The sequence below is a fragment of the Pseudomonas sp. MYb327 genome (assembly GCF_040438925.1).
Taxonomy (GTDB): domain Bacteria; phylum Pseudomonadota; class Gammaproteobacteria; order Pseudomonadales; family Pseudomonadaceae; genus Aquipseudomonas.
Window position 1 is genome coordinate 3999936 of the sequence record NZ_CP159258.1, and the last position, 57671, is coordinate 4057606.

Genomic DNA, 57671 nt, shown 5'->3' on the forward strand with positions numbered 1-57671 from the left:
GATTAAGACCTCGAACACTCTGTAGGAAAACAACTTCAAAATTAACAGATTGATCCTACTCAATCAGCAATTGTGCAACTCACTAGTTTTCCCTATAAATATGCAAGGCATAAAATCAAGCGACAGCTACTACACCACCAACACAGACGTTAACCTAGAAATCAACGCAAGCCACCCTAGCACCGCCACAAAGCATGGATATGTCATCTCAACTTATAAGCAAAAGGACAACCATGAAAAAAATCGACAGAATAATAATTGTAGGTTTTGGAAGTATCGCCCAAGCTTTACTACCGCTACTTTCAGAACACTATAAATCTGAAATCATCATCTTCGATAAAGAAGCAGACACTCCTCGACAAAAAATCGCGAACGAATACTCTGCAACATTAACCAAAAAACTGATAACTCCAAAAAACCTCGACCGCACTTTATCACCCCTTTTAAGCGGCAGCAGTTTTCTCTTAAATCTTGCGGTATCTGTATCAAGCTTAGCTCTGATAAATCTGGCCCAACGCTCTGACTCGCTCTATTTAGACACATGCATCGAGCCGTGGGAGTACGGATGCCAAAACAACAACTTAAAAAGCAATCATTCTCTAAGGCAAAGCCTGAAACAATATGCACGAAGCCCAGCCAGTACAACAACAGCTATTATCGGACATGGAGCAAACCCCGGATTTATATCTATATTGTTAAAAAAAGCAATGATGGAAATGGCATCCAGAAACGGAATACACGATCGACCAATAACACAATCTGAATGGGCCAAATTAGCAAAACGCCTGGAATTACAGGTGATACAAATATCAGAGCGCGACACTCAGGTCTCTTCCAAAATACGTGCACCTGGGAGCTTTTTCTGCACATGGTCTGTGGATGGATTGATAACAGAGTGTTTGCAACCGGCAGAATTGGGATGGGGTACTCACGAAAAAAACGTTCCATCGAACGCTAATAACAACGGATATTCGCTTGAACTTATCGAGCAAGGCCGAAACGTCATGGTGAAAAGCTGGACTCCTAACTACTTAGAGTTTGATGCGTACTTATTAACGCATAACGAATCGCTATCAATCGCCGAATACCTGACCCTAGACTGCCCAATAGACCTTAAATATCGACCGACCGTTTACTACGCGTATCACCCTTGCGATCAGGCGATAGATTCAATGGATTTACTTTGTAACGGACGCGAAGATCAAATCAAGTCAAAGCAAATTATGAAAGACGATATAGTTTCTGGCATCGATGAGCTAGGCATTTTTTTAATCAGCAAAAAATACAAATCACTTTGGCTCGGATCCAATCTTTCAATAGGCAAGGCAAGAAAAATGGCAAAGCATAACAGCGCAACGAGCCTACAAGTCACATCAAGCATTGTTGCCGGCATGAAATGGGCGGAACACAATTCAAATTCAGGGGTTCTAGAGTCAGAAAGTTTAGATTGGGAGAAAATTTACGACTTTGTAGAACCTTACTGGCAACCAATAGTTACCCAAGAAACTGACTGGCGCCCAAGCCGTAGTGACAGCCTACAATTTCACGACTTCAGGGTATATCACCAAAACCAATAAGTATTGGAATTCAAAACCCATGATTACTACAAAGATAATAAAATGCGAAATTAAACAGCGCTCAACGCCGGATGCTGGAGTAGTACTGGCGAACTTCCGTTTTCCCGACACCAAACTGAATGATATCGAGCGCGCTGAATGGAAGGAGGTATTCTTCGATTCAATAATTACTGAATACGATGCACGGCGACTTTACTGGCATCTGCAAATCAAATATCCGTCCTATTTCCCATTACTGGCGAAAGTACTCATCCCTTGGCTCAGGGATGAAATTGATCATGCTTATGGTTTTGCCCTGATCTATTCATCATTCACGGGCATCCCGTTCGACCAAGTTATTCTGGAAGCTGAAATTAGAAGATCTGACTTTAGCGTAATCAACCCAATAACTGATGATGCGTTCAAACTTCTAATTATGCTGGCCTATGACGAAATAATCACCACGCATGTCTATCATCGTAGCATCCCCAAGTACGATAAATTTGAATCCATGGAGCTTTCAAACTGGATCCGGAAAACAAAAAAGGATGAAATCAGCCATTTCTTCTCGTTTATTGAAATAGCGAAAGAACTGTTTCCTGAGAGGATAAATGAAACCTCTTCAATCCTGGAAGAAATCTTCTCTATAGATTTCGACAAACCAAATTATACTGGAACATTTGTTTTGGACCACAACACATCTGACTTCCCCATTCTAAAACAAGAAATCAGGGATCTCATAATTCCCACCATTATTAAAAAAATACACGCATAGATCGAGCCTCAGGAGAAAAAATGAGCACTTCATTTCTAACAAAAAGACACTGGAGCTCAAGAGCACTTTTCAATGAAATATCTGATAGCGGATGGACAAACCCTGGCATTGACCAACAGTACAAAAACTTTTTTATGGCCGATTTATTTTCGGAATATGATGCCATTAACCTTTATCATCACCTACATTTTCAGAGAGCAAAATTTTCGCCACAATTCGTACAGTATCTCGATTTATGGTTTGCAGATGAGAAAAATCATTCCGATGGCTTTTTTGAACTCATCCGACTTATATTCGGCTCCACTGAAGAAGAACTAGTAGACCAATTAAAAACAAGAACCGGAAACTTCGATCAACTGGAAGGTGCATTCGCAAGTGAATTTAACCTACTACTGTTATTTGCTTACGACGAATACACCTCAGTTAAAACATATAAAAAAGACACATTTTACAAGGATTTCGGACATCACAACTTCGATTTATGGATTAAAAACCTAGTCGCAGATGAAGGTATACATTTTGGCAACGCCATAAAAATACTTAAAACCAACCATTCTTCGAATTTACACAAAGCAGAAGACGTGCTTAAAAGCATCGCTGAACTCGAAAACATGCCGTACAAAAACACCTTTCTCTTCGATCACGACGGCCCTCATTTTCTGCTTACCCCAAGTGAGCTAGGAGCTCCTGTAGTAGAAGACATTTTATCAATACTAACCAAAGGTTAAAAAATGAAAAACTACTACATGGCGACCTCGCTAATACTGATGATTTTTGGCGAGATACTAACAATTTACAGTGAGGTGTATGCCTCAAAGCTTCCTGGCAGACCTCTGGAAACCCCATTAATGTTTTTAAAACCTATAATTCTTATCAGCATTGCTGGAATCAGTCTAATTTTTGCTTACTGGCTTGGATATCAAGCGACCGGCAATATCTGGATAGTTACTGTAGCATCATTGACACTCTTATTAATCCTAGAACCGATTGTGATATATGCAATGTTAAAGGAATTACCAGAAAGAGGTGCTCTGGTAGGTTTCATCTTAGGAGCAACCGGCTTGATCGCCACTGTCACACTTTGATCAGTCCAAAGGAATAAACCATGTCACGCAAAGAAAAAACAATGAGTTGCACTATTTGTGGCTATGAATATGATCCCGCTCTAGGCGATCCTGATAATGGGATACTACCGGGGACACCTTGGGAAGATTTGCCCGAAGATTGGCTGTGTCCTGATTGTCAAATGCCTAAAGAAGATTTCGAGTGAGAGCGCTTATCGTGACGTTCGCTTTCACTGTTAATCAAAAGAACCCAAAATCTCCCTAAAACTTTTATAAATAGCTGAAAGGATTACTTTCGCAATTTAGAAATCACCTTTCCCATTTTTCACTTCCAGCAAAAAGCAAATGGAGCGACCCTCCGGACAAATGCTGTGTGAAATCATGCATAGATTTGCGAGGGCTTCGTCCCCGGACGCAGCCTCGCAGGCCTGGAATCTATTGCACCAATATGACGCATTGCCCCAATTTACCCGATGCCCACCTGATTACGCCCATTGTTCTTCGCCAGATACAGCCCCTTGTCTGCCGCCGAGATCAGTTCACGGCAGTTGCTGCCGGCCGTCGGGGTGATGGTCGACAGGCCGATGCTGATGGTCAGGCTTGAGCCTTCGGTCGGGGAAATGTGCGGGATTTTCAGGGCTTCGATGGTCATGCGCAGTTTTTCTGCCACCAGCCGCGCCCCGCCCTGGGAAGTATTGGGCAATACCAAGGCAAATTCTTCGCCACCGTAACGGGCCGGCAGGTCCGAAGGTCGGGCGCAGGCGTCGCGGATCGCCGCGGCGACCTGGCGCAGGGCTTCGTCGCCTTCCAGGTGACCGAAGGTGTCGTTGTAGGTCTTGAAGTAATCGACGTCGATCATCAACAGCGACAATTGGCTCTGCTCACGCAGCGAGCGGCGCCATTCCAGCTCCATGTATTCATCAAAATGCCGACGGTTCGACAGTCCGGTCAGGCCGTCGGAGTTCATCAGGCGTTGCAGTACCAGGTTGGTGTCGAGCAATTGCTGCTGGCTGACGCGCAAGGCGCGGTACGCCGCGTCACGTTGCAACAACGTCATGTAGGAGCGCGAGTGATAGCGAATGCGCGCCACCAGTTCGATATTGTCCGGCAGCTTGACCAGATAATCGTTGGCCCCGGCCGCGAACGCCGCGCTCTTGATCAGCGGGTCTTCCTTGGTCGACAGGACGATGATCGGAATGTCCCTGGTCGCCGGGTGATTGCGGTACTCGCGCACCAGGCTCAGGCCGTCAAGACCGGGCATGACCAGATCCTGCAGGATCACCGTCGGCTTGATGCGAACGGCCTGGGCTATGGCCTGGTGCGGGTCGGCGCAGAAATGGAAGTCGATGTTTTCTTCGTTCGACAACCCGCGTCGCACCGCCTCGCCGATCATCGCCTGATCGTCCACCAACAACACCATGGCGGCGTTTTCGTCAGTCTTGAAGTCGTCGAGCTGTAAATCATTCATGTGCGGTCACCTGATTACTGCTTGAGCCAGGATTGCCAAGGGTGGTCATTTGGGAAAAATCTCCAGCAATCGTGACGCTATCTTTTCCAGCGGGCGTACTTCCACGGCGGCATCGATGGCCGCAGCCGCCTTGGGCATGCCATACACCGCGCTGCTTTGTTGATCCTGTGCGATGGTCAGGTAACCCTGTTGGCGCATGAGTTTAAGCCCTTGCGCACCATCACGCCCCATGCCCGTGAGCAAAACGCCTACCGCATCGCCGTTCCAGTAATTGGCCACGCTCTCGAAGAACACGTCGATCGAAGGCCGATAGATCTCGTTGACCGGTTCCGCGGTGTAGGCCAGCGTGCCGTTTTTCAATAACCGAATATGGTGGTTGGTGCCGGCCAGCAACACCGTGCCGTTTTGCGGTGGTTCGCCCTCCTGGGCCAGCCGAACGTTGAGCCCGCTGGCGCTGCCGAGCCATTCGGCCATGCCGGCGGCGAACACCTGGTCAACGTGCTGCACCAGAACGATGGCGGCGGAAAAATCCTTTGGCAGGCCTTTGAGCAAGACTTCCAGTGCCGCCGGCCCGCCTGCGGACGAGCCGATGGCGATCAGGCGCTTGGCCGAGGCCGAACTGCGCAGCGGGCTGGGGGCCGAGCGCTCGCGGTGGCCTTTATCGCCAATCAGCCAGCCGATGTTCATGATCTTGCGCAGCAACGGCGCCGCCGCCTCTTGGGCATTGCCGGCACCGAGGGCCGGGGTATCGACGACGTCCAGCGCGCCATGGCCCATGGCTTCGAACACCCGATGCACGTTCTGTTGACGATCGACGGTAACGATGACGATGGCGCACGGCGTTTCAGCCATGATCCGCCGGGTGGCCTCGACGCCGTCCATCACTGGCATGATCAGGTCCATCAGGATCAAGTCCGGTGTCTGTTCGGCGCACTTTTGCACCGCTTCCTCGCCATTGCTGGCAACCCAGACCACCTGATGCGCCGGCTCGAAGGCCAGCGCCCGGCGCAGTGCCTCCACCGCCAAGGGCATGTCGTTGACGATTGCGATTTTCATGCCCGCGCTCCTCCTATGAGCTCAACCACTGCATCGAGCAAGGCGTCGTCATGAAAACTGGCCTTGGCTAGATAATAGTCGGCTCCGGCATCCAGTCCACGACGACGATCTTCTTCACGATCCTTGTAGGACACCACCATCACCGGCAGCGATTGCAGACGGTTATCCCGACGCAACAACGACACCAGTTCGATGCCATCCATGCGCGGCATGTCGATGTCGGTAATCAGCAGATCGAAATTTTCAGAGCGCAGGGCGTTCCAGCCATCCATGCCATCGACCGCCACGGCCACGTCATAGCCGCGATTGAGCAACAACTTGCGCTGCAATTCGCGCACGGTGAGGGAGTCATCGACCACCAGAATTCGCTTGCGCGCGGCTTCGACAGCCTGGCTACCGTGCCGGGCAATGCGCTCCAGACGCCCGGTATTGAGCAGTTTGTCCACCGAACGCAGCATGTCTTCGACGTCGACGATCAACACCACCGACCCGTCGTCGAGCAACGCGCCGGCGGAAATGTCCTGGACCTTGCCCAGGCGCTCATCCAGCGGCAACACCACCAGCGTCCGCTCGCCGATAAAACGCTCCACCGCCACGCCGTAAACCGCATCGCGCTCGCGGATCACCACGACTTTCAGGGTTTGCTGGCTGCCTTGACTCGCCGGACGCTGCAACAGTTGACTGGCCGCAACCAGGCCGACATGCCGGCCTTCATGCCAGAAGTGCTGGCGGCCCTCGACTTGAACAATGTCTGCCGGCTCCAGATCGCACATGCGTTCGATGTGGGCCAACGGAAAGGCGTAGGCCTCGTCGCCGACTTCCACCACCAGACTGCGCACCACCGAAAGCGTCAGTGGCACTTCGAGGTGAAAGCGACTGCCCTCGCCCGCCGTCTGCTCCAGCACCACCGCGCCGCGCAATTGGCGAACCATATGCTGCACCGCATCCAGGCCGACGCCACGACCGGAGACTTCGGTGACCGTGTCGCGCAAGCTGAAGCCGGGCAGGAACAGAAATGTCAGCAGTTCCTCTTCACTCAACCGGGCAGCGGTGTCGGCCGGGGATAATTGCCGTTCGACGATGCTACGGCGGACCTTCTCCAGATCGACGCCGTTACCGTCATCACTCAGTTCCAGCACCAGCAAGCCGGCCTGATGAGAGGCGCGCAGACGTATCAGGCCTTCAGCCGGTTTACCTGCCAACAGCCGTTGCTCCGGGGTTTCGATACCGTGATCGACGGCATTGCGCAGCAGGTGCGTCAGTGGCGCTTCGAGTTTTTCCAATACGTCGCGATCAACCTGAGTCTTCTCGCCCTCGATTTCCAGCCGTACTTGCTTGCCCAGGCTGCGACCAAGATCGCGGACCATGCGCACCTGACCGGTCAAAACATCGGCGAACGGCCGCATGCGGCAAGCCAGAGCGGTGTCGTACAACACCTGCGCACGCTGACTGGCCTGCCAGGCGAATTCATCCAGTTCGGCGTTTTTTTCCACCAGCAATTGTTGGGATTCCGCCAACAGCCGGCGCGCATCCTCAAGGGCTTCCCGGGCTTCGAGGCTCAGGGCTTGCTCCTTGAGATGGACGTTGAGGTTTTCCAGCGCGCGCAGGCTGTTGTTCTGGATGCGCTTGAGACGTTGCATGGTGGCCAGGTGCGGTTTGAGGCGCAGGGTTTCCACCAGGGACTTGCTCGACAAATCGAGCAGGCTGTTCAGGCGTTCGGCGGTGACTCGCAGCACGCGTTCGCCGTTTTCGGTGGTGCGTTTGGCTTGTTTCGGCGAAACCGGCATTGGCTCGGCGACCGGCGCCGGCTCTTCAGTTACGGGTGCGGGAGCTTCGAGTTGCAGCTGCGCCATCACCGGCGTGGCAGCGCTCATGTTTGTTGTCACAGCGGCCATCGGGTCGAGCAAACGCCCCATCAACGCGACATAGGCTTCGATTTCCGCAGCCCCCGGAGTGCCGTTCGGCGTCGCGATGCGCATCAGCAAATCGGTGCCTTGCAACAGCGCATCGATGTGTTCCGGGCGCAGGTACAGGCGCCCTTCCTGGGCGCTGACCAGGCAATCTTCCATGACATGCGCAACGCTGACACCGGCATCGACGCCAACGATTCGCGCCGCTCCTTTGAGCGAGTGCGCCGCGCGCATGCACGATTCGAGTTGATCGGCTTGAGTGGGATCACGCTCCAGCGCCAACAGGCCGGCGCTCAGCACCTGGGTCTGGGCCTCGGCTTCCAGGCTGAACAGCTCCAGCAAAGAGGAGTCGCGCATTTGCTCGGGGGTCATGTGAGGCTCCGGGTCACGGCGGACAACAGCTGTTCTTCATCCAGCCAACGCAGGCTGCGACCTTTGAATTGCAGCACGCCACGGGTGTATTTGGCATTGGCCTGCGGGCCGGAGCGGGACGCCGCCTCAAGGATACGTTCGTCAATGGCATGAATCCCGTCCACTTCGTCCACCGGCACCACTACCGGTCCACCGTGGGCGGCGATGATCAGCATGCGCGGCATGACCCTCGCACCGGAGGCCACGCTGCTGACGCCATCCAGTCCCAGCAACTCAACCAAAGACAGGCACGCCACCAGTGCGCCGCGCACGTTCGCCACACCGAGCAAGGCCCGGGAACGCTGATGCGGCAAAGAGTGAATGGCTTGCAACGGCGCCACTTCAACCAGGCTGCGAGTGGCCAGCCCCAGCCATTCTTCGCCGAGGCGAAACATCAGCAGCGAGCGGGTTTCCACGTCGATCTCGACCGCGCTGGAGATCTGCGCGCGATCTTCCTGCTGTAACGCGTAGCGATCCAGCAGACGCGTGGCAGCGGCCGAATACACCGAGCAGTTGCGGCAATGAATGTGTTCGATCAGCAGCGGGCAGGACTTGTCGCCGTGAATGCCGATGCGGTTCCAGCAGTCGTCGATGGCCTGGGCATCTTCACGGGTGACGCTAAAGGTGTCGGGGGCGATCATCGTTTACGCTCACTGTCAGCGGGGCGCTCGCTGCGGGCGGCGCGGTCCTGCAATCGTCTGGCACCGACCGTGTCGCCCTGGGATTGCAGCAAGGCGGCCAGGTGCATCAGCGCGTCGGAATGTTGCGGTTCGAGGTACAACGCCTTGCGATAAAAACCCTGGGCTTCGAGGGCACTGCCGGCAACATCGCTGAGCAATCCCAGCCAGTAAAACACCTGGGCCACCGGTTCGTGTAGGCGTAAATAGCTTTCGCAGGCGGCGCGGGCTTCGGCGCTTTTGCCCTCGTTGGCCAGCGCGGCAATGTTTGCCAGCAGCGCGGCAGCGTCGGTATTGCCCGGTCTGGCCGAATGAGCTGTCGGTGCAGCGCTGGCGAACGGACGCCGTGGAATCGGCGTCGGTGCGATCTTGCGCACGGGTTGCGGTGTCGGCAGCGATGCGGGAACGAACACCGGCAGAAACTCGGGCTCTGCAACGCTATGGCGACTGAAGGCAAACGATTGTGGAATGCCAATCGAGCGCAGGCCCAAACGCCCCGCCAGACTGCCCTCGGCGGGGCCGATAAACAGCACGCCATCGACATGGGTCAACCGCTTGAGCACCTCGAACACCTGTTTTTGCGTCGGCAGATCGAAGTAGATCAGCAGGTTGCGGCAAAACACGAAGTCGTAGGAAGGTTCGTGGGCCAGCAACGCCGGATCGAGCAGGTTACCGACCTGCAGTCGCACCTGCTCCTGGACCCGGCGGCTAAGTCGATATCCGTCATTTTCGGCAGTGAAATGCCGGTCACGAAAAGTCAGGTCGTGACCGCGAAAGGAGTTCTTGCCGTACAGCGCTCGTCGAGCCTTTTCCACCGAGAGCGGGCTGACGTCCATGCCTTCGACCTTGAACTGATGCGGCTTGAACCCGGCATCCATCAGCGCCATGGCAATCGAGTACGGTTCTTCACCGGTGGAACACGGCAAACTGAGGATTCGCAGGGCGCGCATATTGTTGATGTCGGCCAGGCGCTTGCTCGCCAGTTTCGCCAGAGTGACAAAGGACTCCGGGTAACGGAAAAACCAGGTTTCCGGGACGATCACCGCCTCGATCAGCGCTTGTTGCTCGTCGCTGGAGCCCTGCAAGGTGCGCCAGTACTCGTCGGCCGTCTGCGCATTGGACGCCGCGCTACGCTGTCGCACCGCGCGCTCGATGATCGCCGGGCCTACCGAAGTCACGTCGAGGCCGATGCGCTCCTTGAGGAAATCGAAAAACCGCTGATCGTTGCTCATGGCTGCGCCTCAAGCAATGCCAGATCCAGCGGCGGTGTCGGAAACAACAGTGCGCGAACACGCTCATCCAGCAGATCGGCAACCCGCACCCATTGCAGCAAGCCTTGCTCATCTTCACGAACAGGCCCCAGGTACGGCGCCTGGCGATTGTCCAGGCCATAGGGCTGAAAATCTGCCGGATTGCAGCGCAAAGTGTCGGTGGCCTGCTCCAGAATCAGCCCGAGCAACTTCCCCTCTGAGCTTTCATCTGGCCGGAAATGGACCAGCACCAAGCGAGTGCTGGTACGTGCCTGGGCAGGCGTGCCAAAGGTCAACGCGCACAGGTCGATCACTGGCACCACCGCCCCGCGATAGGCGAAAACCCCGGCGACCCAATCGGGCGCGCGGGGAATCGGCTTCAGGGCGACGCGCGGCAATACTTCCGCCACTTCGATAGCTTGCAAGGCATAGCGCTCGCTGCCGATGCGGAACACCAGGAACAACACCTGCAACGCCTGCTTCACCGCAGCGCGTTTGGCCGTGAGTTCGCTCATCAGACTTTGAATCGCGAAACGCCGCTGCGCAGCCCGACGGCCACCTGGCTTAGCTCGTCAATGGCAAAACTGGCCTGGCGCAGGGATTCCACAGTCTGGCTGCTGGCATCACCCAACTGCACCAATGCGTGGTTGATCTGCTCGGCGCCGGTGGCCTGGGCCTGCATGCCCTCGTTGACCATCAGCACTCGCGGCGCCAGCGCCTGCACCTGATGGATGATCTGCGACAACTGCTCGCCAACCTGCTGCACTTCGGACATGCCACGGCGCACTTCTTCGGAGAACTTGTCCATGCCCATCACACCGGCCGACACCGCCGACTGAATCTCGCGCACCATCTGCTCGATGTCGTAGGTGGCAACGGCAGTCTGGTCCGCCAGGCGTCGGACTTCGGTGGCGACCACGGCAAAACCACGTCCGTACTCCCCGGCCTTTTCCGCTTCAATCGCGGCATTGAGCGACAGCAGGTTGGTCTGGTCGGCGACCTTGACGATGGTCACCACCACTTGATTGATGTTGCCGGCCTTCTCGTTGAGGATGGCCAGTTTGGCGTTGACCAGATCGGCCGCGCCCATCACCGAGTGCATGGTTTCTTCCATGCGCGCCAACCCCTGCTGCCCGGAGCCGGCAGCCACCGAGGCCTGGTCGGCAGCGGTGGAGACTTCGGTCATGGTGCGCACTAGGTCACGGGAAGTGGCGGCGATTTCACGGGACGTCGCGCCAATTTCAGTGGTGGTGGCGGCAGTTTCGGTGGCGGTGGCTTGCTGCTGCTTGGACGTGGCGGCGATCTCGGTCACGGACGTGGTGACCTGTACCGAGGAACGCTGGGCCTGGGACACCAGGGACGTCAGCTCGGCCATCATGTCGTTGAAGCCGGTTTCCACGGCGCCGAATTCGTCCTTGCGCTCCAGGTTCAGGCGCCGGCTGAGGTCGCCGGTGCGCATGACTTCGAGGATGTGCACGATGCGATTCATCGGCGCCATGATCGCGCGCATCAACAACAGGCCGCAGAGGCCGGCGGCGAGTACGGCGATCACCAGGGAAATACCCATGATGGATTTGGCGGTGAGCACCGCATCGTCGATGGCCGCAATATCCCTGTCGGCCACAGCCTTGTTATGCAGCAGGATGTCATTGAGCTTCATCCGACCCGCCGTCCAGGCTGGCGTCAGCTCGTCGTTGAATACTTTGGCGGCATCGGCGTCCTGGTTGCGCTTATGCAGCTCGATCACGGCATTCAGAATCCGGTGGTATTCCTCATGGGACTTCAGGAACGCGGCGAATTCAGTTTTGTCTTCTTCGTCAGTGATGGTCTGGCGATAGAACTCCATCTGCTCTTGCAGGCGCACGGCATAGGCCGCGAAATCCGAGGCATCCTTGGCGGTGAAGCCTTGCCCTTCTTCAAGACCCAGCATGGCTTGTATCCGCAGATAACTGTCGGACCAGGCACCACGAATCATCGAACTGTAAAACAAACCTGGTAGCGCATCCTCTCGCACGCTGGCTTCACTGGTCTCGATCTTCAACAACCGGGAATACGAGACGACCACCATCAACAGCATGATGGCGATAATTACCGCAAAGCTCGCCAAAATGCGTTGGCGCAACGTCCAGTTCTTCACAGTCAATCCTCGGGCTTTCGAAATGCGGGGAGTATAGCCGAGGGCGGTGTTTCATTTATAAGACGCTTGCGCACCCCTTCTCATCCCGCCGGAAAAAGCCAGGATTGGCTCTGGATTGGGACTTTCCGGCATTGCTTGAGGGGTGCGCCAGCGGTGATTCGGAAGAAAGGGGCGGTGGATTGGCCCTTGCGGGTTTGAGTGCCGATTGAAAGATCAAAAGATCGCAGGCGGCAATCTTTTCGGGCCTACATCGAAGCCTGGCGAACCTGCTTCTCCAGCTCAATCTTCAATCCCGGTTCCAGCTTGAGCTGACGCGCCAGTTCATCAAGGTAGGACTTCTCCATAAAGCTCTCCTCGTCCACCAGCATCACACTGGCGATGTACATCTCGGCCGCCATTTCCGGGGTGCTGGCAGCGCGGGCGACGTCGCTTGGGTCCAACGGTTTGTTGAGTTCGGCGTGCAGCCAGTGTTGCAGTTCCTGATCGTTGTCGAGCTTGGTGAACTCGCCTTCGATCAGCTCGCGTTCGCGCTCGTCGATATGGCCGTCAGCCTTCGCCGCCGCCACCAGGGCCTTGAGTATCGCCTGGCTGTGTTGCTCGACTTGGGCAGCGGGCAGGCGGTCGAGGGTTTGCGGTTCAGTCCTCGGCGCCGTGCCCTGCTGGGCCTGCCAGTTGCCGTAAGCCTTGTAGGCCAGCACACCCAACGCGGCGAGGCCGCCGTAGACCGCGACTTTGCCGCCGACCGAACGCGCCTTCTTGCTACCCAGCAACAGGCCCATGGCTCCTGCCGCCAATGCGCCTCCGCTCGCGCCAGAGAGCAAACCGCCCAAACCTCCCGAGCCACCGCTACCGCCGAGCAATCCGCCCAATCCTGCGCCAGAGGTCTTGTTCTGCGACCCGCCCGCCTTGTTCTGCAACATGTCCTGACCAGACTTGAGTAGTTGATCGAGCAATCCACGGGTGTTCATTTTCCGCCTCCACTAAATGGGTTCAATCGGACCATAAGGCCTTCAGCCTAGATCGAAAGTGCCCCTCTCCTGCCGACGAGAGTGCTTCCAGATGTTGCCCCGCACTTTTCAAGCGCCGCTCACAGCAGCTTTCAGAAATTTAGATATACACTTGAGCAAATCGATAAAACTGCCCACTGGGTACACCTTTCATGATGACCTTGCGTCAGATCCGTCATTTCATCGCAGTGGCCGAGACCGGCTCGATCTCCGCCGCCGCGCAAACCGCATTCATTTCCCAGTCCACCCTGACTCTGGCGATCCAGCAGCTTGAAGAGGAAATCGGTGTCAGCCTGTTCAGCCGCCATGCCAAGGGCATGACCCTGACCCATCAGGGTCATCAGTTTCTGCGCCAGGCGCACTTGATCCTGGCCACCGTGGATAACGCCAAACGCAGCCTGCAACAGAGCACCGATCAGGTCGCCGGGCAGTTGATTATCGGGGTGACCAGCCTGGTGGCCGGTTACTACCTGGCGGATTTACTCACCCGTTTCCAGCGCGCTTATCCCAACGTTGAAATCCGCGTGATGGAAGATGAACGCCCTTACATCGAGCATTTGCTGGTCAGTGGCGAAATTGATGTCGGCGTGCTGATCCTGTCCAACCTTGAAGATCGCCACGCCTTGCAGACCGAAGTACTGACCCACTCGCCCCATCGGTTGTGGCTGCCAGCCCAGCATCCGCTGCTGGAACACGACAGCATCAACCTTGCCGACGTGGCCCGCGAACCCCTAATTCAGCTGAACGTCGATGAAATGGACCGCAATGCCCAGCGCCTGTGGACCGGCGCGGGCCTGCAACCGCGCATTACCTTGCGTACCGCCTCGACTGAAGCGGTGCGAAGCCTGGTGGCCGCCGGATTGGGCGTGTCGATTCAGCCCGACATGACCTATCGCCCGTGGTCACTGGAGGGCGACATCATCGAAGCCCGGCCAATTGCCGACTTGAGCCAGACCCTCGACGTCGGTCTGGCCTGGCGCCGTGGCACCGCGCGGCCAGCGCTGGTGGACCCTTTTCTGACCGTCGCCCGCGAGCAACCCCACGGCGGGCGCAAGCCATCTATTTAATCGAACGCCACCTTCAGTATTTAGAATTTGTCGACCTCGGGTCCGCGCACTAGTCTTGTTGCATCTATATAAGACGGCCGGGCCCTAGTCATAGGGAGCGCCGCTATGTCGTTACACGAAGCCACACAAAAAAAGAGACCACGAAAAATGGCTGGCGCGCAGACCCCGTTGTTCACCGCGTTGTTGATCGATGGCGAATTGGTCGCGGGCCTGGGTTTTGTCGAGCCGATTCTCAACCCGGCGACCGGCGAAGTCCTGACGCAGATCGCCGAAGCCAGCACCGAGCAAGTCGAAGCCGCCATCCTTGCCGCCCACCGCGCATTCGCCAGTTGGTCGCGAACCACACCGCAGCAGCGCTCCAACCTGTTGCTGGACATCGCCAACGCCATCGAAAAAAACGCCGATCATCTGGCCCGCCTCGAAGCCCTCAACTGCGGCAAGCCGTTGCACCTGGCCCGTCAGGATGATTTGAGCGCCACGGTTGACGTGTTCCGTTTCTTCGCCGGCGCCGTGCGCTGCCAGACCGGCCAGCTCAGCGGCGAATACCTGCCGGGCTACACCAGCATGGTCCGCCGCGATCCCATTGGCGTGGTGGCATCGATTGCGCCGTGGAACTACCCGATCATGATGGCCGCGTGGAAAATCGCCCCGGCCCTGGCCGCCGGCAATACGCTGGTGTTCAAGCCTTCCGAACACACGCCGCTGTCAATTCTGGCGCTAGCGCCAGCGCTGGCCGAAATACTCCCGCGCGGTGTGATCAACATTGTCTGCGGCGGCGGTGAAGGTGTCGGCAGCCATCTGGTCAGCCATCCAAAAGTGCGAATGGTGTCGTTGACCGGCGATATCGTCACCGGGCAGAAAATCCTCCAGGCCGCCGCGAAAACCCTCAAGCGCACTCACCTCGAACTCGGCGGCAAGGCCCCGGTAATCGTCTGCAACGACGCGGACATTCAAGCGGTCGTCGAAGGCGTGCGCACTTACGGCTATTACAACGCCGGTCAGGATTGCACCGCCGCGTGCCGGGTTTATGCACAGACCGGGATTCACGATCGCCTGGTGGCCGAACTCGGCGCGGCGGTCAGCAGCCTGCGCTTCGCCGGAAAACGCGACGCCGACAATGAAATCGGCCCACTGATCAGCACCCGCCAGCGCGACCGCGTGGCCAGTTTCGTCGAACGCGCCCTGGGCCAGCCGCACATTGAACGAGTGACCGGCGCTGCGGTGCATTCCGGGGCCGGCTTCTATTACCAGCCAACCCTGTTGGCCGGCTGCAAACAGAACGACGAAATCGTCCAGCGCGAAGTGTTCGGGCCGGTGGTCACCGTGACCCGTTTCGATGAACTCGAACAAGCGGTGGACTGGGCCAACGATTCGGAATACGGCCTGGCGTCTTCGGTCTGGACCCAGAACCTCGACAAGGCGATGCAGGTCGCTGCGCGGTTGCAGTACGGCTGCACCTGGATCAACAGCCATTTCATGCTGGTCAGCGAAATGCCCCACGGCGGCCTCAAGCGTTCGGGCTACGGCAAAGACCTGTCCAGCGATTCGCTTCAGGACTACAGCGTGGTGCGGCACATCATGGCGCGCCACGGACAGCATTTATAAAAGAGCACTACGCTAACAATTAGCCGTAAAGGCATTGATGTAGAAACGTTGGAACAAAGCGGTCCCCTTGCAGGAGCTGGCTTGCCAGCGATGGCGTCCATCAGGAGACCGCAAGGCTTGAGGGACTCATCGCCGGCAAGCCGGCTCCTACAGGATCTTGTTTCGACGTTGAAAACCACGTTCAAAACTGCCCCGACCATAATTTAAAGAAGAGGGAAATCCCATGTTCGTGCACAAGACCGCACTGCTCAGTGCAATCACTACCGCGCTGCTGGCCAGTGCCAGTGTCCAGGCCGCCGAGCCGCTGAAAGCTGTCGGGGCGGGCGAAGGCCAATTGGATATTGTGGCGTGGCCTGGCTACATCGAACGTGGCGAAAGCGACAAGGCCTACGACTGGGTGACCGGCTTCGAAAAGGAAACCGGCTGCAAGGTCAACGTGAAAACCGCTGCGACCTCCGATGAGATGGTCAGCCTGATGGCCAAGGGTGGTTACGACCTGGTGACCGCGTCCGGCGATGCCTCGCTGCGCCTGATCGTCGGCAAGCGTGTACAGCCGATCAACACCGCGCTGATCCCGAACTGGAAGAACCTCGACCCGCGCCTCAACGATGCGCCGTGGTACGTGGTCAACAAGCAAACCTACGGCACTCCGTACCAGTGGGGTCCGAACGTGTTGATGTACAACACCAACGTGTTCAAGACCGCGCCCGACAGTTGGGGCGTGCTGTTCAATGCGCAAAACCTTCCGGACGGCAAGCCGAACAAGGGTCGCGTACAAGCCTATGACGGCCCGATCTACATCGCCGACGCGGCGCTGTACCTCAAGTCCGCCAAGCCGGAACTGGGCATCCAGAACCCCTACGAACTGACCGAAGTGCAATACAAAGCCGTGCTTGACCTGTTGCGCGCCCAGCAGCCGTTGATCCACCGCTACTGGCACGACACCACCGTGCAAATGAGTGACTTCAAGAACGAAGGTGTAGTGGCATCCGGGGCCTGGCCGTATCAGGTCAACGGCCTGGTCAACGAGAAACAGCCAATCGCTTCGACCATCCCGAAAGAAGGCGCCACCGGTTGGGCCGACACCACCATGCTGCACACCGAGGCCAAGCACCCGAACTGCGCGTACAAGTGGATGGACTGGTCGCTGCAACCGAAGGTCCAGGGCGATGTGGCGGCGTGGTTCGGCTCGTTGCCAGCCGTACCGGCTGCTTGCACCGGTAGCGAATTGCTCGGCGCCGAAGGTTGCAAGACCAACGGTTTCGATCAGTTCGACAAGATCGCCTTCTGGAAAACCCCACAGGCTGAAGGCGGCAAGTTCGTGCCGTACAGCCGCTGGACCCAGGACTACATCGCGATCATGGGCGGCCGCTAACGCCCGAAGGTCCTACGGACCTTATCGCCAGCAAGCCGGCTCCTACACAGTCCGCGTACCCCCTGTAGGAGCTGGCTTGCCAGCGAAAGAGCGCGAAGCGCTCTTCTCTACCGATTCAGATTTTTCAGAAGTCCAGGCAGGGCCGCTGCGACGGCCCTCGCCTTTTTGGAGCACCGCACCATGACGCTTGCAGTCCAGTTCACCAACGTTTCCCGTCTATTCGGCGAAGTGAAAGCCGTTGACCGGGTTTCCATCGACATCCAGGACGGCGAGTTTTTCTCCATGCTGGGGCCTTCCGGCTCGGGCAAAACCACCTGTCTGCGCCTGATCGCCGGTTTCGAACAACCGAGCGCGGGCTCTATCCGTATTCATGGCGAAGAAGCCGCCGGGCTGCCGCCATATCAGCGTGACGTGAACACCGTGTTCCAGGATTACGCGCTGTTCCCGCACATGAACGTTCGCGACAACGTCGCCTACGGCTTGAAAGTCAAAGGCGTCGGCAAGGCCGAACGCCTCAAACGCGCCGAAGAAGCCCTTGATATGGTTGCCCTCGGCGGCTACGGCGAGCGCAAACCGGTGCAGCTCTCCGGCGGTCAACGCCAGCGTGTGGCCCTGGCCCGCGCTCTGGTCAACCGCCCGCGCGTATTGCTGCTGGACGAGCCGCTTGGCGCGCTCGATTTGAAGCTGCGCGAGCAAATGCAAAGCGAGCTGAAGAAACTGCAACGCCAACTCGGTATCACCTTCATTTTCGTCACCCACGATCAGACCGAAGCACTGTCGATGTCCGACCGCGTGGCGGTGTTCAACAAGGGCCGCATCGAGCAGGTCGACACTCCGCGCAACCTGTACATGAAACCCGCAACCACGTTCGTGGCGGAATTCGTCGGCACCTCCAACGTGATTCGCGGCGACCTGGCGAAGCAGTTGAGCGGCAACCCACAGCCGTTTTCGATTCGCCCGGAACACGTGCGTTTCGCCGAAGGCCCGTTGGCCGCGCACGAGATCGAAGTCAGCGGTTTACTGCACGACATCCAGTACCAGGGCAGCGCCACACGCTATGAACTGAAGCTGGAAAACGGCCAGACCCTGAACGTCAGCCAGGCCAACAACCAGTGGATCGACAGCAGCGCGCAACATCAAACCGGGCAACGCCTCAGCGCTCGTTGGGCGCGCGAAGCGATGATCCCGTTGCACGACACCATCGTCGGTGGGGTGTGACATGACCAGCGTGGCTATCCCCCAAACTTCGGCCGGCAGCTCGCCACTGCGCAGGTTTTCCAACCTGCTGTATCGCCGGCCTAACCTGTACCTGTCGATGCTGCTGGTGCCGCCGCTGCTATGGTTCGGCGCGATCTATCTGGGTTCGTTGCTGACCTTGCTGTGGCAAGGTTTCTACACCTTCGACGACTTCACCATGGCGGTCACGCCGGACCTGACCCTGGCGAACTTCGCCGCGCTGTTCCAGCCGTCGAACTTCGACATCATCCTGCGCACCCTGAGCATGGCGATCGTCGTGTCCATTGCCAGCGCCATCGTCGCGTTCCCGATTGCCTACTACATGGCGCGCTACACCACCGGCAAAACCAAGGCGTTTTTCTACATCGCAGTGATGATGCCGATGTGGGCCAGCTACATCGTCAAGGCCTATGCCTGGACTTTGCTGCTGGCCAAGGGCGGCGTAGCGCAGTGGTTCGTGCAGCATTTGGGTCTGGAACCGGTTTTGCAGTTGGTGCTGGGCATTCCCGGCGTTGGCGGCAGCACCTTATCGACCTCGCACCTGGGGCGGTTCATGGTGTTCGTCTACATCTGGCTGCCGTTCATGATCCTGCCGATCCAGGCCTCGCTCGAACGTTTGCCGCCGTCGTTGCTGCAAGCGTCCGCCGACCTCGGCGCCAAACCGCGCCAGACCTTCATGCAAGTGATTTTGCCGCTGTCGATCCCGGGCATTGCGGCAGGTTCGATCTTCACCTTCTCGCTGACCCTCGGCGACTTCATCGTGCCGCAATTGGTCGGCCCACCGGGTTACTTCGTCGGCAGCATGGTCTACGCCCAGCAAGGCGCAATCGGCAACATGCCAATGGCCGCCGCGTTCACCCTGGTGCCCATTGTGTTGATCGCCATTTACCTGACTATCGTCAAACGACTGGGGGCCTTCGATGCACTCTGAAAAGGCTTCAATCGGGCTACGAATCGCAGCCTGGGGCGGGTTGGTGTTCCTGCACTTCCCGATCCTGATCATCTTCCTCTACGCCTTCAACACCGAAGACGCAGCGTTCAGCTTTCCGCCCAAGGGCTTCACCCTGAAGTGGATCGGCGTGGCGTTTTCGCGGCCTGACGTGCTCGAAGCCATCAAGTTGTCGTTGCAGATCGCCTCGATTGCCACGCTGATCGCCATGGTCCTCGGCACGCTGGCTTCGGCGGCGTTGTACCGCCGGGATTTCTTCGGCAAGCAAGGTATCTCGCTGATGCTGATCCTGCCGATCGCTTTGCCGGGGATCATCACCGGGATCGCCTTGCTGGCGACCTTCAAGACGCTGGGGATCGAACCGGGGATGTTCACCATCATCGTCGGCCACGCGACCTTCTGTGTGGTGATCGTCTACAACAACGTCATCGCCCGATTGCGCCGCACCTCGCACAGTTTGATCGAGGCCTCGATGGACCTCGGCGCCGATGGTTGGCAGACCTTCCGCTACATCATCCTGCCGAACCTCGGCTCGGCGTTGCTCGCCGGCGGCATGTTGGCGTTCGCGCTGTCGTTCGACGAAATCATCGTCACCACCTTCACCGCCGGCCACGAACGCACGCTGCCGCTGTGGCTGCTCAACCAACTCAGTCGCCCACGGGACGTGCCGGTGACCAACGTCGTCGCGATGCTGGTGATGATCGTGACCATGCTGCCGATTCTTGGCGCGTATTACCTGACGCGGGGCGGTGAGAGCGTGGCCGGTAGCGGCGGGAAATAACCAAATAACCACTGAAGGAACCGAATCCTGTAGGAGCCGGCTTGCTGGCGATAGCGGTAGATCAGCCAACATCTTTGTTGAGCCTGATGGCCCCATCGCTGGCAAGCCAGCTCCTACAAGGGACCGGTTTCCACAGTGAATAAAACAACAGGTTCGAAGAGGACAATGCCATGCAGACCCAACTCTTGATCAACGGCCAACTGCTCGACGGCGAAGGCCCCGCCCAACCGGTATTCAACCCGGCGCTGGGCCGCGTTTTGGTGGAAATCAACGAAGCCAGTGAAGCCCAGGTCGATGCCGCCGTGCGCGCCGCCGATGCCGCGTTCGACGGTTGGTCGCAAACCCCGCCCAAAGAGCGCTCCCTGCTGCTGCTCAAGCTCGCCGACGCCATCGAAGCCCACGGCGAAGAGCTGGCCAAACTGGAATCGGACAACTGCGGCAAGCCCTACAGCGCCGCGCTGAACGACGAGATCCCGGCGATTGCCGACGTGTTCCGTTTCTTTGCCGGTGCCAGCCGTTGCATGAGCGGCTCGGCTGGTGGCGAATACTTGCCCGGCCACACCTCGATGATTCGCCGCGACCCGGTGGGCGTGATCGCCTCCATCGCGCCGTGGAACTACCCGCTGATGATGGTCGCCTGGAAAATCGCCCCAGCCCTGGCCGCCGGTAATACCGTGGTGCTCAAGCCGTCGGAACAAACCCCGCTGACCGCCCTGCGCCTGGCACAACTGGCGTCGGAAATCTTCCCGGCCGGCGTACTCAATCTGGTGTTCGGCCGTGGTCCTACCGTCGGTAGCCCGCTGGTCACTCACCCGAAAGTGCGCATGGTGTCGCTGACCGGCTCGATCGCCACCGGTTCGAACATCATTTCCAGCACCGCCGACACCGTCAAACGCATGCACATGGAACTGGGCGGCAAGGCCCCGGTGATCATCTTCGACGATGCCGACATCGACGCCGCTGTCGAAGGCATCCGCACCTTCGGCTTCTACAACGCCGGCCAGGATTGCACCGCCGCTTGCCGCATCTATGCGCAGGAAGGCATTTACGACAAGTTCGTCGAGAAGCTCGGCGCGGCGGTCAGCAGCATCAAGTACGGTTTGCAGGATGATCCATCGACCGAGCTCGGCCCGTTGATCACCGCGCAGCACCGCGACCGCGTGGCCGGGTTCGTCGAGCGCGCCGTGGCGCAGCCGCACATCCGTTTGATCACGGGCGGTAAAGCGGTGGACGGCAATGGCTTCTTCTTCGAACCAACCGTGCTAGCCGACGCGCAGCAGGACGACGAAATCGTCCGCCGCGAAGTGTTCGGGCCGGTGGTCTCGGTGACCAAATTCAGCGATGAAGCGCAGGTATTGGGCTGGGCCAATGATTCGGACTACGGCCTGGCGTCATCGGTATGGACCGCCGACGTCGGACGCGCTCATCGCTTGTCGGCGCGCTTGCAGTACGGCTGCACCTGGGTCAACACGCACTTCATGCTCGTCAGCGAAATGCCTCACGGCGGTCAGAAATTGTCCGGGTACGGGAAGGACATGTCGATGTATGGGTTGGAGGACTACACCGTTGTGCGGCATGTGATGTTCAAGCACTAAAAGCATCGCCAGCAGGCTGGCTCCTACAAGGATTGCACTGAACCTGTAGGAGCTGGCTTGCCAGCGAATGAGTCACCTCGGTTTCAAGGCCGAAACTGGCATTAGGCACCACCAGGTTCCAGACCATAGAAGTTAAAACAATAACCACCGACCCGGACGGCGCTCCCAAAGCCTCGCCACGGTGTCGGACATCCGAAATCTGCCGATTTCACGGAGCAAACACACATGAGTGCATCACCCGATCTCTCAGCTGCCGTTGCCGATAGCGACGCCGAGCAACTACGCAAACTGGGTTACACCTCCAACTTCAATCGCAGCATGAGCCTGTGGGAAAACTTCGCCCTGGGCTTCACTTATCTGTCACCGGTCGTAGGGGTTTATACCCTCTTCGGCCTGTGCCTCGCCGCTGGCGGGCCACCGATGTTCTGGGCCTATTTGCTGGTCGGTTGCGGCCAGTTGCTGGTGTGCCTGATCTTTGGTGAAGTGGTTTCACAGTTCCCGATTTCCGGCGGCGTGTACCCGTGGGCTCGTCGCTTGGTGGGCAAGCGTTGGGCGTGGATGGTCGGCTGGATCTACTCCATCGCCCTGTGCGTAACCATCGCCGCCGTTGCGGTCGGCGCCGGTCCGTACCTCGCCGCCATGCTGGGTTTTGAACCGAGCAACAACACCAACATCGTCATTGCCCTGGTGCTGACGCTGTTCGCCACCCTGGTCAACCTCAGCGGCACCAAGGTGCTGGCACGCATCGCCATGTTCGGCTTTCTCTGCGAACTGGTGGGCGCGGTGATCGTCGGTGTTTACCTGCTGGTCTTCGAGCGGCATCAACCGATCAGCGTGCTGTTCAACACCTTCGACATCAGCGTCAATGGCTCGTACTTGCCGGCCTTCCTCACCGCGTCACTGGCGGGGATGTTCCTGTACTACGGGTTTGAGGCCTGTGGCGACGTGGCCGAAGAAACCCCGAACCCGAGCAAGCAAATCCCGGTGGCCATGCGCATGACCATCTACATCGGCGGCATCGCGGCGATGTTCGCCTGCCTGGCACTGATCCTCGCCGTGCCGGACATGCAAGCAGTCATCGACGGCACCGACAAGGACCCGGTCGGCACCATCCTCAACAATGCTTTCGGTCCGGTCGGCTCGAAAATGGTGATGGGCGTGGTGATGATTTCCTTCATCTCCTGCGTCATCAGCCTGCAAGCGGCGGCCAGTCGTCTGCTGTATTCCTACGCTCGCGATGAAATGGTCATCGGTAGCCGACTGCTGAAGAAGATTTCTCCTACGACGCAGGTCCCGGTTGCGGCGCTGTTCGTTTCCGGTGTCCTGCCGGCCCTGATCATCATCCTCGGCTTCTTCCTGCAGGACGCCGTCGCCACCATCGTTAGCTTCGCCGCCATCGGCATCTACCTGGCCTTCCAGATGATCGTTCTTGCTGCGTTGTATGCACGCTTGAAAGGCTGGAAACCGAGCGGCAAATTCACCCTCGGCGCCTGGGGCTGGGCGGTGAACATCGGCGCGCTGGTCTATGGCGTCGGCGCCATTATCAACATGGCCTGGCCGCGTACACCGGATGCCGCGTGGTACATCAACTATGCCATGGTGCTAAGTACCGCCATCGTGATTGGCTTGGGCTTGCTCTATATGTGGATTGCCAAGCCGTATGACCACGGCAAAGCGCCCGCGGGGGATGCGTGGAAGGTTAGTCGGTAAGGATATTTGTCCTTTGATCGAACGCAAAACCTGTAGGAGCTGTCGCAGGCTGCGGCAGCTCCTACAGGGGAATGCGCTCATACAGAGACCGCAGACGGCCATTGATAGCCAACGCGCGATGCAGGCAAATTGATCAGTCTGGCCACCGTGAAAGCCATGGCTCCCACGGTAACCAGCCCCACTCAAAACCGCGAAACATTCCTCATCGCATCCACCAGATACCTCATCGCGATCCGGTCGCTCTCCGACAACTCCCGATAGCGCTCCAACAGTTTCATTTCCTCCGAGTTGATCCGACGTCTGCGTCGCCCCGTGGCCAGGCACGGAAAGATTCCCAGTATTTCGGTGATGCCTTGTACTTTCGACATGGACGATGTCCTTCTCTACGTCAAAGAAAACTTCAGAAACCGCATCGCCCTAACCTTTTTCAGCAGCTGTCTGGTGCCCACTGAACCGCACCGGCCCGAAGGGCATAAACCGGTCATGCCCATAGAATAGAAACTATCCGCGCGCTGAAAAGCGGTTTTTAGAGTAATTAGTCGAAAAAAGCAGAAATGCCCTGTAAATCAGAAGCCGCTGTCAGAAATCTTTACCGACATGTCTTGTTTCATTCCGGCACTAGCGCGGTGCCATCAATCAATTTTGCTCTGCAATCGAACGGTTTAAGCTATCCGGCATCTGTTTAAAGTCCGTCGCGTTTGGCCGAAGGCATGTCCGAACCGTTATTTCTGATCCAGCACGTGCCAGGAACGGCGCGGGATCGTTCACGACAGGTTGTACTTATGCACCGCAGGAATTTGCTCAAAGCCTCCATGGCCATCGCTGCCTACACCGGTTTGTCTGCCACCGGCCTGCTCGCCGCCCGTGCCTGGGCCGCCACCGGGGCGGCCGATGGCGAAGCGCAGTCTTTCGATTTCGAAGCGCTGAAAATCCAGGCCAAGCAGCTGGCCAGCAATCGCTACCAGGACACCAAGCAGGTGTTGCCGCCGACCCTGGCGACCATGACTCCGCAAAACTTCAACGCGATCCGCTACGACGGCGACCATTCGTTGTGGAAGGACAACAAGGGTCAGCTGGATGTGCAGTTTTTCCATGTCGGCATGGGGTTCAAGCAGCCGGTGCGCATGTACAGCGTCGATCCCAAGACCCGAATGTCACGCGAGGTGCATTTCCGCCCGTCGCTGTTCAATTATGAAAAAACCACCGTCGATACCAAGCAGCTCACGGGCGACCTGGGGTTTTCCGGGTTCAAGCTGTTCAAGGCGCCGGAGCTGGATAAGCACGACGTGGTGTCGTTCCTCGGCGCCAGCTACTTCCGCGCGGTGGATGCCACCGGCCAGTACGGCCTGTCGGCTCGCGGTCTGGCCATCGACACCTACGCCAAAAAGCGCGAAGAATTCCCCGACTTCACCAAGTTCTGGTTCGAGACCCCGGACAAGGACAGCACCCGCTTCGTGGTATACGCCCTGCTCGATTCGCCAAGCGCCACCGGTGCCTATCGTTTCGACATCGATTGCCAGGCCGAGCGCGTGGTGATGGAAATCGACGCCCACGTCAACGCGCGTACCGCCATCGAACAATTGGGCATCGCGCCGATGACCAGCATGTTCAGCTGCGGCACCCATGAACGGCGCATGTGCGACACCATTCACCCACAGATCCACGACTCCGATCGCCTGGCGATGTGGCGTGGCAACGGCGAATGGATCTGCCGTCCACTGAACAACCCGGCCACCCTGCAATTCAACGCTTTTTCCGACAAGGATCCGAAGGGTTTCGGCCTGGTGCAGACCGATCACGAGTTCGCCAGCTATCAGGACACCGTCGACTGGTACAGCCGGCGCCCGAGCCTATGGGTCGAACCGACGACCGCGTGGGGCGAAGGCTCGATCGATCTGCTGGAAATTCCTACCACCGGCGAAACGCTGGATAACATCGTCGCCTTCTGGACGCCGAAGAAACCGGTCGCAGCCGGTGACTCGCTGAACTACGGCTACAAGCTCTACTGGAGTGCCCTGCCGCCGGTTGGCACACCGCTGGCGCGGGTCCATGCGACACGTTCGGGCATGGGCGGCTTCACCGAGGGTTGGGCACCGGGCGAACATTATCCGGAAGTCTGGGCCCGTCGCTTCGCGGTCGACTTCACGGGCGGCGGCCTCGACCGTTTGCCGGAAGGCGCGGGGATAGAGCCGGTGGTCACGTGCTCCAACGGCCAGGTCAAGGATTTCAACGTGCTGGTGCTCGATGACATCAAGGGTTACCGCATCACCTTCGACTGGTTCCCGACCAATGACAGTGTCGAGCCGGTTGAGCTGCGGCTGTTCATCCGCACCAACGACCGGACGCTGAGTGAAACCTGGTTGTACCAATACTTCCCGCCAGCCCCGGAAAAGCGCAAATATCCCTGACATCACCTGACTGTAGGAGCCGGCTTGCTGGCGATGGCGGTGTATCAGCCCCATCAATGCTGACTGAAACACCGCCATCGCCAGCAAGCCGGCTCCTACAAAAGGTAAAGCGCATTTGCCACCATTCGGTTTTCCGAACGCGACCCGATGGTCGGTTCGGTTAACCGGATTATTCCGCGCTACAAAACCCACCACAAATATTTAATTCCCTTATAAATCAATAGATTGAATCATCAGCCCTGGCCTGGCACGAGTCATGCTCTACACTTCTTCGACGAATGCCTGTTGCGCCAACACTTCAGGAGCCGTCAGGCATTCGAAGCACAAAAGGGCCGATGAACTGGCTCCATAAAAAAAACAATGTCGAGGAAAATTTGATGCGCATCGTTCCCCATATCCTGGGCGCAGCCATTGCTGCCGCTCTGATCAGCACGCCAGTTTTCGCCGCCGAACTCACCGGCACCCTGAAGAAGATCAAAGAGTCCGGTGTCATCACCCTCGGGCATCGTGACGCTTCCATTCCTTTCTCCTACATCGCGGACGCTTCCGGCAAGCCGGTCGGCTACTCCCACGACATCCAGCTGAAAGTCGTCGAAGCACTGAAAAAAGACCTGGACCTGCCTAACCTGCAAGTCAAATACAACCTGGTCACCTCGCAGACCCGTATCCCACTGGTGCAAAACGGCACCGTGGACCTCGAATGCGGTTCCACCACCAACAACGTCGAGCGTCAGCAGCAAGTTGACTTCTCCGTCGGCATCTTTGAAATCGGTACTCGCCTGCTGTCCAAGGCAGACTCCAAGTACAAGGACTTCCCGGATCTGGCCGGCAAGAACGTCGTGACCACCGCCGGCACCACGTCCGAGCGCATCCTCAAGGCGATGAACGCCGACAAGCAGATGGGCATGAACGTCATTTCCGCCAAAGACCACGGCGAGTCCTTCCAGATGCTGGAAACCGGCCGTGCCGTCGCCTTCATGATGGACGACGCGCTGCTGGCCGGCGAAGCCGCCAAAGCCAAGAAGGCGAGCGACTGGGCAGTGACCGGCACTCCACAGTCCTACGAAATCTACGGCTGCATGGTGCGCAAAGGCGACGAGCCGTTCAAAAAAGCTGTGGATGACGCCATCAAGGCCACCTACGCGTCGGGCGAGATCAACAAGATCTATGAAAAATGGTTCATGCAACCAATCCCGCCGAAGAACCTGAACCTGAACTTCCCGATGAGCGACGAGCTCAAGGCCCTGATCGCCAATCCGACCGATAAAGCGGCTGACGACAAGAAGTCCTGATTTCTGACTAACCTATCTCCTGAGAGGGCCTAGGCCCTTTCAGGAGGTTGTCACTCCCTGCTGGCATTTTTGGAAACACTCGAACGGGTGGCTGTCGAGCCGTTCGCGTGTGCCTGACCGTCAAGGTTCAGGCGGGAACGGAGCTTTCCCCAAGCGGGTACTTGTACATCGATCGAATCCGAGGGGAGACCCTAATGAATTACAACTGGGACTGGGGCGTGTTCTTCAAGTCCACCGGCGTGGGCAGCGAGACGTATCTCGACTGGTACGTGACCGGTCTGGCCTGGACCATCGGCATCGCCATCGCGGCCTGGATCATCGCCCTGACACTGGGCTCGATCCTGGGCGTCATGCGTACCGTGCCGAACCGCATCGTATCGGGTATCGCCACCTGCTACGTCGAACTCTTCCGTAACGTGCCGCTGCTGGTTCAGCTGTTCATCTGGTACTTCCTGGTACCCGACCTGCTGCCGGCCGACCTGCAAGAGTGGTACAAGCAGGACCTGAACCCGACCACTTCGGCCTTCCTCAGCGTTGTCGTCTGCCTCGGCCTGTTCACCACCGCTCGCGTTTGCGAACAGGTGCGTACCGGTATCCAGGCCCTGCCAAAAGGCCAGGAATCCGCGGCCCGCGCCATGGGTTTCAAGCTGCCGCAGATCTACTGGAACGTGCTGCTGCCCCAGGCCTACCGGATCATCATTCCGCCGCTCACTTCGGAATTCTTGAACGTGTTCAAGAACACTTCCGTGGCCTCGCTGATCGGTTTGATGGAATTGCTCGCGCAGACCAAACAGACCGCCGAGTTCTCCGCCAACCTGTTCGAAGCCTTCACCCTGGCCACGCTGATCTACTTCACCCTGAACATGAGCCTGATGTTGCTGATGCGTCTGGTCGAGAAGAAAGTCGCCGTACCGGGCCTGATTTCCGTAGGGGGTAAATGATGGAATTCGACTTCTCGGGCATCATCCCGGCCATTCCCGGCCTGTGGAACGGCATGGTCATGACCCTCAAGCTGATGATCATGGGCGTGATCGGCGGGATCATCCTCGGCACGATCCTGGCGCTGTGCCGTCTGTCGCACAACAAACTGCTGTCGAACCTGGCCGGCGCCTACGTCAACTACTTCCGCTCGATCCCGCTGCTGTTGGTGATCACCTGGTTCTACCTGGCGGTGCCGTTCGTATTGCGCTGGATCACTGGCGAAGACACGCCGATCGGCGCGTTCGCCTCGTGCATCGTGGCCTTCATGATGTTCGAAGCGGCGTACTTCTGCGAAATCGTCCGTGCCGGTGTGCAGTCGATACCCAAGGGCCAGATGGGCGCTGCCCAGGCGCTGGGCATGTCTTACGGCCAGATGATGCGCCTGATCATCCTGCCGCAAGCGTTCCGCAAGATGACGCCGTTGCTGCTGCAACAGAGCATCATCCTGTTTCAGGACACCTCGCTGGTTTACGCCGTCGGCCTGGTGGACTTCCTCAATGCTTCGCGCGCCAGTGGCGACATCATTGGCCGCTCCAATGAGTTCCTGATTTTCGCGGGTCTCGTGTACTTCATCATCAGCTTCGCCGCCTCTCAGCTGGTCAAGCGTCTGCAAAAAAGGTTCGCCGTATGATCTCTATCAAAAGCATCAACAAGTGGTATGGGGACTTCCAGGTACTGACTGATTGCAGCACCGAGGTCAAAAAAGGCGAAGTGATCGTGGTGTGCGGGCCATCCGGTTCCGGCAAGTCGACCCTGATCAAATGCGTCAACGCGCTGGAACCGTTCCAGAAAGGCGACATCGTGGTCGATGGCACCTCCATTGCCGACCCGAAAACCAACCTGCCGAAACTGCGTTCGCGCGTGGGCATGGTGTTCCAGCATTTCGAGCTGTTCCCGCACCTGACCATCACCGAAAACCTGACCATCGCGCAGATCAAGGTGTTGGGTCGCAGCAAGGAAGAGGCCACCAAGAAAGGCCTGCAATTGCTTGAGCGCGTCGGGCTCTCGGCTCATGCACACAAGCACCCGGGCCAATTGTCTGGGGGTCAGCAACAGCGTGTGGCGATTGCCCGTGCGCTGGCGATGGACCCGATCGTGATGCTGTTCGATGAACCGACCTCGGCGCTCGACCCGGAAATGGTCAACGAAGTGCTCGACGTGATGGTGCAACTGGCCCACGAAGGCATGACCATGATGTGCGTGACCCACGAAATGGGCTTCGCCCGTAAAGTGGCCGACCGCGTGATCTTCATGGACGCCGGCAAGATCATCGAAGACTGCAAGAAGGAAGAGTTCTTCGGCGACATCAGCCACCGCGCCGAGCGTACGCAGCACTTTCTCAACAAGATTCTGCAGCACTAAAGCCATCACTGCCGTCCTGTAGGAGCTGGCTTGCCAGCGATGCGATCTCAACCTGACATTCATGTCGTCAGGTACATCGCCATCGCCGGCAAGCCGGCTCCTACAGGGGACAGTGCCAGGCTTGAGATTTGTGTTGTGGTTGACCCAAGGCATCTGTGATGAAATGCGACCCCTCTCTCTATCGCGCCGCACCGCCATCACTCGCCGTGAAACCCCGTCTGATTCGCCATCTGTTCCTGCCGCCACTGATCATCGCGCTGATGATCGGATTGGGTTATATCGGCTTCTGGGTCAGTGAACACTATGGCATTCGCAGCCTCAGCGAAAACGGCCAGCGCCAGCTGGAACTGCACGCCCGTGCCGTGGAAAGCGAAATCAGCAAATACACCTACCTGCCCAGCCTGCTGGAACTTGAAACCAGTGTTTCCAGGCTGCTGGACGACCCGACTCCGGAGCACCGGCAAACGGTCAACGATTACCTTGAAGGCCTGAACCGTCGCAGCCGCAGTCGGGCCATTTACGTGATGGACACCACCGGGCGCGTCATGGCCACCAGCAACTGGCGCGATGTCGACAGTTACCTGGGTGAAGACCTGTCCTTCCGCGCCTATTTCCAGAGCGCCGTACGCGGGCAGCCGGGCCGTTTCTACGGCATCGGCAGCACCAACGGTGAGCCCGGTTACTACCTGGCTCACGGCCTGGAAGAACACGGCAAGATCATCGGCGTCGCGGTGGTTAAGGTCCGCCTCGAAGCCATGGAAGAACGCTGGCAGCGAGCGCGTCTCGAAGCGTTTGTCAGTGACGAAAACGGCATCATCATTCTTTCCAGCGATCCGGCAAGACGCCTGAAATCAGTGGTGCCGCTGAGCGAGGAAACCAAGGAAAAACTCGCCCGCAGCCTGCAGTACTACTGGTTTCCGCTGAACGAACTGCAACCGCTGGCGCGAGAAACGCTTTCCGAAGGCGTGGAGAAGCTCACGTTCCCCGCTAATAGCGAATTGGCCTCCGACGAAGAAAACATCAGTTATCTGGCACAGACTCGCCCGTTGAGCGATACCCCGTGGAACTTCACCCTGCTCACGCCGCTACAGGATCTGCGCCGCGAAGCGATCAATCAGGGGATGCTCGTGGCGGTGGCATTTGCCCTCGTGGCGTTCCTGCTGATCGCCTGGAACGAGCGGCGCAAGGTCATCGCCACCCGCCTCGCCGCGCGGGAAGCCTTGCAGGAAGCCAACAATCAACTGGAGCGTCGGATTACCGAACGCACCGTCGACCTGCGCGCCAGCAATGAACGGCTCAAGGGCCAGATCCGCGAACGCCGGCATGCTGAAGAGACGCTGCGCCGGGCCCAGGATGAACTGGTGCAGGCCGGAAAACTCGCCGCCATCGGCCAGATGTCCACCAGCATCGCCCACGAATTGAACCAGCCATTGGCCGCGCTGCGTACGCTGTCCGGCAATACCGTGCGTTTTCTCGAGCGCGGTCAACTGGACGTGGCCAGCACCAACCTCAAGACCATCAATGAATTGATCGATCGCATGGGCCGGATCACCGCCAGCCTGCGCTCCTTCGCCCGGCGCGGTGACGACAAGGGCCAGGCCTGTCTCGGTAAAGGCGTGGATGCGGCCTTGCAGTTGCTTGGCAGTCGGATGGAAAACACCCATCTGCAAGTGCACCGCCATTTCGACGATGTGCAAGTGCAGATCGACCAGACCCGTCTGGAGCAGATACTGGTCAACCTGATCGGCAACGCCCTCGACGCCATGCACGCGCAACCGCAACCCGCGCTGTGGCTGGAAGGCGAAGTGTTCGAGGGCAAATATCGATTGCGCGTGCGCGACAACGGCCATGGCATCGACGCCGAAGCGCGCAAGCATTTGTTCGAACCCTTCTTCACCACCAAACCCGGCGAGCAGGGTTTGGGCCTTGGCCTGACCCTTTCCGCGAGCCTGGCCGCCGCCACTGGCGGCCACTTGGGTGTCGAGCATCCGTCCAGCGGTGGCACCGCTTTCGTCCTCAGTTTACCGTTGGTAAGCCCCATTCCCGCCGAGCCAATATGAACAACGACCTTAGTGTATTGATCGTCGAAGACGACCCCCATGTGCTGCTCGGCTGCCAACAGGCGCTGACCCTGGAAGACATTCCCTGCATCGGCGTGGGCAGCGCCGAGGAAGCGCTGGAACGGGTCGGCGACAATTTTGCCGGTATCGTCATCAGCGACATTCGCTTGCCGGGCATCGATGGCCTGGAACTGCTGGGTCGGCTCAAGGCCCGCGACCGCAGCCTGCCGGTGGTGCTGATTACCGGGCACGGCGACATTTCCATGGCCGTCGGCGCGATGCAAAAAGGCGCCTACGACTTCATGGAAAAACCGTTTTCTCCGGAGCGCCTGGTGGACGTGGCCCGCCGTGCGCTGGAGCAACGCAGCCTGGCGCGGGAAGTCTCGTCGCTGCGGCGGCAACTGGCCGAACGCGACTCCCTGGAAGGGCGGATCATCGGCCGTTCGCCGGCCATGCAGAATTTGCGCGAGCTGATCGCCAACGTCGCCGACACGTCGGCCAACGTGTTGATCGAAGGTGAAACCGGCACCGGCAAGGAACTGGTCGCCCGTTGCCTGCATGACTCCAGTCGCCGCCACTCCAAGCAATTCGTGGCGCTGAACTGCGGCGGCCTGCCGGAGAACCTGTTCGAAAGCGAAATTTTCGGCCATGAAGCCAACGCCTTCACCGGCGCCGGAAAGCGGCGCATCGGCAAGATCGAACACGCCGACGGCGGCACGCTGTTCCTCGACGAAGTGGAAAGCATGCCCCTGCCCTTGCAGATCAAACTGCTGCGGGTCTTGCAGGAGCGCACCCTCGAACGCCTCGGCTCGAACCAGAGCGTAGCGGTGGATTGCCGGGTGATTGCCGCGACCAAATCTGACCTCGTCGAATCGAGCAAGGCCGGTGAATTCCGCAGCGACCTGTATTACCGGCTCAACGTGGTGACCCTCGAACTGCCGCCGCTGCGCGAACGCCGCGAAGACATCCTGCAACTGTTCGAGCATTTCTTGCAGCAGTCGTCACTGCGCTTCGACCGCGCCGCGCCGGAGCTGGACAACCAGACCGTGTCGAACCTGATGAGCCACGACTGGCCGGGCAACGTGCGCGAACTGCGCAACGTCGCCGAGCGCTTTGCCCTCGGCCTGCCGGCCTTCAAGAAGCCCGGTGCCAGCGCTGGCAATCACGGCCTGGCCTTCGCCGAAGCGGTGGAAGCCTTCGAGCGCAACTTGCTCAGCGATGCCTTGCAGCGCAGCGGCGGTAACCTGACCCAGGCCAGCCAGGAACTGGGGATGGCCAAGACCACGCTGTTCGACAAAGTGAAAAAGTACGGACTGAGTCACTGAGAAGTGCAACTCCTGTAGGAGCCGGCTTGTTGGCGATGGCGGCTACACAGTCAGCATTGATGTGACTGAAACACCGCTATCGCCAGCAAGCCGGCTCCTACAGGTTTGGTGTATTTAGCGTCCGTAGACTTTGTCGAGCTGGGCCTGGGTCAACGCATCCTCAAACGGCACCGGCACCGACTTCACCGCTCCGTAGAGGTTGCGGTAACGCCAATACTGACCGTTGTTCGCCAGCTGATAACCACGCTCGACCACGCGTTGACCGTCCAGCACGTAACGCAAGGTTTCCTGCGCTGCTGGCGGCGGGGTCGGTTGCGTCAGATCGGTGGCCAGTACGCGCATGGATTCGTCGATGCACTCGTCGAGCACGGCGGTGACCTTGGCCAGTTCCAGACCGCCGTCATCGATACACTGCTGGCCACAGCGGCGAACCGGCTGGCTGGTCACCTCGATGCGCATGCGATACAGCGGTGAACCGGCGATGTCCCGAACCTGCACCTGATTGACCAGTACAAAACTGCCGCGATCCGGAGTCAGCATCAGTTTTGGTTCGATCAACAGGCGAGCCGTGACCTGACCCTCACCCTGCTTCAGCCCGGCACTTTGTGACGCCTGTTGATAGCGCTGTTGCAGGCGCTCCTGCAACGGCACGCCACCGAGCAAATCGGCCATCGGTCGTGAGTCTTTGACGGCGGCTTTTTCCGCATCGCGCTGCAAGGTGCCGCTGCCCATCTGCGTATTGACCAGACTGGCCACCAACACCCCGGCCAACCCGGCACTGGTGCCCGAGTTCAATAGCAGGGCCTGGCTGGATGAGGCAGCCTTCAAGGCGTCCTTGCTATCGATCACCGTGCTGGCGCCGACGAACACTTGTGGCACTTGCACATCGACCTTGAGCCCGTGGGCCTGAACGTAGGGCAGTGCCCCCTGATCCTTGAAACCGGCTTCGGGAGCCGGTTTCTGCGCGCAGCCAGCCAACATCACCAGGGCCTGCACACTGGCCGCTACGAATGGACGCTTCATTTCGCGAACGGGGTGATCATTTGCTGACGGCTGTTATCCACAGCCTGGTAGAACGCGTTGGACAAGTTGGTGTAGGTCGGCTCGTCCCATTCGCCCTGTGCGGCCTGGACCGCGACAAACGGCTGGAACCACAGCAGTTTGTTGTCGGCCAGATCAACCACCATGCCCTGCCCGCCTACCTGCGCCATCGGCACGCTGGTCGGCACGATGCTGTAGTAGCTGCGGGTCGCACCGGTTGCGGTGACGTACACCAGCAACAGGCGATCGACGCCATATTTGGCTTTCATCGGGGTCAGGTCTTTGATGGTGTAGCCTTCGCGGAATTTGGTTTCCTTGTAAGCCTTCAGATCCACCTTCTCGTCGATGCGTTTGGCTTTGTAGCCCTTGGCCTGCAACTTGGCGACGATCACGTCCGGCAGGGTGTCGAAATCGCGCACTTGCCAGGTTTTGACGTTGTCGCTGAGCTTGCTGTTGACGCCGGCGTTGATCGCGTAATCGAGAATGCCCTGGTTTCCGGTCAATGCCAGTACCGGCGGCGGCAATTCAGTGATCGCGACGCCGATGGTCGGCTCCTTGGCATCCCAGAATTGTTGGTCCAGCGGTACGGGAGGTTGCACGTTGGCGCAGCCGGTAAGGGTCAGGCAGGCGAGCAGAGTGAGTGCAGCGAGAGTGCGTAGAGCGTGAAAAGACATGGATCAAGTCCCTATGATTGAAAGTCGCTGTCTGTATCGACAGCGACGGCGCAATCTATAGTGGCATATTGATATATTTTTGCCGACAACAAACCGTTAGCTGACGGTTCCGCCCTTTGCTTCACTCATGATTTGCCGGATGGCCCCGACAAAAGTCTCCACCGGCTGCCCGCCCGTGACCGCGTACTGGCCGTTGAAAACCACGGTCGGCACCGAACTCACCCCGCGCGACAGCCACAACTGTTCTTCCTCGCGAACCTCTTTGGCGAATTCGTCCGACGCCAGAATCGCCTCGGCCCGCTGCCGGTCCAGGCCGACACGTTCAGCGATCTGCGCCAACTGTGGATGGTCGGAAGGGTTGCCGCCGTCGGTGAAATACGCCTTGAACAGCGCTTCCTTCAGTTGCAGTTGCAGCCCTTCCAGACCTGCCCAATAGAGCAGTCGGTGGGCATCGAAGGTGTTGTAGATGCGGCTGTTGCCGTCCGTGCGAAAGGCAAACCCGACCTCGGCACCGCGCGCGCGGATCGCCTCGCGGTTCTTCTGTGATTGCTCCGGCGTCGCCCCGTACTTCTCGGTGATGTGCTCAGTGATGTTTTGCCCTTCGGCGCCCATCTTCGGGTTCAGTTCAAACGGCTGGAAGCGGATCTCGGCCTGTACTTCATCGCGCAAGACGTGCAACGCCTTGGTCAGGCCATACAAGCCAACGACGCACCAGGGGCAAGACACGTCGCTGACGAAATCGATTTTCAAAGGGGTACTCATTACACACCTCGCTGACTGAAATGCGTCGCAAAGTCCGAACGATACACCTGAAGCTCATACTGTAGGAGCCGGCTTGCTGGCGAACCGGACGACACGGTATATCAGGCACGCCGCCATCGCTGGCAAGCCAGTTCCTACAGGGGGATTGGGCTTAGAGGAGGTTGTGGTCGGCCGTGGGCTCGATCTGCGCCCAGTGCGATGGGTCTTCACGATGCTCTCGCAAGTACGGCAACACCGCCGCCAGCAACGGTGCCTTGAATTCCGCCTGAAAACGATGGGCCAACCCCGGAATCAACTTCAACTGACTACCCCGCAAATGCGCCGCCAGGTGCACGCCATGCATCACCGGCAACAGCGGATCGGCGGTGCCATGCACCACCAGCGCCGGCACGCGCAATTGGTTAAGCAACGCCACTCGGCTCGGCTCGGCGAGGATCGCCATGATCTGCCGTTTCACGCCCTCGGGATTGAACGCCCGGTCATAGGACAGCGCCGCCTGATGCAGCAATGCCTGGCGATCATCCGTCACCGTCGGACTGCCCAGCGCCGCCAACAAATCGGCCTGTTGTTCCAGGGCGACTTCGCGATTGGGCGCGCCCCGCCGCGCGAGCAATTGCACCAATGCCGCACTCGGTGCCGGCAAGCCTTCGGCGCCAGAACTGGTCATGATCAGGGTCAGGCTCTCGATCCGCTGCGGGGCCATGGCCGCCATGTGTTGGGCGATCATCCCGCCCATGCTGGCGCCCAACACGTGGAATTGCTCGATGTGCAGGGCATCCATCAGCCCCAGTCCATCGTCGGCCATGTCGGTCAACGAGTACGGTGCCGATACCGGCAAACCGAGTTTGTAACGCAGCACTTCGAAAGTCAGGTTGGCTTCCACCGGCGATTGCCGCCAGGTCGACAGGCCGACATCGCGATTGTCATAACGAATCACCCGAAAGCCTTGCTGACACAGCGCGACCACCACCTCGTCGGGCCAGTGAATCAGTTGCCCGCCCAGGCCCATCACCAGCAGCAATGCCGGGTCCGACGCACGACCGATGCTCTGGTACGCCAGGCTCACCTGCGCCAGATCGACCCGTTCGGTCGGAACATTGACGTCACACCGAGACGCCGCCAACGATGGCAGGCCAAACAGCAAAGCGGCCAGAAATATGGCTATCGAAAAAAAAGACGCACGCATGAAAAACACCGAAACGCAGAACCCCAGTAGAGCGCGAGTCTGATGAACTTTGTACAAGCGCGCTGCCACAGTTCCATGACAGTTTGATGAAGAGTGCCGGGCGGTCATTCCACGCGATAACTATGTACCACCCACCCCACTGACGACTGACCTCTAATGGACCGACCTCTCATCCATTGGAGTCCTCCCTTCATGCTCGAAGAACCCACCGCAGCACCCGCCGACTTCGGCTTGAGCCACTCATTGACGCAAAACCTGGACGAAAACCTGTCCCTGAGCGCCTCCGCGCGCTGGAATGATTGCCACGATCAGTGGCGCAAACTGATGGCGCAGAACCCGCAGTCGCCACTCGATGCAAACTGGTGGAACGCCCGTGCGCGCGGTACGAATGTTTCGCGCAAGGCACAGGCTATCCGCCTGTATCGACAACATTTCGACGCGTCGAGCCAGTGGGCGTTTGCCCAAGGCGCCTTGAATGCCGTGCAGATGAACGCGTTACAGGCACTCGTCAACCCGGCAACAACGCCTGAGGCACAGGTGCATGTCGAACAAATGACACTCAATGGCGACAATGAGCTGTCCGTCGAACTGTCCGGCGCCTTGGTCATCACCCTGGATACGGATCAACCCGTCACGCAGCTGCTGTATTTACCTTCTTCGCCATCGGCCTGGATCAGCTTTGAAAACCGAAACGATCTGGAGCGCTGGCTGATCGAACAGCAGCCACAGCTGTTTGACCATCCGCGGCTTGATGCAGAAAACATCACTGTCGTTTTCATCGTCCTCGACGCTCAAGCGTGGGAGAAAAGTGGCGAGACCCTGCTGGCGCGATTATCCAGCCTCCCTGCGGAGCGGCAACGCAACGAAACGGTTTTGTCCCTGGCCCCGGACCTGCCGCCAGTAGACGCAGACGATAGCCTCTCCCTCTTCGGCCAACTGAGCCCGGACATCCCGCTGGGAATGCGCCTCAGTGCGCTGGCACAGCAACAAACCGCGCTGGAAAAGCTGCTCGGCAAAGACTTTCGAGGCGATCAAAACGATCCGCTCCTGCAACAACTGCAACAGAGACTCGACACCCTCGCGGCGGCCGAACAGGCCAGCAACGCCGCCGCAAAGGAACTGTTGAACTCCGGTACCGCGTTGCAGATGCTGGAGCTGCGTCATCTGCCAAACCCGCACTACACCGCGCTTTATCAGGCACGCCTGACAGGTTTGCGCGCCGAAGCCGAGCTGCAATTGAGCCTGAATCAGATCAGCGATGAAGAGCACCATTGGCTCGAAGCTGTGCTTGACGAGCCTGAAAAACCCCGGTCGGCCGATGTGGTCGTTGCCCGGCTGATGCTGTCGGCGACCGACACCGAAGGCGAAAACACCCAGACCCAAACCCATGAACTCGACGGCGTGTTGCTGTTTACCCATCCATCCGCGTTGCTGCCGTCCTCGACCCACAGTCTGTTGATCTACTGGCCCGGACGTTTCGGTGGACTGCAACGGTTCGCTTCCCGTCAGGCACTGGAACTGACGCTGTTCAAACTCCACGCCAACGACACGACACAGGCGTTACACATCCTGGCGCTGAACGGAAATCCGTTCGAGTACACGCTGCAAACCCAGCTCCACGAGTGTGAACAGCAAGCCGCCCGCTTGATCACCGCCAACCCCGTTCCTTCTCATGCCAGCCAACGTGCGGCTGAACTGGAAAACCTGCGCGAACAGACCCTCGCCCGCCTGACCGTCCCCATCGCCGCGGCACGGGAACTGGCCTACGCACAGCTGATAGAGCAAAACCGCAGCAGCGCTCTTGAAGATGGATTGCCGTCGTGGCTTGGCGAGTTGGCCAAACCACGACGCGCCCGCTTGAAGGCGCTGTTCACCTCATACATCACCGCGATGAAGCGCTCCCATGAATGGCTCGAACGGGAACTGCCGTTGCGTGACGACTTCAGCCAAAAAGCCATCGATGCCCGACTGCGCCAGGAGTTCGGCCTCACGCAAAACGTCGAAGTGTTGCTCGACGTTCCCGATTCCACCACTTGGCGCAGAGTGGTCACTGAAGGAGCTGCACCGGGCACGCCTCAGAAAAATACCCTGATCGCCAGTCAGCAATGGAGCAAGCTGCCACTGGCCGAACTGGCGCAAAGCAATATCAATCAAGCGATGTGGTGGCGCCTGTCCTTCATGAAGGTCGAGGTCAGCGGCAACGACAAGGCTCAATGCCAGACGGTCAAGACCGGGATCACTCAAGCCTGGCTGCGCACACTGATCTCGGAACTGGATCTGGCCGGGAAATATGAAGCGCTGATCCGCCAGGCATTCTTCGGTCCCTTGGGCGAATCAACTTTCAGCAACGAGCATCGCCGTGAATGCCTGAGCGAACCATGGCGCCTGATGCTCAAACTGCAGGGCGAGTTCGCACTGTTGCAACGGGACATCAAGGCTGACGGCCAGCAAGTGCTGGAGATCGCCATCGACGCCAACAGTCGCCAAGCGTTCGCGGCCAACGGTAAACGCATCGTCCTGTTGCCGGCGCATCTGACGGTGGGCGGTGAGGACACGCAACATCGGGGGCCGACCACTCTGTCGGGTGTCACGTTCATCGAGGAGCAAATCAGCGGCTTGACCCTGCTCTACCTGCCCGACAGTCCGGACGGGGTGTTTGTGCGTCAGTACGACAGCCTGGAAGAGGCGCGCACGGCGCTGTACAACCTGTGCTTGCACACAAACATGGTCAACTATCTGGCCGGGCGCGCCTTGACCGGGGATTTCGACCATCACGTCAGCCGGATCAAACAGGCGCTGCTGAAAAATTTCGACGCCCTCATCGGCACCGGTACGGCCTGGCCAGCCACTACGTCCCTGGCGGCGCATTTGCTCAATGTGCACATGGGTCGGTTGCTGGAAGCGCATCGTGCAACATCGCTCTCCAACGACGCGTTGTACCTGGAGGGTGCTGCGTTGAAATGCGGCGCGTTGTTGAACTACCTGAAGATGGCGCTGGGCATTGTGCCCTTCGTCGGCGCCGCGATTGCGCTGTATGACGCCTGGAACAGTGCCAACCTGGCGGTCGCGGCTTTTCTGCGCGGCGAAGTCGGCCATGGCCTGGCCGAGGTCGAAGCCGTGTTGATGTCGCTGATTGATGCGGCCATGGACATTCTTCCCGGCGTTATCGCCACTTCCGGTGGCGCTCGATCGCTCACACGCCTGCGCCATTTGAAAACCGTGACCCAAAGCCCCGGCGGCTTGCAGGTTTCATCGCAACGGCAGGCCCGGCGCAGCCTGGAACGTTTCAAGGGTTATGAGTACGAACGCGAGATTTCCCTCGCTGGCTTGCAGCCGGGCACCACGGGCATCTATCGCAACGTTTATCGCCACGCCGACGGCGCCTTCATGGTCAGGCAGGGACGTATCTACCGCATCGAATTAAGCAACAACCCACCGCAATGGCGTTTGAGCGCAACGAGCAAGCGCACCTACAAGCAACCTGTTGCCCTCGATGAAGCCGGAGAGTGGAACACCCATTACGCGGTGTACGGCACCATTACCGCAGACGGCGCTGCCGGTGGCGGCGCGGTGCTGGGTCATATGGCCAACGGCCTCGATCCACTCTGGCCCGCCGCTATCCGCCGCTGGCTGCCGCGCTGGTGGACGGATCGCGCCTTGCGTCGGCAAATGACCCTGACCAACACCGCCGATGCCTACACCCGACGTCTTGAAACCCAGACCTACAGCTCCAACGCCATCCTCGAGCATCATTTCAGCCTCGAGCCCAACCAACGCCAGGCCCATCGAACCCGCGCCGACGCCGCCTGCATAAACGACATCGACACCGGCCAGGCACACTACTTGAACCTGGAGGAGTTGATGCAGTTCAGCCACGGTCGTAAACGCGTGCAAATCGACGACCTTCAAAGTCGTTGCGCCTGGATCATCGTCGACCGTTCGGTTCGGCGCATTGGTTTGGCCAAGGAACGCCTGTTGGAACATCTGGACCAGATTGACCAGTTAGTCGCCCGTTCGGACGCCACGCCGAACAGCGATACAGCGACCCATGTGCAACTGATGACGCAACGCAAACACCTGCGCAAAGACTTTCTCAGGGACTTTGATCAGGTTCACACCCTCGTCGCCCAAGCCAATCGATGGAACAGCCGGATCACCCAGCGCGCGCAAAAAGTGAAGATGGCCCAAGACATGGCCACCGTTAACGAGAAATTCAGCGATGCCAATTGCTACTACCTCAAGACCGCGCATCAACTGGAGATCATTACCCACTACAGCGCCGTTACCGATCTCTCCTGGGTCTACTTCCACGCGCAATTGAAACAGGCAAGAAACAAGGTCGGGCGTGCTTTGCTGACCCAGCACCATCTGCCGGAAGTACAGGCCACCTTTACTCAACGCAACAAAGTGCTCGAAGACTGCCTGGCAACCTATGCCGAGTTTCGTCGCAATCTTGGCGCGTGGTCGCTGGGCTATCCGCAGCATCTGGACCTGGAGCAAGTCTTCGCGTTTCTGGACAACCTTGAGAAGGTTGAAACGTTCGCGCGCAACGCCATCAAGAAACGCCCGTCCGGCACAACGAACGTGGAGCCTGCCGGGAAGCAACTGTTCGAAACGGAAGACAACCAATTGCTCGTGGGCGTCGCCAGCACGGATGTCACAACCCGGCAAACACGCTTCACCATCGAAGGCGTCGATGGCCATACGGAAACCTGGCTACCCCGTTCTTCCAGCGGCAAATATCACCTCAGTGAACCGCTGGTCACTGCGCAAACTCCGTTTGCGACCGATGTCGCACCATTGCTGGCGGAGGCCCGGAAAAGGCTGGCCACCGTCGACGCCTACCAAGGCAAAGTCGAGGGCCACGCCCGACGAGACATGTTGCCGGTGGACCTTGAACACATGATGAGCAGCGAAGCCGCGGAATTAACCATGCGTGCCCAAGCCATCGAACGACTATCGCCGACAGAGCCAGTAGCGTTGCAACTGCGCAATCGCGCCGCTGAATTTTCCCGCGCCGGGCGCACGCTTCGAATCGAACAGACCCTGAACAGCAAAACCCCTACTGAGGGCTATCTGGATTATCTGCTGGAGCAAAAGGTCGTGGATATTCGCAAGGAAGGTGGCTTGCGGGACCTGGGCAAACGCCCGGACGGACGCCGGGATTTCCTGCAGGAATTCGCGGTGCGTGACCTGACCCGGGAGCCGATGCAAACCTTGTGGTATGCGCACTTTCACTACACCTCGGCGAAGCCTGCGTTCAATGACTTCGTCAAAGGTCATTTGAAGCTGCCCGAGCAACGCAACCTCGGTCTGCAATGGCAACAGGCCCAGGCCAACAGCGGTGCCGCAGTCGAGTCGATCTGGCGCGGCGACATCGGCAAACCGCTGGGGGTCAAGCACTTCTCAGAACTCTGAAAATCTTGCAGGAGCCAGCTTGCCGGCGAGGCGGTATGTCAGGTGACACGGGTGTCGTCGTACCTGCGTTATCGCCAGCAAGCCGGCTCCTACAAGTCCATTTTCAACTCACGCCAGTTGACTGCGCAGCTGACGGGCCGCTGCCACCATGTTCACCAGCGCCGCTTCGGTCTCCGGCCAGGCGCGGGTTTTCAGACCGCAATCGGGGTTGACCCACAAGCGCCCGGCGGGAATGCGCTGCACCGCTTTGCTCATCAACTTGACCATTTCGGCAGTGTCCGGCACCCGTGGCGAGTGGATGTCGTAGACGCCCGGGCCGATATCGTTCGGATAGTCGAACGCTTCGAAGGCTTCGAGTAATTCCATGTCCGAGCGCGAAGTTTCAATGGTGATCACGTCGGCATCCATCGCCGCAATGGCCTTGATCACGTCGTTGAATTCGCTATAGCACATGTGGGTGTGGATCTGGGTTTCGTCACGCACACCGCTGGCGCTCAGGCGAAATGCTTCGACCGCCCAATCCAGATATTCCTGCCATTGCGCCCGACGCAGCGGCAGGCCTTCGCGGAACGCGGCTTCGTCGATCTGCACGATCTTGATGCCGGCGGCTTCCAGGTCCACCACTTCGTCACGCAGGGCCAGCGCCAGTTGTTGCGCCTGGACTTTGCGCGACACGTCTTCGCGGGGGAACGACCACATCAGCATCGTCACGGGACCGGTGAGCATGCCTTTCATGACCTTGTCGGTCTGGTTCTGCGCATAGGTGATCCAGTCGACGGTCATGGCTTTCGGGCGGCTCAGGTCGCCGTAGATGATCGCCGGTTTCACGCAACGGGAACCGTAGCTCTGCACCCAGCCGAAACGGGTGAAGGCATAACCATCAAGCTGCTCGGCGAAGTATTCGACCATGTCATTGCGCTCTGCCTCACCGTGCACCAACACGTCCAGCCCCAGGCGTTCCTGAATCTGCACGGCGTGGCGGATTTCGTGGTGCATGGCATCGGTGTAGTCGTTGGCCGACAGTTTGCCTTGCTTGTAGGCCTGGCGCGCCAGGCGGATCGAAGCGGTCTGCGGGAACGAGCCGATGGTGGTGGTCGGGAATGCCGGGAGTTGCAAGCGTGCGCGCTGCTGCTCGATGCGTTTGGCAAACGGTGAGTGGCGTTGGCTGTCGGTCGGCCCAATCGCATTGATCCGGGCCTGCACGTCGGCTTTGTGAATGCGCGGCGACTCGGCGCGACTGCTCTGAATCGAGCGGCTCTGGGCCAGGGCCGCTTGCACCTTGGGCGATTGCGGATCGTTCAAGGCATCGCGCAGCACAGCGATTTCGCCACACTTTTGCACGGCAAATGCCAGCCAGCTTTTCAGTTCCGGATCGAGCTTGTCTTCGCGCTCCAGATCCACCGGGCTGTGCAGCAGTGAACAGGAACTGCTGACCCACAGATTGTCGCCAAAGCGTTCCTGGGCCAATTGCAGTTGCGCGAGCACCGGCTCCAGTTCGCAGCGCCAGACGTTACGGCCGTTGACCAGACCCACCGAAAGAATCTTGTAGGTCGGCAAGCGATCGAGTACGTGCAGCAATTGGTCGGGCGCACGTACCGCATCGATGTGCAAACCTTGCACTGGCAGGCCGACAGCCAGACCGAGGTTGTCTTGCAGGCCGCTGAAGTAGGTCGCCACGAGTTTTTTCAGCGGCGAGTATTGAAGGATGTGGTAGGCGCGTTCGAAAGCGCTTTTCCAGGCTTGCGGCAGGTCGAGGGTCAGGATCGGTTCGTCTATCTGCACCCACTCGACGCCTTGTGCTGCGAGGCGACCGAGGATTTCGTTGTAGACCGGCAGCAGGCGTTCCAGCAGATCGAGTTTGTCGAAGTCGTTGCCATTGCCCTTTGATTTACCCTTGCCCAGCCACAGGTAAGTTAAAGGGCCGATGATCACCGGTTTGACGTTGTGACCAAGGGCACGGGCTTCATCGACCTCATCGAACAGCTGTTCCCAGCTCAGCTTGAACTGTTGATCCGCGCTGAACTCCGGGACCAGGTAGTGGTAGTTGGTGTCGAACCACTTGGTCAACTCTTGAGCGTACTGCGCCTGACCATGCTCGCCGCAGCAGCTCGCGGTGGCGCCACGGGCCATGGCGAACAGGGTGTCGAGGGTTGGCAAGCCGTTGGCATCCTTGGCGCTGTCGAAACGCTCGGGAATCACGCCGAAGGCCAGGGAATGGGACAGCACCTGGTCGTACCAGGCGAAGTCGCCGACGGGCAGCAAGTCGATACCGGCGTCTTTCTGCAACTGCCAATGGGTGGCGCGCAATTGGCGGCCGACACTTTCCAATGTGCTCTGGTCGATATCGCCCTTCCAGTAGGCTTCGAGGGCTTTTTTCAATTCGCGGTCGGCGCCGATGCGCGGAAAACCAAGGGTGTGGGCCACGGCCATGTCGAATGTGCTCCAGTAAATGATGGCGCTATTGTCGACAGCCAAGGCAACATGAGACAAACTCAACCTTTTCGTGTTGATCACAAGTTTTCCTCATGGAGCCCCACGGTGCTTGAAATCCGTCACCTGAAGACCCTGCACGCCTTGCGCGAAGCCGACAGCCTGGTGGACGCGGCCGACCGCCTGCATCTGACCCAGTCGGCGCTGTCCCACCAGTTCAAGGAACTGGAAGAGCGCATGGGCATGCCGCTGTTCGTGCGCAAGACCAAACCGGTGCGTTTCACCAGCGCCGGTTTGCGCCTGCTGCAACTGGCCGACGCCACCCTGCCGCTGCTGCGCGCCGCCGAGCGCGACATCGCGCGGCTGGCCGGTGGCACCGCCGGGCGTTTGCACATGGCAATCGAGTGCCACAGTTGCTTCCAGTGGTTGATGCCGACCATCGACCAGTTCCGCGATGCCTGGCCGGAAGTTGAACTGGATCTGGCTTCGGGTTTCTCGTTTGCACCCTTGCCCGCGCTGGCCCGCGGCGATCTGGATCTGGTGGTGACTTCTGATCCGGTGGAGCTGGTCGGCATTACGTATGTGCCGCTGTTCACCTATGAAGCGATGCTCGCGGTGGCCAACCAGCACAAACTGGCAAGCAAGGCCTACATCGTCCCGGAAGACTTGCTCACGGAAACCCTGATCACTTACCCGGTGGAGCGTGATCGGCTGGACATCTTCACTCGTTTCCTGGAGCCCGCCGACATCGAACCGGCGCAAGTCCGCACCTCGGAACTGACGGTGATGATGATGCAACTGGTGGCCAGTGGACGCGGCGTGTGCGGCATGCCCCATTGGGCGCTGCATGAATACAGTTCACGGGGTTATGTGAAGGCCAAGCGTCTGGGCGATAAGGGTTTGTTTGCGACGCTGTACGCGGCGATCCGGGCGGACATGCTGGATGCGCCATACATGCGTGACTTCTTGCTGACGGCGAAAGACACGTCGTTTTCGACACTGGATGGGGTCAGCGCCGTTCGCTGAAATCTGTAGGAGCCGGCTTGCTGGCGATGGCGGTGCATCAGGCGACATAGTTGTTGTCTGATACACCGCTATCGCCGGCAAGCCAGCGCCTACAGGGTTGTGGTGGATTTAGAGCTCTCGCCACATGTGGATCTTGTCGAAGTATTCCTCACCGACGCGCACCGCCATCGGCTCAAGGCCGAACTGGATGAAGCCGCAGCGCCGGTACAGATTGAACGCCGCATCATTGCCCGCAGTGACGGTCAACTTGATCAACCGCAGTCCTTGATGCGCCTGTGCTTCGGCCAAAACCGCCTGCACCAGTTGATAACCCAGCCCGCGCTGGCGGACGTTGGCAGACACGTACATGCCAAACAGCGTTGCCTTGTGCCGCGCCTTCTCCCGAGGCTCAAAAGCCAGGCCAACGATGCCCGCCAACTTGCCCTCTTCGAATGCACCGAACACCACATCCAGCTTGCCGGTCAGGCGCGACTCCCACCAACTCAGCGGCATGGCCGTCCGTTCGCGCACGCTGGAGGTGAACGCCTGGGGGTGACGGTCATAGGCTTCCAGCATCAATTCCCGGTACGCCAGGGCATGACTGGCATCGAGCTGTTCAATCCACATGTTCACACCGCCCGGCGTTGTTCAAGCATCAAGCGCAGCGCCAGACCACCCAACACAAAACCCATGAAATAACGCTGCACCGCCAGCCACGTCGGGTTGTTGATGAACCATGAGGCGATGCTCGCGGCAAACAGGGCGATCAGCAGATTGATGCAGAAACTGACGCTGATCTGGGTCAGGCCCAACACGATGCTTTGGGTGAACACCAAGCCGTGCTCAGGTGTGATGAATTGCGGAAACACCGAGAGGTAAAACACCGCGATTTTCGGGTTCAAAGCGCTGGTCAGAAAACCCATGGTGATCAGTTTGCGCGAAGAATCCGGCGGCAATTGCTGGGCCTCGAACGGCGAGCGCGCGCCGGGTTTGACCGCCTGCCAGGCCAGCCATAACAGGTACAGCGCGCCGGCCCATTTCAGCACTTCATAAGCCATCGGCACCGCAAGGAACACCGCCGTCAAACCAGCCGCAGCGGCGAACAGGTGGACGAAAAAACCCGCCACCACGCCCAGCAACGACGTCACACCGGCCTTGCGCCCCTGGCAGATCGAACGGGAGATCAGATAGATCATGTTCGGCCCCGGCGTCAGTACCATCAGCAACGCGGCAGCGGCGAAAATCAGCAAATCCTGGATCGGGATCATGGCGGGGTCCTTTGCGTGAATGATCAGGCGGTCACGGTCAGCGAAGCTCGATAAAACGGCAGGATCAGGTCGCGTGTCAATGGCGCCAGAGTGACATCGCCGTCGGTGGCCGGGTCGATCCAGAGCACTTCTTCGATCTCGGCTGCCGGGGTGACGTCGGCATCAATGGTCAGCAGAAAAATTTCGGCTTGTACGACAAAACCCGGCTCGTTGGCGGCGGGGGCCGAGAACTGCCCGAGAAAGGTGGCGAGCGCCGGATCGATGACCAGACCCAGCTCTTCTTTCAGCTCACGGGCCAGGGCATGGACAGGTTGTTCGTCAGCTTCGATCTTGCCACCTGGCTGCATGAACGCCTCGGTGCCGCGCTTGCGTACCAATAGCGTACGACCGTCGGGGCCGATCAGCAGAGCGGCGGCGATGTGGATAATTCTCGACATAAACAAAAGACCTTTTACTCAAAGGCCGCAAGGATCACATGTCTTTCGCGGATGATCAAAACCGCTGTATGCAAAAGATCGCAGCCTAGTTTCACTCGTCAGCTCCTACAGGTTATGCGCGATCCCCCGGACATTTCTTTCTCACCGTGTACTATCAACGATACTTTCGTGTGAATGTCGTGGCCGTCGAAATCCGGTTTAATTGTCAGCTCGAAGACGACCGCACGCGGTGCTTGTTTTTGAGACTGCTTCGCGGTCCAGCGGGAGCAAGCTCCCTCGCCACAAAAGCTGTCTGCATCGAACCATCGAGTCCGAACCCAAGGAAACCGTATGAGCCTGTCACTCCTGAGCCGCTACGCCTTCTTTGCCGTCTGCGTGATCTTCACCCTCGCCAGCCTGCCTTTCCTCGAACACGACTGGCTCTGGCCAATCACCGCCGTCACCGGCGTGCTCAGCCTGATCGGCATTTTCGATCTGCTGCAAAGCCCCCACGCGGTGCGGCGCAATTATCCGATCCTCGGCAACATCCGTTATCTGGTCGAAGCCATCCGCCCGGAAATCCGCCAGTACCTGCTCGAATCCGACAGCGATGCCCTGCCCTTCTCCCGGGCCCAGCGCTCGCTGGTGTATTCCCGGGCCAAGAATGAAAGCGCCGACAAACCGTTCGGTACGCTGATCGACGTGTATCAGTCGGGTTTCGAATTCATCGGCCACTCCATGCGCCCGGCGCCGTTGAGCGACCCCAGCGGCTTTCGCGTGACAGTCGGCGGCCCGCAATGCACCCAGCCCTATTCCGCCTCGGTGTTCAACATCTCGGCCATGAGTTTCGGCTCGCTCAGCGCCAACGCCATTCGCGCGTTGAACCAGGGCGCCAAACTCGGCAACTTCGCCCACGACACCGGTGAAGGCAGCATCAGCGCGTATCACCGCGAACACGGTGGCGACCTGACCTGGGAACTGGGCAGCGGCTATTTCGGTTGTCGCACCAGCGACGGCCGTTTCGACCCGGAGCGCTTCGCGGCGCAAGCCCGGACGCCACAAGTGCGGATGATCGAAATCAAGATGAGCCAAGGCGCCAAACCCGGTCATGGCGGGATCCTGCCCAAGCACAAGGTCACCCAGGAAATCGCCGACACCCGCGGCATCCTGATGGGCGAGGACTGCATCTCGCCATCACGCCACAGCGCGTTTTCCACACCGATCGAAATGATGCATTTCATTCAGCAGTTGCGTGAGCTGTCCGGTGGCAAACCGGTGGGTTTCAAGTTCTGCCTCGGCCACCCTTGGGAATTCATGGGCATTGCCAAGGCCATGCTGGAAACCGGCATCCTCCCGGACTTCATCGTCGTCGACGGCAAGGAGGGTGGCACCGGCGCCGCGCCTGTGGAGTTCACCGACCACATCGGCGTGCCGATGCGCGAAGGCCTGCTGTTCGTGCACAACACCCTGATTGGCCTGAACCTGCGGGACAAAATCAAACTCGGCGCCAGTGGCAAAATCGTCAGCGCCTTCGACATCGCCAGCGTCCTGGCCATCGGCGCCGACTGGGCCAACTCGGCGCGTGGTTTCATGTTCGCCATCGGCTGCATCCAGTCGCAGTCCTGCCACACCAACAAATGCCCGACCGGCGTCGCCACCCAAGACACCCTGCGCCAGCGCGCGCTGGTGGTGCCGGACAAGGCCCAGCGCGTCTACAACTTCCATCGCAACACGCTCAAGGGCCTGGCGGAAATGCTCGCCGCTGCCGGCCTCGAACATCCGTCGCAGTTGTCGGCCAAACACTTGGTGCGGCGCATGTCGGCGACCGAGATCAAACTGTTCTCGCAGCTGCACGTGTTCCTGAAACCGGGTGAGCTGCTGACCGGTGAAGTGAATGGCGAGTTCTACTCGCGGATGTGGCAGATGGCCCGAGCCGACAGTTTCGAACCCAACGAAATCGCCGCCGCGTGAATCCGCGGCCCCCGTTCAATGCGCTGTCACCAACGCAGCGCTTTGATCGGGGCCGGTTCTTTCATCACGATAAAACCGTAATCGCCAATCAGGTAAATCCGGTAGTACTGACTCTCCACCAGCGGCGAATAGCCTAGATAACCCACCCGTGTCGCATTACGCCGCTCTTTCTCCGCCACCACGTTGGTGATGCCCACTGTGGGCAGGTTTTCGGCCAGCATGTAAAAGTCGACGTTCAACAGATAGTGCAACACGGGCATCCGCTTGAACGATCCCGCCGCTCCCACCAGCCAGTGATCGGAATAGCTCACCGACATGTAAATGCGCTTGGCCTCGCGCAGTGCTTGATGGCTGGCGATGTCGCGCTCAAGGCTGAACAACGCGCTGGTTGCGAAGGTTTTTTGCACCGTCAGCACTCGCCCGTAAGCAAATGACAGCGACAGCATCGCGAGCAACGGCACCGCCAACAGCAGCGGCAATCGCTCATGCAGCGGCGCCAGCGCCAAATAGCTCAAATAGAACATCAGCACCAATAGCACGGCGAACCCCATCAAGGTTCTGGCGCCTTCGTTGAAGTCGCGGAAAAACAACGCCACACCGGACACCAGCAACAACACAGCGGGCACGGTCAGCAGACACAGCAGCCCGATCAGCCAGTTCTTCCCCCCAGTGTCCTTGCGCTCAACCACCCTCCAGCCCAGGCGAACAGCACCGGCAATGGCGCAGAGCAACAATCCGGCAAACACCCAAGCCATACCGCCGTGGAACAGCAGCACGATTTTTTCCAGCACTCGGGCAATGTTGATGTCGATTTGCAGCCACGGCTGCGCCGATCCGTTCAGCAGCGACGTGCGCCCCTCACCCATGAACGGATAGGCCGTGACGCAGTAAATCAACCAGCCAAGCACGATCTGAGCGATTCTCCGGCCAATCAGAACACGCCACTGCGACCACGGTGTTTTGTCATGGGCGGACCTGAGCAAGTCCAGGCAACACAGGCCCAAAAACACATTGATGCTGACCTGATAAAGGCCCAGCGCCAACGCTATAAGGAACGCCGGTACCAGCCATTGCACGCTGCGCGAAGGGTGATGAAACGTGACGGCGTAAATCACCGCCACCACACTCAAGGTCATGACGGGACCGTCATATTGATACGACAGGTTTTGCAGGAAAAACGGGTTGTACCAGAGCGGCAACAGCACCAGGCAACAGGCGATCGTGGGCTGGGGAAAATAGTGAAAGGTCAGGCTGGTCAGCGCCCAGGACATGGCCAGGGTCGCGATCAACAGCGGCAACGGAAAGATGTTTGGCGCGGCATTGCTGAACGTCAGCGCGTTATAGAACAGCTCGGCGAACAACCGCCCTTCCTTGGCCCAGGCCATGCCGGCCGACAGCGAGCGCCAGTTGTCATCAATGTAGGGATAGTCCGCGAGGATCAGCGGCAGGACATACACCAGGGTCGCCAGCAGAAAAAACAACCAAACCTGGCGGCGCCCGAGTTCCTTGATGAAGAAATCGCTGAACCTGCCCATGCTAAAGCTCGCGCCGGTCTTTGCCGCCGACGATGTCTTTGACCACATAGCGCGGGCGGTGCTTGGCCTCAATGTAGATACGGCCGATGTACTCGCCGAGGATGCCGATGCCGATCAGTTGCACGCCACCCAAAAACAGAATGGCGGTCATCAACGAAGGGTAACCGGGGACGCTGTTGCCGTTGAGAATCTTGTCCAGCACCATGTACACCGCGTACAGCACGGCAAAGATCGACACCGCCCCACCGACGTAAGTCCACAATCGCAACGGCACCGTGCTGAACGAGGTCACGCCTTCCAGTGCCAGGTTCCACAACTTCCAGCCGTTGAACTTGCTGTTGCCCGCGACACGCGGTGCCCGTTCGTATTCCACCACCACGGTGTTGAACCCGGCCCACGACAGCACGCCCTTCATGAACAACTGATGCTCGGGCAACGCGCGAATCACATCCACCACCTTGCGATCCATGAGGCGGAAATCCCCGACGTTCTCTTCGATCCGGGTGTAGGAAATTCGATTCAACAGGTGATAGAACATTGCCGCACTGTGACGCTTCAAATAGCCGTCGGCGTTGCGGTTGCGGCGCTTGGCCAATACCACGTCGGCGCCTTTTTGCCATTGCTCGATCAACAACGGGATCACGCTGATCGGGTCCTGAAGATCGACGTCCATCGGGATCACCGCGTCGCCGGTGGCATATTCCAGGCCGGCAAACAGCGCGGGTTCCTTGCCGAAGTTGCGCGAGAAATTGATCAGCGTGACCTGCTCGTCCGACTGCGCCAGCGCCGTGATTTGATCCGCCGTGCGGTCGGAGCTGCCGTCGTTGATGAACACGATTTCGACGTCGACCCCATCGAGCTTCAACTCACGCCGCACAGCCTGATAAAACAGTTCGATCGCCTGTTCTTCGTTGAACACCGGAACGATGAGCGAAACTTTCATGCGTCACGCTCGCGAAACACCACGTATTTGGAAAACAGAAAGCCGAACACCAGGCTCAACGCCGAAAACAGCGCCACGGTCAGTAAGCCATGCAGGCGCCACGCATCACCCAGGTAGCCGACGCCATAACTCAGCGCCCCCATCGCCGCCATAAACAGCAAATACCCGCCGACCGAGGCCTTGCTGTCAAAGGTGTACAGCGCATTCATATAGAAGGAAAACGACGCTGCGGCGCAGAAGGCCAGCAGATTGCTGACAGCCTGGCGCAGACCCGCAGCCACGCTCAGCAGGAAAAAAATCTGCCAGTGAATAAGGGTGTTGGCGACCCCGATCACCGTGTAGCTGGAAAACCCTTTCCACAACCGCCTCATGCTGAAGCTCCCCGGTTAGCACGCAATTACTCCTATAGGTATTTGAGCTTGTCTACTGTCAGAAATCGCAGTATCACCGGCCTTTCAGACCAGCGGTTGAGCACAACGCCAATGCAAGGAGACATTCCGTAATATCCCGACTTTGCAATTGCCGGCGAATCGGGCCACCCTGCGCGCCGCCGATGAGCGGCGCCACTTTTTGCGCCGTCGTCGACCCCTTTGTTCAACACCCGTTTACGAGCTTGCCGTCATGACGTTAGTGCGCGATCACCGGATCGACTTTTTTCGTGGCCTGGCACTGATCTTCATTTTCTGGGATCACGTGCCCCACAACCCGTTGGGTCAAATTACCCTGCGTAACTTCGGCTTCAGCGATGCGGCCGAAATCTTCGTATTTCTGGCTGGCTATGCCGCCGTGCTGGCCTACGGAAAAATCCTTGCGCGAGAAGGTTTTCTGATCGCCTGCGTAAAAATCCTCCGGCGCGCCTGGGTGCTGTACGTGGTGCATATCTTCCTGCTGGCAATGCTGATGGGCATTGTGTTCTTCGCCAACAGCCACGTGGAAACCCGCGATCTGGTGGAAGAAATGGGCATGCACCATTTCATCAGCGAGCCGCAGCAAGCCTTGATCGATGAGCTGCTGTTGCGCTTCAAGCCAAACCTGATGGACCCGTTGCCGCTGTACATCGTGTTGCTGGCGGGTTTGCCGCTGGTGTTGCCGATGCTGGTGCGCAAGGCCTGGGTGGTGGTGGCGGTGTCGTTTGCGCTGTACCTGACCGTGCCGTTGTTCGGCTGGAACCTGGCCGCGATCAAGGACGGCGTCTGGTATTTCAACCCTGTCGCCTGGCAGTTGCTGTTTGTGCTTGGCGGTGCGGCGGCGATTCACAGTCAGCGACCGCGATTGCCTGAAACCCGTCCGCTGCTGCGCCAGCCGTTGTTTGTCGGTGCGGCGCTGTACGTGGTGATGGCCGGGGTGATTACCGTCGCGTGGCGTTGGCCGCAGATCCACGACGCGCTGATGCCGGCCAGCCTGGGCAACTGGCTGTACCCGATCAGCAAAACCAACCTGTCGCCCGTGCGCCTGATTCACTTTCTGGCATTGGCCTACGTCACCGCGAAACTGCTGCCCGATACCGGCTGGACACAAAACTGGCTGGCGCAGCAAAGCTGTCGCATGGGGCGTTTTTCCCTGGAGATCTTCTGCCTCGGCGTGCTGCTGGCACCGTTGGCGGACATGGTCAACGCGCTGGCCGACGATGCGTTCGCCATGCAGGTGTTTACGGCCTTGGTGGGGGCCGGGTTGATGGCGTTGCTGGCGGTCTGGCTGGAGTTCAACAAGCGTTTGAATCGATCACTGAAAAACGCGCCCGCCTGAGTGCTTTTTGTGGCGAGGGAGCTCGCTCGCCACAGAGGTCACATGAAAAAGCCCCGGCCAATGGACCGGGGCTTTTGCGTTTCAGGCGTTACGACTTACGAAACCGAACCCACCGCACCTTGCGACACATTGGTCGGTTGCAACTTGAACACGTAGAACAATACCGTCAGCAGCACCAGGAACGCCGGGCCGACATACAGCGCCACGCGGGTGTCCGGGAAGTAGGCCATCAGTCCGACCACCAGCACCAGGAACGCCAGCGCCAGGTAAGAGCTGACCGGGTACAGCCACATCCGGTATTTCAGGCCGGCACGTTCGCTGGCGCTCAGGCCTTTGCGGAACTTGAGTTGGGCCAGCAGGATCATCACCCAGGTCCAGATCGCGCCAAAAGTGGCAATCGCGGTCACCCAGACGAAGACTTTTTCCGGCACCAAATAGTTGAGCAACACGCCCAGCAACAAGGCGCCCATCGACAACAGCAACGCGCGACGCGGCACACCATTGCTCGAGGTTTTGGCGAAGCCCGCCGGGGCCTGGCCGTTCTGCGCCAGGCTGTAGAGCATGCGCCCGGTGCTGAAGATGCCGCCGTTGCAGGACGACAGCGCGGCGGTGATCACCACGAAGTTGATGATGCCGGCGGCGGTCTTGATGCCCAGACGCTCAAAGGTCATCACGAACGGACTGCCTTGTGTGCCAATTTCATTCCACGGGTAGATCGACAGAATCACGAACAGCGCCCCCACGTAGAACAGCAGAGTCCGCCAGAACACCGAGCCGATCGCATCGGGAATGGTCTTCTGCGGGTTCTTCGCTTCACCGGCGGTCAGGCCGATCATCTCTACCCCGAGGTAGGCAAACATAACCATTTGCAGCGACATCAATACGCCTTGCACGCCGTTGGGCATGAAGCCGCCGTGGGTCCAGAGATTGGAAATACCCAGGGCCACACCATCGTTGCCAAACCCGAAAGCGATGACGCCAACACCGCCAAGCACCATGGCGATGATGGTGACAATCTTGATCAGGGCGAACCAGAATTCGAATTCACCGAAGGCCTTCACGGCGATCAGGTTGATGGTGCCCATACTGACCAATGCCGACAGCGCCCAGATCCAGCGCGGCACATCGGGGAACCAGACGCCCATGTACACCGCCACGGCGGTGATTTCCGCCACACAGGTCACCAGCCACAGGAACCAGTAGTTCCAGCCGGTCAGGAAGCCGGCCAAGGGGCCGAGGTAGTCTTGGGCATATCGGCTGAACGAGCCAGCCACCGGGTTGTGCACGGCCATCTCACCGAGGGCGCGCATGATCACCAGGATCGCCAGACCGCCGATGATGTAGGACAGCATGATCGCCGGCCCCGCCATCTCAATGGCTTTGGCCGAACCGAGAAACAGACCGACGCCGATACAGGCACCGAGTGCCATCAAGCGAATATGCCGTTCGCCGAGTTCGCGTTTGAGCGGACCGCCCTGAGCGGTTTCGCCGTGGGGCAGATGATTGCCTACGGACATGGGGGTACAACCTCGTCTTGTTATTGGATATGACCACCGAGTGTCGAAGTGCTGACCGATAAGCCATGCTTCGCGAAACCGGGCCTGCTTCGTGGGCGGGACCGTCTTGCCGGGTAAAACCTGCAAGATCAGCGGGGCGTGCAGTATAAAAAGCTCGCGCCAGAGTTTTTCACTCTATAAACCACAAAAATCAGGCGTAAATCTCGGTAAAACCGCTATCCGCGGAGATGGATTGTCTGGGATTTGTAGGATTTTTCGCTATTGGAGCGGCGACGAGTATTGCACGGTATTGGTGCGTCGTCATGCCCCGACGCAGGTCTTATTTTTGCTTGCGAAGGCTCTATATCAGTGGTTTCGGATGACGCATCGATGGGCGAACGCCTATTCCCCTTTGCGCACGATTCACTGTAGGAGCCGGCTTGCTGGCGATTACGTCCGATCAGTCAACACCGCCATCGCCAGCAAGCCGGCTCCTACAGGTACGCGTCCACCGAGCTGCCGAAGGTTGCGATCTTTAAGCGGCCGTTACCGCAGAAATGGATATGTACACAAACCGATACCCCAAAATCCCCCTTTGGGATCCTCACAATTTTTTCACCATCGCCAACCACCGTCTAAGCTTCAGACAAGTCCGATCAATCTGCGTGAATGGATCAGTCGACTATGGGCGCTTTATGGCAAACCGATTCGAGTAAAACCGTGGTCCCGACTGAACGAGTGGATGAAGCGCCTATACCTGAAAAACCCCGTCGCAGTCGCGTCAAACACGGGTGGAAGGCGTTTTGGCTGTTGATAGTGATCATTGCCATTGTCGTGGGGCTGGCGGCGTCCAAGGAGATGCGCACGTCGAGGTTTCAAGCCCGCGAGGTCAGCAAGTTTGCCAAAACCCTGAATTATGAACTGCATTCCGGCCCCAGCGATGCCATTCGCTACCCTGGTGCCGGCCCGTTCGATATGCGCCTGGGCTACAGCTCACTGGGTGACTTCCTGCCACGGCTGATCAAACGCGACTACGTGATTTCTGAACAAACGCGCTTTTCCCCGGCCCTGATGAGCTACAGCGACAAGGGCTTTTTCGTGCCCTACTCAGAGAAAATCCAGGCCGGTTTGTCGATTACCGACTGTCGCGCGGCGCCCTTGTACCAGTTCAAATATCCACAACAGCTCTATTCCAGCTTCGAGGCGATTCCGCCGGTGGTGGTCAGCAGTTTGCTGTTCATCGAAAACCGCTTTTTGCTCGACCCTCGCCAACCCTTGGCCAACCCTGCCGTGGACTGGCCGCGGTTCGGCATGGCGGCGTACACCCAGGTAGCCAAGCTGTTGCACCTGCCTGGTCAATCGGCTGGCGGCAGTACGTTGGCGACGCAACTTGAGAAGTACCGGCACTCGCCCGACGGCCTGACCGTGTCGGGCGGGGAAAAGATTCGCCAGATGATTTCCGCCAGCGTGCGGGCTTATCAGGACGGGCCGGAAACGCTCAAGGCCCGGCAGAACGTGGTGCGTGACTACCTCAACAGCGTGCCCCTGTCGGCCGTACCGGGTCACGGTGAAGTGCATGGCATGGCCGAAGGTTTGCGCGTGTGGTACGGCGCCGATTTCAACCAGGCCAACGAAACACTGGCGAGCGACGCCACGGATGCAAAAAGCCTCGCGGACAAAGGCCTGGCCCTGCGTGAGATGTTGTCGCTGATGATCGCCCAGCGCCGCCCTTCCCATTACCTGACCAAGGGCCGCGATGAACTGGCCGAACTCACCGATAGCCACATTCGCCTGCTGGCCCAGAATGGCGTGATCGACGGACCGTTCGCCGCCGCCGCATTGGCCAGCAAGGTGACGTACCGCGACTGGGCTACCCAGCCGACCATTCAACCGATCGAAACCAATAAGGGCATCAGCGTCGCGCGCAGCCGCCTCGGCGGTTTGCTCAATCGGCCGCTGTACGACCTCGACCGTCTCGATCTCTCGGCCACCAGCACCTTGCAAGGCGACCTGCAAACCCAAGCCACGGCGTACCTGAAAAAACTCGCCGACCCAGCCTATGCCGCGGAAATCGGCCTGCTCGGCGAACGCCTGCTGACCCCCACCAGCACCACCCAGGTGCGCTACAGCTTTACCTTGTTCGAGTTGACCCCGGATGGGTCGCGGGTGCGGGTGCAGACCGACAGCACCGATCAGCCGTTCGACATCAATGAAGGCAGCAAGCTGGAACTGGGCTCCACCGCGAAGATGCGCGTGCTGACCACTTACCTGCAGATCATTTCCGAAATCCACGATAAATATGCCGGCCTGAGCATCCCGGAACTGAAGAAACTCGAGGTGCCGGAACAGGATCGCCTGAGCCGCTGGGTCGTCGATTATCTGATCGAAAACAAAGACCGCAGCCTGCCGCCCCTGCTCGGTGCCGCGCTGGACCGCAAATACTCCGCCAGCCCCGGCGAAGCGTTTTTCACCGGCGGCGGGTTGCACACATTCCATAACTTCCGCAAGGAAGACAACGGGCGCAATCCCACGCTGCGCGACGCCCTGCGGGAGTCGATCAACCTGCCGTTCATCCGTCTGATGCGCGACCTGGTGCGCTACACCACCTATTCCGGCCCCAATAACAGCTCCGAACTGCTCAAGGACGACCGCGACCCAAGGCGTCAGGAATACCTGGCCTCGTTTGCCGATCGCGAAGGCACTTCGTTCCTGCTCAAGTTCTG

The 57671-nt window shown here is 58.8% G+C and carries 46 protein-coding genes and 2 pseudogenes; 26 read left to right on the top strand and 22 right to left on the bottom strand.

What is annotated here, in order from left to right; all coding sequences use genetic code 11:
* Positions 1-233: 233 nt before the first annotated feature.
* Genes ABVN21_RS18085 through ABVN21_RS18105 form a run of 5 tightly spaced genes read left to right on the top strand, consistent with a single transcriptional unit; the run spans position 234 to position 3601 of the window.
* Positions 234-1577, top strand: a complete 1344-nt coding sequence (locus tag ABVN21_RS18085) for a saccharopine dehydrogenase C-terminal domain-containing protein (RefSeq protein ID WP_339554381.1) — start codon at positions 234-236, stop codon at positions 1575-1577.
* 19 nt (positions 1578-1596) lie between these two features.
* Positions 1597-2331 carry a ferritin-like domain-containing protein gene (locus tag ABVN21_RS18090; RefSeq protein ID WP_339554380.1) on the top strand — a complete coding sequence of 245 codons (735 nt, stop codon included), beginning with the start codon at positions 1597-1599 and terminating at the stop codon, positions 2329-2331.
* A gap of 20 nt (positions 2332-2351) precedes the next feature.
* A complete protein-coding gene (locus ABVN21_RS18095) occupies positions 2352-3059 on the top strand; it encodes a hypothetical protein (protein ID WP_339554379.1) in 708 nt (235 codons plus the stop codon).
* Between the two features lie 18 nt (positions 3060-3077).
* The gene (locus ABVN21_RS18100) at positions 3078-3416 is read left to right on the top strand and encodes a hypothetical protein (protein ID WP_339554453.1); all 339 of its coding nucleotides are present in this window, start codon (positions 3078-3080) and stop codon (positions 3414-3416) included.
* A gap of 20 nt (positions 3417-3436) precedes the next feature.
* Positions 3437-3601 (top strand): rubredoxin, encoded by a 165-nt coding sequence (locus ABVN21_RS18105; protein ID WP_339554378.1) that lies wholly within the window; start codon positions 3437-3439, stop codon positions 3599-3601.
* A 260-nt stretch (positions 3602-3861) separates the two neighbouring features.
* Here ABVN21_RS18105 and ABVN21_RS18110 read toward each other — a convergent pair whose 3' ends face one another.
* From ABVN21_RS18110 to ABVN21_RS18145, 8 genes are all read right to left on the bottom strand, one after another.
* Positions 3862-4863, bottom strand: coding sequence for a PleD family two-component system response regulator (locus ABVN21_RS18110; protein WP_339554377.1), 1002 nt, complete (start codon positions 4861-4863; stop codon positions 3862-3864).
* A gap of 45 nt (positions 4864-4908) precedes the next feature.
* On the bottom strand, positions 4909-5919 hold the full coding sequence (locus tag ABVN21_RS18115; protein WP_339554376.1) for a chemotaxis response regulator protein-glutamate methylesterase: 1011 nt from the start codon (positions 5917-5919) through the stop codon (positions 4909-4911).
* Positions 5916-8201 carry a hybrid sensor histidine kinase/response regulator gene (locus ABVN21_RS18120; RefSeq protein ID WP_339554375.1) on the bottom strand — a complete coding sequence of 762 codons (2286 nt, stop codon included), beginning with the start codon at positions 8199-8201 and terminating at the stop codon, positions 5916-5918. The genes ABVN21_RS18115 and ABVN21_RS18120 overlap by 4 nt, the downstream gene beginning before the upstream one ends.
* On the bottom strand, positions 8198-8881 hold the full coding sequence (locus ABVN21_RS18125) for a chemotaxis protein CheW (RefSeq protein WP_339554374.1): 684 nt from the start codon (positions 8879-8881) through the stop codon (positions 8198-8200). Before ABVN21_RS18125 ends, ABVN21_RS18120 begins: the two co-directional genes overlap by 4 nt.
* Positions 8878-10149, bottom strand: a complete 1272-nt coding sequence (locus ABVN21_RS18130) for a protein-glutamate O-methyltransferase CheR (RefSeq protein ID WP_339554373.1) — start codon at positions 10147-10149, stop codon at positions 8878-8880. The genes ABVN21_RS18125 and ABVN21_RS18130 overlap by 4 nt, the downstream gene beginning before the upstream one ends.
* Entirely contained in the window at positions 10146-10682 is a 537-nt protein-coding gene (locus ABVN21_RS18135; RefSeq protein WP_339554372.1) for a chemotaxis protein CheW, read from the bottom strand. The genes ABVN21_RS18130 and ABVN21_RS18135 overlap by 4 nt, the downstream gene beginning before the upstream one ends.
* Complete coding sequence (locus ABVN21_RS18140) at positions 10682-12304, bottom strand: methyl-accepting chemotaxis protein (RefSeq protein WP_339554371.1); 1623 nt, start codon at positions 12302-12304, stop codon at positions 10682-10684. Before ABVN21_RS18140 ends, ABVN21_RS18135 begins: the two co-directional genes overlap by 1 nt.
* A 245-nt stretch (positions 12305-12549) precedes the next feature.
* Positions 12550-13272 carry a tellurite resistance TerB family protein gene (locus ABVN21_RS18145; protein WP_339554370.1) on the bottom strand — a complete coding sequence of 241 codons (723 nt, stop codon included), beginning with the start codon at positions 13270-13272 and terminating at the stop codon, positions 12550-12552.
* A gap of 191 nt (positions 13273-13463) precedes the next feature.
* Between ABVN21_RS18145 and ABVN21_RS18150 the strand changes: the two genes are divergently transcribed.
* The 8 genes from ABVN21_RS18150 (at position 13464) to ABVN21_RS18185 (ending at position 23629) form a co-directional block, all read left to right on the top strand.
* Positions 13464-14378 (top strand): LysR family transcriptional regulator, encoded by a 915-nt coding sequence (locus ABVN21_RS18150; protein WP_223505121.1) that lies wholly within the window; start codon positions 13464-13466, stop codon positions 14376-14378.
* Between the two features lie 147 nt (positions 14379-14525).
* Positions 14526-15983 (top strand): gamma-aminobutyraldehyde dehydrogenase, encoded by a 1458-nt coding sequence (locus tag ABVN21_RS18155; protein ID WP_339554369.1) that lies wholly within the window; start codon positions 14526-14528, stop codon positions 15981-15983.
* A 223-nt stretch (positions 15984-16206) separates the two neighbouring features.
* Positions 16207-17358: a putative ABC transporter substrate-binding protein YdcS gene (gene ydcS / locus ABVN21_RS18160; RefSeq protein ID WP_339554368.1), complete on the top strand. Its 1152-nt coding sequence runs from the start codon at positions 16207-16209 to the stop codon at positions 17356-17358.
* Between the two features lie 180 nt (positions 17359-17538).
* On the top strand, positions 17539-18576 hold the full coding sequence (locus ABVN21_RS18165) for an ABC transporter ATP-binding protein (RefSeq protein WP_339554367.1): 1038 nt from the start codon (positions 17539-17541) through the stop codon (positions 18574-18576).
* A gap of 1 nt (position 18577) precedes the next feature.
* Entirely contained in the window at positions 18578-19525 is a 948-nt protein-coding gene (locus tag ABVN21_RS18170) for an ABC transporter permease (protein ID WP_339554366.1), read from the top strand.
* On the top strand, positions 19515-20324 hold the full coding sequence (locus ABVN21_RS18175; protein WP_253562597.1) for an ABC transporter permease: 810 nt from the start codon (positions 19515-19517) through the stop codon (positions 20322-20324). The genes ABVN21_RS18170 and ABVN21_RS18175 overlap by 11 nt, the downstream gene beginning before the upstream one ends.
* Before the next feature lie 170 nt (positions 20325-20494).
* Positions 20495-21919: a gamma-aminobutyraldehyde dehydrogenase gene (locus ABVN21_RS18180; RefSeq protein WP_339554365.1), complete on the top strand. Its 1425-nt coding sequence runs from the start codon at positions 20495-20497 to the stop codon at positions 21917-21919.
* 225 nt (positions 21920-22144) lie between these two features.
* Positions 22145-23629, top strand: a complete 1485-nt coding sequence (locus ABVN21_RS18185; RefSeq protein ID WP_339554364.1) for an amino acid permease — start codon at positions 22145-22147, stop codon at positions 23627-23629.
* A gap of 182 nt (positions 23630-23811) precedes the next feature.
* Here ABVN21_RS18185 and ABVN21_RS18190 read toward each other — a convergent pair whose 3' ends face one another.
* Entirely contained in the window at positions 23812-23997 is a 186-nt protein-coding gene (locus ABVN21_RS18190; RefSeq protein WP_339554363.1) for a hypothetical protein, read from the bottom strand.
* 414 nt (positions 23998-24411) lie between these two features.
* Between ABVN21_RS18190 and ABVN21_RS18195 the strand changes: the two genes are divergently transcribed.
* The 7 genes from ABVN21_RS18195 to ABVN21_RS18225 all read left to right on the top strand — a co-directional run bounded on the left by ABVN21_RS18195 (position 24412) and on the right by ABVN21_RS18225 (position 33057).
* Complete coding sequence (locus ABVN21_RS18195) at positions 24412-26037, top strand: glucan biosynthesis protein D (RefSeq protein ID WP_339554362.1); 1626 nt, start codon at positions 24412-24414, stop codon at positions 26035-26037.
* A 377-nt stretch (positions 26038-26414) separates the two neighbouring features.
* Positions 26415-27329, top strand: a complete 915-nt coding sequence (locus ABVN21_RS18200) for a glutamate/aspartate ABC transporter substrate-binding protein (RefSeq protein ID WP_008056636.1) — start codon at positions 26415-26417, stop codon at positions 27327-27329.
* A 194-nt stretch (positions 27330-27523) separates the two neighbouring features.
* Positions 27524-28270 (top strand): amino acid ABC transporter permease, encoded by a 747-nt coding sequence (locus tag ABVN21_RS18205; RefSeq protein ID WP_053162189.1) that lies wholly within the window; start codon positions 27524-27526, stop codon positions 28268-28270.
* Positions 28270-28941 (top strand): ABC transporter permease subunit, encoded by a 672-nt coding sequence (locus ABVN21_RS18210; RefSeq protein WP_339554361.1) that lies wholly within the window; start codon positions 28270-28272, stop codon positions 28939-28941. Before ABVN21_RS18205 ends, ABVN21_RS18210 begins: the two co-directional genes overlap by 1 nt.
* On the top strand, positions 28938-29672 hold the full coding sequence (locus ABVN21_RS18215) for an amino acid ABC transporter ATP-binding protein (protein WP_007975082.1): 735 nt from the start codon (positions 28938-28940) through the stop codon (positions 29670-29672). The genes ABVN21_RS18210 and ABVN21_RS18215 overlap by 4 nt, the downstream gene beginning before the upstream one ends.
* A gap of 158 nt (positions 29673-29830) precedes the next feature.
* On the top strand, positions 29831-31732 hold the full coding sequence (locus tag ABVN21_RS18220; protein ID WP_339554360.1) for a sensor histidine kinase: 1902 nt from the start codon (positions 29831-29833) through the stop codon (positions 31730-31732).
* Between the two features lie 44 nt (positions 31733-31776).
* Positions 31777-33057 carry a sigma-54 dependent transcriptional regulator gene (locus ABVN21_RS18225; protein WP_353637250.1) on the top strand — a complete coding sequence of 427 codons (1281 nt, stop codon included), beginning with the start codon at positions 31777-31779 and terminating at the stop codon, positions 33055-33057.
* A 114-nt stretch (positions 33058-33171) separates the two neighbouring features.
* Here the strand turns inward: ABVN21_RS18225 and ABVN21_RS18230 are convergent, their stop codons facing one another.
* The 4 genes from ABVN21_RS18230 to ABVN21_RS18245 form a co-directional block, all read right to left on the bottom strand.
* Positions 33172-34080 (bottom strand): hypothetical protein, encoded by a 909-nt coding sequence (locus tag ABVN21_RS18230; protein WP_339554358.1) that lies wholly within the window; start codon positions 34078-34080, stop codon positions 33172-33174.
* Positions 34077-34772 carry a hypothetical protein gene (locus tag ABVN21_RS18235; protein WP_339554357.1) on the bottom strand — a complete coding sequence of 232 codons (696 nt, stop codon included), beginning with the start codon at positions 34770-34772 and terminating at the stop codon, positions 34077-34079. Before ABVN21_RS18235 ends, ABVN21_RS18230 begins: the two co-directional genes overlap by 4 nt.
* Positions 34773-34868: 96 nt before the next feature.
* Entirely contained in the window at positions 34869-35534 is a 666-nt protein-coding gene (locus ABVN21_RS18240; RefSeq protein ID WP_339554356.1) for a DsbA family oxidoreductase, read from the bottom strand.
* A 151-nt stretch (positions 35535-35685) separates the two neighbouring features.
* Positions 35686-36720 carry an alpha/beta hydrolase gene (locus ABVN21_RS18245; RefSeq protein WP_339554355.1) on the bottom strand — a complete coding sequence of 345 codons (1035 nt, stop codon included), beginning with the start codon at positions 36718-36720 and terminating at the stop codon, positions 35686-35688.
* Between the two features lie 192 nt (positions 36721-36912).
* Here ABVN21_RS18245 and ABVN21_RS18250 point away from each other — a divergent pair, with 192 nt between their 5' ends.
* On the top strand, positions 36913-42138 hold the full coding sequence (locus ABVN21_RS18250) for a DUF6543 domain-containing protein (RefSeq protein ID WP_339554354.1): 5226 nt from the start codon (positions 36913-36915) through the stop codon (positions 42136-42138).
* 108 nt (positions 42139-42246) lie between these two features.
* Here ABVN21_RS18250 and metE read toward each other — a convergent pair whose 3' ends face one another.
* Positions 42247-44568 (bottom strand): 5-methyltetrahydropteroyltriglutamate--homocysteine S-methyltransferase, encoded by a 2322-nt coding sequence (metE, locus tag ABVN21_RS18255; protein WP_339554353.1) that lies wholly within the window; start codon positions 44566-44568, stop codon positions 42247-42249.
* 108 nt (positions 44569-44676) lie between these two features.
* On the opposite strand from metE, the gene metR reads away from it, so the two are divergent.
* On the top strand, positions 44677-45594 hold the full coding sequence (gene metR, locus ABVN21_RS18260) for a transcriptional regulator MetR (protein ID WP_339554352.1): 918 nt from the start codon (positions 44677-44679) through the stop codon (positions 45592-45594).
* 108 nt (positions 45595-45702) lie between these two features.
* On the opposite strand, the gene ABVN21_RS18265 is transcribed toward metR, so the two are convergent.
* Genes ABVN21_RS18265 through ABVN21_RS18275 form a run of 3 tightly spaced genes read right to left on the bottom strand, consistent with a single transcriptional unit; the run spans position 45703 to position 47278 of the window.
* Entirely contained in the window at positions 45703-46200 is a 498-nt protein-coding gene (locus ABVN21_RS18265; RefSeq protein ID WP_339554351.1) for a GNAT family N-acetyltransferase, read from the bottom strand.
* A gap of 2 nt (positions 46201-46202) precedes the next feature.
* A complete protein-coding gene (locus ABVN21_RS18270; protein ID WP_339554350.1) occupies positions 46203-46841 on the bottom strand; it encodes a LysE family translocator in 639 nt (212 codons plus the stop codon).
* A 23-nt stretch (positions 46842-46864) separates the two neighbouring features.
* Positions 46865-47278, bottom strand: a complete 414-nt coding sequence (locus ABVN21_RS18275; protein ID WP_339554349.1) for an NUDIX domain-containing protein — start codon at positions 47276-47278, stop codon at positions 46865-46867.
* A 122-nt stretch (positions 47279-47400) separates the two neighbouring features.
* Between ABVN21_RS18275 and ABVN21_RS18280 the strand changes: the two are divergent.
* Positions 47401-47520, top strand: a pseudogene (locus tag ABVN21_RS18280) (helix-turn-helix transcriptional regulator); the annotation flags it as partial.
* Between the two features lie 88 nt (positions 47521-47608).
* Positions 47609-49228 carry an FMN-binding glutamate synthase family protein gene (locus ABVN21_RS18285; protein WP_339554348.1) on the top strand — a complete coding sequence of 540 codons (1620 nt, stop codon included), beginning with the start codon at positions 47609-47611 and terminating at the stop codon, positions 49226-49228.
* 26 nt (positions 49229-49254) lie between these two features.
* Here ABVN21_RS18285 and ABVN21_RS18290 read toward each other — a convergent pair whose 3' ends face one another.
* From ABVN21_RS18290 to ABVN21_RS18300, 3 genes are read right to left on the bottom strand one after another with little or no spacing between them, the layout of a single operon-like run.
* A complete protein-coding gene (locus ABVN21_RS18290) occupies positions 49255-50763 on the bottom strand; it encodes a glucosyltransferase domain-containing protein (protein ID WP_339554347.1) in 1509 nt (502 codons plus the stop codon).
* A 1-nt stretch (position 50764) separates the two neighbouring features.
* Positions 50765-51706, bottom strand: a complete 942-nt coding sequence (locus ABVN21_RS18295; RefSeq protein WP_339554346.1) for a glycosyltransferase family 2 protein — start codon at positions 51704-51706, stop codon at positions 50765-50767.
* Complete coding sequence (locus tag ABVN21_RS18300) at positions 51703-52077, bottom strand: GtrA family protein (RefSeq protein ID WP_339554345.1); 375 nt, start codon at positions 52075-52077, stop codon at positions 51703-51705. Before ABVN21_RS18300 ends, ABVN21_RS18295 begins: the two co-directional genes overlap by 4 nt.
* Before the next feature lie 250 nt (positions 52078-52327).
* On the opposite strand from ABVN21_RS18300, the gene ABVN21_RS18305 reads away from it, so the two are divergent.
* Positions 52328-53452, top strand: coding sequence for an OpgC domain-containing protein (locus ABVN21_RS18305; protein WP_339554344.1), 1125 nt, complete (start codon positions 52328-52330; stop codon positions 53450-53452).
* Positions 53453-53547: 95 nt separating this feature from the next.
* On the opposite strand, the gene ABVN21_RS18310 is transcribed toward ABVN21_RS18305, so the two are convergent.
* Positions 53548-54969 carry an amino acid permease gene (locus ABVN21_RS18310; protein ID WP_339554343.1) on the bottom strand — a complete coding sequence of 474 codons (1422 nt, stop codon included), beginning with the start codon at positions 54967-54969 and terminating at the stop codon, positions 53548-53550.
* Positions 54970-56019: 1050 nt separating this feature from the next.
* On the opposite strand from ABVN21_RS18310, the pseudogene ABVN21_RS18315 reads away from it, so the two are divergent.
* Positions 56020-56637, top strand: a pseudogene (locus ABVN21_RS18315) (transglycosylase domain-containing protein); the annotation flags it as partial.
* Positions 56638-57223: 586 nt separating this feature from the next.
* Here ABVN21_RS18315 and ABVN21_RS18320 read toward each other — a convergent pair.
* On the bottom strand, positions 57224-57388 hold the full coding sequence (locus ABVN21_RS18320) for a hypothetical protein (RefSeq protein WP_353637251.1): 165 nt from the start codon (positions 57386-57388) through the stop codon (positions 57224-57226).
* Positions 57389-57671: the final 283 nt, after the last annotated feature.

Coding starts and splice junctions, on each gene's coding strand:
- ABVN21_RS18290 (WP_339554347.1), bottom strand. CDS start 50,763: ATGGGCAGGTTCAGCGATTTCTTCATCAAGGAACTCGGGCGCCGCCAG.
- ABVN21_RS18145 (WP_339554370.1), bottom strand. CDS start 13,272: ATGAACACCCGTGGATTGCTCGATCAACTACTCAAGTCTGGTCAGGAC.
- ABVN21_RS18130 (WP_339554373.1), bottom strand. CDS start 10,149: ATGAGCAACGATCAGCGGTTTTTCGATTTCCTCAAGGAGCGCATCGGC.
- ABVN21_RS18310 (WP_339554343.1), bottom strand. CDS start 54,969: ATGTCCGTAGGCAATCATCTGCCCCACGGCGAAACCGCTCAGGGCGGT.
- ABVN21_RS18085 (WP_339554381.1), top strand. CDS start 234: ATGAAAAAAATCGACAGAATAATAATTGTAGGTTTTGGAAGTATCGCC.
- ABVN21_RS18230 (WP_339554358.1), bottom strand. CDS start 34,080: ATGAAGCGTCCATTCGTAGCGGCCAGTGTGCAGGCCCTGGTGATGTTG.
- ABVN21_RS18300 (WP_339554345.1), bottom strand. CDS start 52,077: ATGAGGCGGTTGTGGAAAGGGTTTTCCAGCTACACGGTGATCGGGGTC.
- ydcS (WP_339554368.1), top strand. CDS start 16,207: ATGTTCGTGCACAAGACCGCACTGCTCAGTGCAATCACTACCGCGCTG.
- ABVN21_RS18150 (WP_223505121.1), top strand. CDS start 13,464: ATGATGACCTTGCGTCAGATCCGTCATTTCATCGCAGTGGCCGAGACC.
- ABVN21_RS18090 (WP_339554380.1), top strand. CDS start 1,597: ATGATTACTACAAAGATAATAAAATGCGAAATTAAACAGCGCTCAACG.
- ABVN21_RS18165 (WP_339554367.1), top strand. CDS start 17,539: ATGACGCTTGCAGTCCAGTTCACCAACGTTTCCCGTCTATTCGGCGAA.
- ABVN21_RS18110 (WP_339554377.1), bottom strand. CDS start 4,863: ATGAATGATTTACAGCTCGACGACTTCAAGACTGACGAAAACGCCGCC.
- ABVN21_RS18115 (WP_339554376.1), bottom strand. CDS start 5,919: ATGAAAATCGCAATCGTCAACGACATGCCCTTGGCGGTGGAGGCACTG.
- ABVN21_RS18200 (WP_008056636.1), top strand. CDS start 26,415: ATGCGCATCGTTCCCCATATCCTGGGCGCAGCCATTGCTGCCGCTCTG.
- ABVN21_RS18240 (WP_339554356.1), bottom strand. CDS start 35,534: ATGAGTACCCCTTTGAAAATCGATTTCGTCAGCGACGTGTCTTGCCCC.
- ABVN21_RS18175 (WP_253562597.1), top strand. CDS start 19,515: ATGCACTCTGAAAAGGCTTCAATCGGGCTACGAATCGCAGCCTGGGGC.
- ABVN21_RS18235 (WP_339554357.1), bottom strand. CDS start 34,772: ATGTCTTTTCACGCTCTACGCACTCTCGCTGCACTCACTCTGCTCGCC.
- ABVN21_RS18105 (WP_339554378.1), top strand. CDS start 3,437: ATGTCACGCAAAGAAAAAACAATGAGTTGCACTATTTGTGGCTATGAA.
- ABVN21_RS18215 (WP_007975082.1), top strand. CDS start 28,938: ATGATCTCTATCAAAAGCATCAACAAGTGGTATGGGGACTTCCAGGTA.
- ABVN21_RS18275 (WP_339554349.1), bottom strand. CDS start 47,278: ATGTCGAGAATTATCCACATCGCCGCCGCTCTGCTGATCGGCCCCGAC.
- ABVN21_RS18120 (WP_339554375.1), bottom strand. CDS start 8,201: ATGACCCCCGAGCAAATGCGCGACTCCTCTTTGCTGGAGCTGTTCAGC.
- ABVN21_RS18220 (WP_339554360.1), top strand. CDS start 29,831: ATGAAATGCGACCCCTCTCTCTATCGCGCCGCACCGCCATCACTCGCC.
- ABVN21_RS18180 (WP_339554365.1), top strand. CDS start 20,495: ATGCAGACCCAACTCTTGATCAACGGCCAACTGCTCGACGGCGAAGGC.
- ABVN21_RS18305 (WP_339554344.1), top strand. CDS start 52,328: ATGACGTTAGTGCGCGATCACCGGATCGACTTTTTTCGTGGCCTGGCA.
- ABVN21_RS18250 (WP_339554354.1), top strand. CDS start 36,913: ATGCTCGAAGAACCCACCGCAGCACCCGCCGACTTCGGCTTGAGCCAC.
- ABVN21_RS18245 (WP_339554355.1), bottom strand. CDS start 36,720: ATGCGTGCGTCTTTTTTTTCGATAGCCATATTTCTGGCCGCTTTGCTG.
- ABVN21_RS18100 (WP_339554453.1), top strand. CDS start 3,078: ATGGCGACCTCGCTAATACTGATGATTTTTGGCGAGATACTAACAATT.
- ABVN21_RS18205 (WP_053162189.1), top strand. CDS start 27,524: ATGAATTACAACTGGGACTGGGGCGTGTTCTTCAAGTCCACCGGCGTG.
- ABVN21_RS18095 (WP_339554379.1), top strand. CDS start 2,352: ATGAGCACTTCATTTCTAACAAAAAGACACTGGAGCTCAAGAGCACTT.
- ABVN21_RS18265 (WP_339554351.1), bottom strand. CDS start 46,200: ATGTGGATTGAACAGCTCGATGCCAGTCATGCCCTGGCGTACCGGGAA.
- ABVN21_RS18190 (WP_339554363.1), bottom strand. CDS start 23,997: ATGTCGAAAGTACAAGGCATCACCGAAATACTGGGAATCTTTCCGTGC.
- ABVN21_RS18295 (WP_339554346.1), bottom strand. CDS start 51,706: ATGAAAGTTTCGCTCATCGTTCCGGTGTTCAACGAAGAACAGGCGATC.
- ABVN21_RS18135 (WP_339554372.1), bottom strand. CDS start 10,682: ATGAGCGAACTCACGGCCAAACGCGCTGCGGTGAAGCAGGCGTTGCAG.
- ABVN21_RS18285 (WP_339554348.1), top strand. CDS start 47,609: ATGAGCCTGTCACTCCTGAGCCGCTACGCCTTCTTTGCCGTCTGCGTG.
- ABVN21_RS18125 (WP_339554374.1), bottom strand. CDS start 8,881: ATGATCGCCCCCGACACCTTTAGCGTCACCCGTGAAGATGCCCAGGCC.
- ABVN21_RS18170 (WP_339554366.1), top strand. CDS start 18,578: ATGACCAGCGTGGCTATCCCCCAAACTTCGGCCGGCAGCTCGCCACTG.
- ABVN21_RS18185 (WP_339554364.1), top strand. CDS start 22,145: ATGAGTGCATCACCCGATCTCTCAGCTGCCGTTGCCGATAGCGACGCC.
- ABVN21_RS18195 (WP_339554362.1), top strand. CDS start 24,412: ATGCACCGCAGGAATTTGCTCAAAGCCTCCATGGCCATCGCTGCCTAC.
- ABVN21_RS18270 (WP_339554350.1), bottom strand. CDS start 46,841: ATGATCCCGATCCAGGATTTGCTGATTTTCGCCGCTGCCGCGTTGCTG.
- ABVN21_RS18155 (WP_339554369.1), top strand. CDS start 14,526: ATGGCTGGCGCGCAGACCCCGTTGTTCACCGCGTTGTTGATCGATGGC.
- ABVN21_RS18210 (WP_339554361.1), top strand. CDS start 28,270: ATGGAATTCGACTTCTCGGGCATCATCCCGGCCATTCCCGGCCTGTGG.
- metE (WP_339554353.1), bottom strand. CDS start 44,568: ATGGCCGTGGCCCACACCCTTGGTTTTCCGCGCATCGGCGCCGACCGC.